Origin of the sequence: Flavobacterium flavigenum (assembly GCF_027111255.2) — a bacterium.
Lineage (GTDB): Bacteria > Bacteroidota > Bacteroidia > Flavobacteriales > Flavobacteriaceae > Flavobacterium > Flavobacterium flavigenum.
On sequence record NZ_CP114285.2, the window covers coordinates 57,672 to 115,342 of the forward strand.

The 57,671-nt window shown below is 35.0% G+C and carries 26 protein-coding genes (2 of these 26 cut by a window edge); 12 read left to right on the forward strand and 14 right to left on the reverse strand.

The features are described from left to right. Nucleotides 1–310, forward strand: partial view of an SIMPL domain-containing protein gene (locus OZP09_RS00290; RefSeq protein WP_269235892.1) — the final stretch only. 380 nt of this gene lie to the left of the window's left edge; the window shows 310 of its 690 coding nt (coding positions 381–690); its start codon lies off the left edge, out of view; its stop codon occupies nucleotides 308–310. Nucleotides 311–562: 252 nt separating this feature from the next. On the opposite strand, the gene OZP09_RS00295 is transcribed toward OZP09_RS00290, so the two are convergent. The 7 genes from OZP09_RS00295 to OZP09_RS00325 all read right to left on the reverse strand — a co-directional run bounded on the left by OZP09_RS00295 (nucleotide 563) and on the right by OZP09_RS00325 (nucleotide 13,531). Next, nucleotides 563–3,373: a M16 family metallopeptidase gene (locus OZP09_RS00295; RefSeq protein ID WP_269235893.1), complete on the reverse strand. Its 2,811-nt coding sequence runs from the start codon at nucleotides 3,371–3,373 to the stop codon at nucleotides 563–565. Between the two features lie 112 nt (nucleotides 3,374–3,485). Beyond that, entirely contained in the window at nucleotides 3,486–5,747 is a 2,262-nt protein-coding gene (locus OZP09_RS00300) for a Gldg family protein (RefSeq protein WP_269235894.1), read from the reverse strand. A gap of 10 nt (nucleotides 5,748–5,757) precedes the next feature. Beyond that, the gene (locus OZP09_RS00305; RefSeq protein WP_269235895.1) at nucleotides 5,758–6,705 is read right to left on the reverse strand and encodes an ABC transporter ATP-binding protein; all 948 of its coding nucleotides are present in this window, start codon (nucleotides 6,703–6,705) and stop codon (nucleotides 5,758–5,760) included. Nucleotides 6,706–6,769: 64 nt separating this feature from the next. Further along, a complete protein-coding gene (locus tag OZP09_RS00310; protein WP_269235896.1) occupies nucleotides 6,770–8,140 on the reverse strand; it encodes a RagB/SusD family nutrient uptake outer membrane protein in 1,371 nt (456 codons plus the stop codon). Between the two features lie 11 nt (nucleotides 8,141–8,151). Beyond that, on the reverse strand, nucleotides 8,152–11,529 hold the full coding sequence (locus OZP09_RS00315; RefSeq protein ID WP_281310063.1) for a SusC/RagA family TonB-linked outer membrane protein: 3,378 nt from the start codon (nucleotides 11,527–11,529) through the stop codon (nucleotides 8,152–8,154). Nucleotides 11,530–11,699: 170 nt separating this feature from the next. Next, on the reverse strand, nucleotides 11,700–12,743 hold the full coding sequence (locus tag OZP09_RS00320) for a FecR family protein (protein ID WP_281310064.1): 1,044 nt from the start codon (nucleotides 12,741–12,743) through the stop codon (nucleotides 11,700–11,702). Nucleotides 12,744–12,940: 197 nt separating this feature from the next. After that, entirely contained in the window at nucleotides 12,941–13,531 is a 591-nt protein-coding gene (locus tag OZP09_RS00325; RefSeq protein ID WP_269235902.1) for an RNA polymerase sigma factor, read from the reverse strand. A gap of 470 nt (nucleotides 13,532–14,001) precedes the next feature. Between OZP09_RS00325 and OZP09_RS00330 the strand changes: the two genes are divergently transcribed. Beyond that, nucleotides 14,002–14,979, forward strand: coding sequence for a YheT family hydrolase (locus tag OZP09_RS00330; RefSeq protein ID WP_281310065.1), 978 nt, complete (start codon nucleotides 14,002–14,004; stop codon nucleotides 14,977–14,979). Between the two features lie 114 nt (nucleotides 14,980–15,093). Here OZP09_RS00330 and OZP09_RS00335 read toward each other — a convergent pair whose 3' ends face one another. The 7 genes from OZP09_RS00335 to bglX all read right to left on the reverse strand — a co-directional run bounded on the left by OZP09_RS00335 (nucleotide 15,094) and on the right by bglX (nucleotide 30,435). Then, a complete protein-coding gene (locus tag OZP09_RS00335) occupies nucleotides 15,094–16,014 on the reverse strand; it encodes a glycoside hydrolase family 16 protein (protein WP_269235904.1) in 921 nt (306 codons plus the stop codon). Nucleotides 16,015–16,059: 45 nt separating this feature from the next. Next, the gene (locus OZP09_RS00340; protein WP_269235905.1) at nucleotides 16,060–17,451 is read right to left on the reverse strand and encodes an endo-1,4-beta-xylanase; all 1,392 of its coding nucleotides are present in this window, start codon (nucleotides 17,449–17,451) and stop codon (nucleotides 16,060–16,062) included. Between the two features lie 85 nt (nucleotides 17,452–17,536). Beyond that, nucleotides 17,537–18,640, reverse strand: a complete 1,104-nt coding sequence (locus OZP09_RS00345) for a CIA30 family protein (protein ID WP_281310066.1) — start codon at nucleotides 18,638–18,640, stop codon at nucleotides 17,537–17,539. Nucleotides 18,641–18,648: 8 nt separating this feature from the next. Continuing rightward, on the reverse strand, nucleotides 18,649–20,172 hold the full coding sequence (locus OZP09_RS00350) for a RagB/SusD family nutrient uptake outer membrane protein (RefSeq protein ID WP_223678097.1): 1,524 nt from the start codon (nucleotides 20,170–20,172) through the stop codon (nucleotides 18,649–18,651). Between the two features lie 61 nt (nucleotides 20,173–20,233). After that, nucleotides 20,234–23,338: a SusC/RagA family TonB-linked outer membrane protein gene (locus tag OZP09_RS00355; protein WP_281310067.1), complete on the reverse strand. Its 3,105-nt coding sequence runs from the start codon at nucleotides 23,336–23,338 to the stop codon at nucleotides 20,234–20,236. Nucleotides 23,339–23,773: 435 nt separating this feature from the next. Next, on the reverse strand, nucleotides 23,774–27,931 hold the full coding sequence (locus OZP09_RS00360; protein ID WP_281310068.1) for a hybrid sensor histidine kinase/response regulator transcription factor: 4,158 nt from the start codon (nucleotides 27,929–27,931) through the stop codon (nucleotides 23,774–23,776). A 221-nt stretch (nucleotides 27,932–28,152) separates the two neighbouring features. Further along, nucleotides 28,153–30,435: a beta-glucosidase BglX gene (gene bglX, locus OZP09_RS00365; protein WP_269237769.1), complete on the reverse strand. Its 2,283-nt coding sequence runs from the start codon at nucleotides 30,433–30,435 to the stop codon at nucleotides 28,153–28,155. Nucleotides 30,436–31,216: 781 nt separating this feature from the next. On the opposite strand from bglX, the gene lacZ reads away from it, so the two are divergent. The 10 genes from lacZ to OZP09_RS00415 all read left to right on the forward strand — a co-directional run. Beyond that, nucleotides 31,217–34,330 carry a beta-galactosidase, LacZ type gene (gene lacZ, locus OZP09_RS00370; RefSeq protein WP_281310069.1) on the forward strand — a complete coding sequence of 1,038 codons (3,114 nt, stop codon included), beginning with the start codon at nucleotides 31,217–31,219 and terminating at the stop codon, nucleotides 34,328–34,330. A gap of 93 nt (nucleotides 34,331–34,423) precedes the next feature. Next, nucleotides 34,424–38,518 (forward strand): hybrid sensor histidine kinase/response regulator transcription factor, encoded by a 4,095-nt coding sequence (locus OZP09_RS00375; protein ID WP_269235912.1) that lies wholly within the window; start codon nucleotides 34,424–34,426, stop codon nucleotides 38,516–38,518. Between the two features lie 164 nt (nucleotides 38,519–38,682). Next, entirely contained in the window at nucleotides 38,683–39,831 is a 1,149-nt protein-coding gene (locus tag OZP09_RS00380; RefSeq protein WP_281310070.1) for a glycoside hydrolase family 88/105 protein, read from the forward strand. A 393-nt stretch (nucleotides 39,832–40,224) separates the two neighbouring features. Further along, a complete protein-coding gene (locus OZP09_RS00385; RefSeq protein ID WP_281310071.1) occupies nucleotides 40,225–43,557 on the forward strand; it encodes a SusC/RagA family TonB-linked outer membrane protein in 3,333 nt (1,110 codons plus the stop codon). Between the two features lie 13 nt (nucleotides 43,558–43,570). Then, nucleotides 43,571–45,550: a RagB/SusD family nutrient uptake outer membrane protein gene (locus OZP09_RS00390; RefSeq protein ID WP_269235915.1), complete on the forward strand. Its 1,980-nt coding sequence runs from the start codon at nucleotides 43,571–43,573 to the stop codon at nucleotides 45,548–45,550. Between the two features lie 335 nt (nucleotides 45,551–45,885). Then, the gene (locus OZP09_RS00395; RefSeq protein ID WP_281310072.1) at nucleotides 45,886–50,418 is read left to right on the forward strand and encodes a glycosyl hydrolase; all 4,533 of its coding nucleotides are present in this window, start codon (nucleotides 45,886–45,888) and stop codon (nucleotides 50,416–50,418) included. A gap of 229 nt (nucleotides 50,419–50,647) precedes the next feature. After that, a complete protein-coding gene (locus tag OZP09_RS00400) occupies nucleotides 50,648–51,772 on the forward strand; it encodes a glycoside hydrolase family 43 protein (protein ID WP_269235918.1) in 1,125 nt (374 codons plus the stop codon). Nucleotides 51,773–51,864: 92 nt separating this feature from the next. After that, complete coding sequence (locus tag OZP09_RS00405) at nucleotides 51,865–53,550, forward strand: S41 family peptidase (RefSeq protein ID WP_281310073.1); 1,686 nt, start codon at nucleotides 51,865–51,867, stop codon at nucleotides 53,548–53,550. 121 nt (nucleotides 53,551–53,671) lie between these two features. Further along, nucleotides 53,672–56,101 (forward strand): glycoside hydrolase family 2 TIM barrel-domain containing protein, encoded by a 2,430-nt coding sequence (locus tag OZP09_RS00410; protein ID WP_281310074.1) that lies wholly within the window; start codon nucleotides 53,672–53,674, stop codon nucleotides 56,099–56,101. Further along, nucleotides 56,098–57,671: the 5' portion of a family 78 glycoside hydrolase catalytic domain gene (locus OZP09_RS00415; protein ID WP_281310075.1), read on the forward strand. The gene runs 1,996 nt beyond the window's last position; only the first 1,574 of its 3,570 coding nucleotides appear in the window; the start codon lies at nucleotides 56,098–56,100; the stop codon falls past the right edge of the window. The genes OZP09_RS00410 and OZP09_RS00415 overlap by 4 nt, the downstream gene beginning before the upstream one ends.

Here is a 57,671-nt window from a genome sequence, read left to right on the forward strand (position 1 = left end):
TCAGCAAGGCATTAATCGTATCGATAAAGTTTCTTTTGAGTCGTCTAAATTAGCACAGCATCAATCAGAAGCAAGAAAATTAGCGATGAAAGATGCTAAAGCAAAAGCAGAAGATTATGTTTCAGTGTTAGGACAAAAAATAGGGAAGGCTTTTGTTATTTCGGATAATTCACAAATATATCAGCCACAGCCTATGTACGCTTCCATGAGAATGAAGGAATCTGCAGATTCAGTTCCATCAAATGAGACAATGGCCATTGGAGAAATTGAAATCACTGCCAATGTAAGTGTTAGTTTTATTCTGGATTAAATTTTTACATCCAAACTTATATTATAAAATCCAAATACCAAATCATACTGGTGTTTGGATTTTTTTATTCCATTCTAACTTTATGAAGATTGATTTTAATAAGCATAGTGTCAACTTATTCATTAAAAAAAGCTTAATTAAAAATGAATAATTTTATCAGATGAGTTAGTTTAATATCCGTTTTTTTACAAGAAAGGCTGCCCGGAAAGGCAACCTTTAATGACTAATTAAAAAAAATGTATGCTAAAGTTCCTATTTTCCTGAAGTTTTTTCAGGATTCATAATCACTTCGACGCTACTTGAACTATCCAAAACGTGCTTACTAAACTGCTGAATAGTTTTTTGGTCAATTTTAGAAATTAAATTTTTATATTCTTCATCCTGTAAAAACGGAATCTGATTTAAACTGTTGTTGTAAAGAGTTGTATTCCAGAAAGAGTTGGTTTTTAATGATTCTTCGCGGTTTTTAAGAAGTGCTTTTTTAATATCTTCCAGATCATTTGCATTAACCGGAACTGTCTTCAAATCATTTAATTCTTTCCATACAATCTGCATTAATTTCTCCTGTTTGTCTGGATTACAATCAAAAGTTAATGCAAGACTGAATGTTGGTGAAGGAATTTGTTCCAGATTACCGCCAACGTTTACACCATAACTTCCGCCTTCTTCCTCGCGAATGGTCTGTAAAAAGCGTTTAGACAATAACTCACCAATGATGTACATCGTCATTGCATTTTCTTTGCTGTACTCGGTTTTACCAGTTAAATTCAGATAAACAGTTGCTTTTGGAACTTCCATTGGACGTGTGAAATGCACCACTGTTTTTCCTTTTTTAGGTTCGATATGATGATCAACGAAATTTTCTTTTACAGCCGGATTCGATTTTAAGTTTCCGACGTATTTCTGAATTAATTCTAACCCTGAGTCCGGAATATTTCCAACAAAAATAAACGTAAAATCAGCTGCATTTTTGATTCGGTCGCGGTAAATATTTTCTGCTTTTTTCAGATCAATCGTTTCAAGGAATTTTTCATTGAAAAGGAAAGTTCTTGGATTATGATTCGAATTTGCTAAATCAATAGAATCCTTAAAGGCGCTTCCGTTATCTTTTTTAATAGTTTCTAAACGGTTTTTATATTGCTCTTTTAAAATATTAAAAATGTTTGGATCAAAACGCGGCGCTTCAAAAGAAAGGTACATTAACTGCAGCATCGTTTCAAAATCGGCTTTGTTTGAACTTCCCTGAAATCCCTGTGTTTCGTCACCAATAAACGGAGCAGACTGGACTACTTTTCCGGTTAGTTTTTCTTTTAAACCAATAGTGTCAAAATTTCCTAAACCGGAAGATCTTGCAATTGTAGTTGCAATTTCGGCTGATGCTAAATCTTCTGTTTTTACTAAAGATTTACCTCCTTTTGAAAAAGCAGAAAAAACAATCTGATCCTGAGAATAGTTCGTTGGCAAAACAATTATTTTGGCATCATTTTCTAAAATATATCCTTTTGCATCTTTTATTCCGGCAACTTCAAATGTTTTTTTGATGGCAGCTGGTTTTAATTCTTTTTCGATCAAAGGCGCATTGTTTTCTTTTTTAGTGTAAGGTTCCAAAGACATGCTTTCTACCTTTTTCATCACATTGGTAACAGCTTCTCTTGTTGGTAAATTAGCTTTATCATCTTCAGATCCTGTTACCAAAACAACCTGATTAGTTGGTCTCTGGATTGTTTTAGCATAAGCGTTCAATTCTTCCATAGTGATGCTTTTAATGATTCCGACAATCAGTTTATAATCATCATCGGCAGAAAGAAACGGTTTTGCTTTCAGGAAATAATTGGTCAGTTTATCAGCCCAGCTTTCGTTATCGACTTTATCTTTATTGCTCAGAAAATCATCATATGAACTGATAAAAAGTTTTTTGGTGCGGTCTAATTCCACTTGTGCGGCACCAAATCGTCTCATACGTTCCGCTTCTGTGTAAGCTTCTTCAAAAGCTTCGGTTACTTTTCCTTTTTTGGCTGAAGCCGAAATATTAAATGAGGTATTTAATCTTGAAACCGGTTCAAAATAAGCCTTAATATTCAATGCTGAACCCTGATTTTTTAAAATTAATTCTTTGAAACGATTGTTTAGGATATTGGTATAAAAAGAGTTCATAACATTTTTTCGGGTAATAATACTGTCTTTCACCAAGGGTTCATCCAAAACATATTGCAGTGTAATTTCTGTAGAAGAAGCTTCTTTATCGGTTGCCGTTCCGAAATATAACTCATCATGATTTGGTATTTTTTCATACGTTCTAACTGCTGCTTTTTTAGCTAAAGGAATGCCCGAAAAGATGTTTTTTACTTTTTCCTCCATTAACTTAACATCAATATCGCCTACTATAATTACAGCCTGCAAATCGGGTCTGTACCATTTTTTATAGTAGTTTCGCAATTCTGCATATTTGAAATTATTGATGATATCTAAATCACCAATCACATCTCTTTTGCTATATTTTGAATTTTTATACAAAACCTGATCCGTCTGCATTTTTAGTCTGAAATCACTTGTACGTCTTGTTCTCCATTCTTCTCTGATGACACCTCTTTCGGCATCAATTTCTTCGTTGGTTAAAGACAAAGATCCGGACCAGTCGTGCAGAACCCAAAGGGTAGAGTCAATCAGTTTTTCATTAGTTACCGGAACTGTGCTGATGTTGTAAACGGTTTCATCCTGAGCGGTATAAGCATTAATGTCTTTACCGAACTTTACTCCATTTTTTTCCAGCATTTTAATGATGCCTTTTCCTTTAAAATGTTCGGTTCCGTTAAATGCCATGTGTTCCAGAAAGTGCGCGAGTCCGTTTTGGTTATCGTCTTCCAAAATGGCACCCACATTTTGAACGAAATAAAAACTAGCCCTGTCTTTTGGTTCTTCGTTATGCAGGATATAATAGGTTAAACCATTTTTTAATTTGCCGGTCGTAACATTTTTATCCAGCGGAATTGTGGTTTTGAATTGCGAAAATGCACCGTGAAAAGACAGCAGCAGAATCCCAAAGATGATATTTTTTTTAGTCATTTTTTTATTTTTTATCCAATGGTGGTCGTTAAAAAAGTAATTTGGGTATTTTTTGATTGGGGGACAAAAAACAAATCGAAAATCATTTCTAACGACACCAGTGGGGGTAATTTTATCTTCTATTTCTTCTAATCAATATGAAAGCACCGCTTAAAATGATCAGTAAAGGAAATAATGCAATAAATAGAATTTTGCCTATGAACACCTGATTTGAACTGACTGTAATCTTTTTATCGATTTTTCCAGGACGTGTCGTATCTATAGGGAATTCGTAATTAGTTAACCAGCTGAAAATGTCTGTCACAAACTGAAATGTTCCCGAACCACCCCTGCTTAACTCCGCATTTCCCATAAAATCGGCATCACCTGCCACAATTATTTTCTGCGATTTTCCATGGATAGTTCTCGTTAAAGCAACAACTAACGGAACTGATTTTTGAGAAGGCTGTTTTTTTAGTTCTTTCGGAAAAGAGGTAATACCCGTTTGAGATTCCCAGGTCGGCTGATGGTTTGTTTTTAATAATGGTGTTACTTTAAACCCTGTTTCTTTATCTGTTATAATACCGCTGCTTCCCAGAAACGGAATTGGATTATTAATTTTTGAAAGCTTAATTAAAGTAGTGTCAACATCTTTTTGAAGTTCTGTTACCAGAAAATCCGGTGAGTTGGTTTCGCTTTCCTGAATTAAGGCCTGTTTTGTAAAACTCAATCCTAATTTTTCTGTTATTGCTGCCAAAGCCGAATTCGTTTCAGGTTCTGCCAGAAGCATTATATTTTTGCCCTGATCGATGTACTTGGTAATTCGGTCAACAGCACCCTGGCTAAGCTGTGTTTTAGGATCCGCAAGTATTAAAATATCAGTATCGGCCGGAATATTTTGTGCGTTGATATCGACTGTAGCCACATCAAATCCCTGATTGATTAACGAATATCTGAACGTAATTTCATTAAAAGCGGTTTTGTAATTCTTATCTCCGATCTTGGAAATACTGCGTTCCATGTTTCCGGTTGTTAAAACTACTTTCGGAGCCTTTACCACCAATCGTTTTAAAGCTACAGAAATTTCTTTTTCACTAGGAGCTTTAAAAAAATCATCGTAGAATCTCAAAAATGTTTTTTTTCCATTGTATTCCACTGTTCTCACTACGCGATTCTGTTCTGGTCCAAGATCAATAATTTTCTTAATTTCAGCAGGATTGTATAATTTTTTTAGCTTCATATCCTGTGATTCAACCATTTTTTCAGCAAGCTGTTTGTCGCTTAATCCCGGATTTTGTCGATAAAGTTCTGCATTTGTAGAAGTATCATAATAATAGACATAGTTCATTTCAATTTGTGGAAGATAGCGTGTATATTTAGCAAAGCTGGCAATGTCTTCATTTTGAGAATATGGCATAGCCATATAATAATTTACATCAAGAATATTATCATAAGCCGTAATCTTAATCGGACCATTAATCTGCTTCACAATATCCAAGCTGTTTTGGGTAAGTGTCCTGTCTTTTGTTCGGGTCATATCATAGTAGAAAGTAAGGGCTGCCCTTGATGTAATGTAACCAAGTGATAATACGACAGTAATTAACAAACTGTATTTTAGGGTTCTTTTTGAAGCCGTTTGTGTGTCACGCCCAGTCTGTAGTTTATAGATACTCAATACAATAAAAAGACCGCTGACCAACACAAAATAAAGCACATCTTTACTGATAATCAAACCTTCAAGCATTTCATTTGCGCGTCCTGCGATAGATAAAAAATATGTAATGTCTTTTAGAATCTCAACATCCTGCCAAAGCTTACCAATGAAATTTAAACCTGCTAAAACGACCAAAGTGCTGATAGCAGCTACGACCTGGTATGACGTAAGACAGGACATAAAAAGTCCGATTGCGGCATAGGTGCAAACTAATAAATACAAGCCAATCAAACCTGAAATAGCAAATTTAACATCCAGGTTTTCAATAGAAAATCCGGCTATAATAACCTGTATACCCAAAATCGCAATAAAAAGCATACAATATGAAGCAATGGCGAGGTATTTTCCCAATACAATTTCTTTTATTTTAATGGGTGATGAAAGTAAAAGCTTGATAGAACCGCTGTTAATTTCACGGCTTACCAACCCCATTGTTAATAGTGGGACATACAAATACAGATAATTCTGCATTTCAGTAAAAAGTCCGCTGAATCCTGAAAATATAATCTGAGACAAGTTGTCCATTTCCTGCCCGATTTTTTGTGATCTTTCAAAACGTTCGATTGAGTCGAAGAATTTCCAACTGGACTGAATTGAAAATATGACTAAAACGACCCAGGCGACAGGAGAATAAAACATCGTGTTGAGTTCTGTTTTAGCAATTCTGTATATTGTTTTCATTTGTTTGTATTTAAGAAAGAATAGCGTTTTTAGAAGGTGCTTTTTTAGATAATTGGGCAAAAATTTCGTCAAGGGATACTTTTTCGAACTGGATTTCGCGTAATTTCCAGTTGTTAGAAACGCTCAGTGCTACGATTTTCTCTGCTATTTCCTGCGTTCCTGAAAAAGTAATTTGTACTTTTTTAGGAGAAAGATAAACAGCTTCTGTAATTTCTGAAATTTCTTTCAGGATATTAACCGCAGGCGGATTTTCAAAACTGGCGGTTAAAGTATTGGCTTCAATATAATTATTAAAAGCATCGAGTGTATCAGAGAAAACCATATGTCCGTTTTCAATCATTCTGATATCCTGGCATGTAGCCTGAACTTCAGAAAGAATGTGCGAAGAGAATATTACGGCCTTATCCTGAGCAATTTTTTTGATTAGGTTTCTCACTTCCAAAATCTGATTAGGGTCCAGTCCGTTTGTCGGTTCATCCAGAACAACAAGCTTCGGTTCATGGATAATGGCTTGGGCGATCCCCACACGCTGCCTGTACCCACCTGATAAGTTTTTGATTAGCCTGTGGCTGAAATGCGAAATACCGCATTTTTCTTTTGCTTTTTCGACCGCATTTCTCAAATCTTCTTTTTTTACCAGTCTTAGCTGTGCGCAGTGAATCAAGTATTCATCTACTGTTAAATCAAGGTGAAGAGGCGGTGTCTGCGGTAAAAAACCGATTAGTTTTTTAGCTTCGACAGGATTTTTCTTTAAATTGATTCCGTCAATGAATATATTTCCTTTGGTCTGGTTTAAAACGCCGCAGAGAATATTCATCGTGGTCGATTTTCCGGCTCCATTTGACCCTAAAAGGCCTAAAATCCTGTTTTCTTTGATTTCAAAACTGATATTTTGTATTGCCCAATCCTTACTGTATTGATGCGACAAGTCCTCAACTCTTACAATTGTTGTCTCCATAGTGTTTTTTAAATTGCAAGAATGTATTTTTTACTAAAACACATTCTTGCATCAATTTTAGTGTTTAATATCCTGAATTTTGTTTTAAGAAAGGATTAGAGCGAATAGCTTCTTCAGGTATTGGATATAAACGGTCAGTAGTTTTCCAGATTTTGTCTGGTAAAATAGACAGGGTTTCATCCAGTTTTCCGTTTCTTTTAAGATCCATCCATCTGTGCCCGTTTTCTGCAAAAAACTCACGTTGTCTTTCCAGCGCAATTAAATCCAGTAATTGATTAGGATCTGTTAAAGTAGTATTCCCAAGTAATGCTCTGTTTCGAATGACATTAATATCTTCCTGAGCTCCAGTAATATCATTTGATTTTACTCTGGCTTCGGCTCTTATCAAATATAACTCTGCCAATCTAAGTACTGTCGAGCGTTCTGAAAGCGAACTACCAAAATTAACTTTGTACTTATAGGGTGCAACTCCTAAAAATACCCCGCCTCTAAAAATATCAACTGTCCAATTGGTTTTCCTGTCATCGCCTTTTTCAAAAAGGGCATTTCCTTTTCTTAATAATGACCGGCCACCGGTTGTAAATACAAAAGCACCTTCATAAGTATAATTGACATTATAATAAGGTATTTGAAGAATAGATTCCTCATTGTCTGAAATAAATGGACTATTTGACTCACTCAAACCTGTAATTATTTTGTAGGTTCCCGTTTCGTTTAGTACTGCAGTAGCATGTGTAGCTGCATCAGTCCATTTTCCTAAATACAAATTTACTCGTGAAAGCATAGCCTCAGCAGCCCATTTTGTAGCTCTGATTCTTTGTTGTTGCTTATATTTTGAATAGTCCGTTGGAAGATCTTTTGAAGCATCAGTTAAATCAAGTATAATTTGTGCATAAACAGCTTCTTGAGAGGATTGCGGCAACAATGCAGAAACATCAATATTTGTAGTGAGTACTAATGGTACATCACCCCAAATATTGGTCAGGTAAAAATAACAATAGGCTCTTAAAAATTTTGCTTCTGCAATCCACTGTTTGCTTTTAACAGGATTGAGGGTAGTGCTTTTGCTCACTCCTTCAATAACATTATTAGCATTATAAATTGTTTTGTATAGTTCTGTCCACATTGAGCCTATGGTACTATCAATATTCTGGATTTCATTACTACTATAAACATTTGCAATGCCATTTTGGGGTATTAATTCGTCAGAAGTCTGTCCAAGAATGCTATGTACATTATTGTAGTAAAATGCGGTAACCATACTCTGATAAATTCCGTTTACAGCAGCCTCTGCTGTTGGATCTGAAATATATACAGTTTTAGATGATATTTCGTTAACAGGAATGTCGACATCCAGCATATCGTCACAGCCTGTAAGTCCTGCTAAAAGAAAAAACGAAAATATATAGGTATATTTAGTGAAAATATTTTTCATAATTTGTAGAATTAAAATGTAAACTGAGTTCCAAAAGTTATTGTACGTAATGGAGGCAATGCCAATCCTTGTGTTTCTGGATCAAGCCCTTTATATTTGGTAAAGGTTACTAAATTCTGCCCCTGAAGCGAAAGACGGATTGCTTTTATATATTTCTGAGTTCTTTCCTTTAGAGGAACCTGGTAAGAGGCATTTACATTTTTAAGTTTTATATAAGATGCATCGATCATAGTAGCATTTGACCCCATATAATCATAGAAGCCACTCTGATAACCTGAGCTTAGAACATTTCCTTGTGCCAAGTAATCTCTATACTCATCTATCTGAAAATTAGCATTACTATAAGGATATCCTGGCTGAGCACCCTGAGTAGCCATTAATGTTGTGCCATCCTGTTTTACGAATTGGAATAGAAAGTCAAGAGTAAAGGCTTTATAGCTAATTGTATTTGAGATACCGCCATAATATTTTGGATATACTGGACCATAATATTCTCTGTCCCCCACTTTTGTATCTGCTAATCCGCGGGAAATTTTTCCGTCCCCGTTTGCATCTTTAAATTGTGGTTCTCCATTAATATTGCCTGTATAAGTATATAAATATCGGCTGCCTAAAGGTCTGCCCACAACGTATTGAGAGTAATAGCTGGTAAATTCAATACCATCAAATTTGGCTAATTTATTTGAGTTAGTCGAAATATTAAAAGAAGTTGACCACGTTAAATCTTTGGTACGGATGTTTGTTGTACTTAAAGTGAATTCCCATCCTTGATTTTCAACTTGAGCAGGTAAATTTGCTGTATAAGTGGTAAATCCTGCTTGTGGACTAAGTGTATAATCGACTAATTGATTACTGGAACTATTTTTGTAATAAGCTGTAGTGAAAGAAATACGATCCTTAAGGAAACTTAAATCTAAAGCTGCTTCAAATTTCTTGGTAAGCCCCCATTTAATATTTGGATTGGCAATTTTGGTAGCCACCATAGAAGGATTTCCAAGACCATAAGTGCGTGCTTGATAAGTATCGGCATATCTGTAATTTCCAATCTCGTCGCTTCCAATTTCTCCATAGCTGGAGCGGATTTTACCAAAACTTAGCCATGAGTTGTCCTTTAAGAACTTTTCTTCGGTAAAAATCCATGCTCCTCCAACAGAACCAAAATTTCCATAACGGTTATTAGCACCAAATTTAGAAGAACCATCTCTTCTGAAGTTTACATTCAGAATGTATTTGTTTTCAATATTATAATTAAGTCTGCTGAAAAGAGAAATGTATTTGTATTCTGAACTTCCATTAGATGCAGATATTGTTCCTGCAGCTGCTACATTACCAATCAAATTATCAGAAGAATATTCTGAGGCACTTAAAAAAGCCGGCATTTCAGCTTTTCTGTCCTGCCACGATCCTCCAACAAGTGCTGTAAGGTTGCCTTTCCATAATTGGGTTGTATAATTAAGCTGAGGCTCTATGGTAAAATTATTGGTATTGTTTGTTGAAGTAGTGTAAGATCTATTTGTATCATATCCATTCGCTTCGTCATATACGTAGTTACTGGCAGACGCAGGCATAAACTGTTTTGTAAGCATTTGAGCCCTTCCGTATCCCAAATCTGTTTTAAAAGAAAGCCCTTTTACGATTTCATATTGAAGGGCTAAACTGGTAATTAAGTTAAGTCCTTTATCATCAACTCTTTTTCCTAACGCAGCAAGAGGATTAATATCACTAAAATAATCCGGAGACCAGTAATAACTGCCATCTGCATTATAAATTGGGCGGTTGGGAGCAGTGCCTACTGCATAAGTTGTGATATCAAAAAAAGGAAGCTGATTATGATCTGTTGATAAAAGGACAGATGCTCCTATTTTTAATTTTTTATCCAGTGTGCTGTGATTTAAATTAAAGTTTGTAGAGAATTTATCGTAGGTGAAATCTCCGGGTACAACAGTAGTTTCTTTATGGTAAGCGGCACTTAAAAGAAAGTTTGTGGTATCATTTCCACCTCTTAATGAACCTGAATAATTATTGAAATTTGCTGTACCACCTATCAATTTTTTCTGCCAGTTGGTGTATGCATTAGGATCCCAGTCTGTAATAGCAATACCGTTACTATCCACATTTGCAACATCACCATTATTGTCTAAGGCAGTTTGTAGCATATTCAGGTAAGCAGGGGTATCTAATGTTTTTATCATATGGGCTACTTCAGAGACCCCGGAGTTTGTCGTTATAGTAAATTCTGTTTTTCCAGCCTTTCCTTTTTTGGTTGTAATAAGTACAACACCATTAGCTCCTCTTGAACCATAAATGGCCGTAGCATCAGCGTCTTTAAGGATTTCAATACTTTCTATATCATTTGGATTCAGAATGTTTAATGGGCTTGTTCTTTTTTGTGCTCCCCTAACAACTTGCATATTTGCCTGACCTCCATCTTTTTGAGACTGTTCTTTTATATCATCACCTATATAAGGAACTCCGTCTATAATATAAAAGGGTAGGTTGTCTCCCTGAATAAAATTTCGACCACGTATACTAATATTCATATCGCTTCCTGCATATCCTGATGTCTGTGTAACAAAAACCCCCGGAGTTCTTCCTTGTAATGTTTGCAAAATGTTAGTTACCGGCTGTTTTTCAATATCTTCAGCTGTAATTTTAACTACAGATCCTGTATTTGTTCTTTTGGTAGTTGTCCCATAACCAATTACTACGATTTCATCAAGTTTAGCTAAATCTGGCTGCATTTTGATGGTAACTGTAGTTTGGTTTTCGACTGTAACATCTTGTGTTTTATACCCTAAGTAGGATATTCTGAGTACATGTTTTCCTGATGGTAATTCTATAGAGAATTGCCCATCGAAATCAGATACCCCATGCTTGTTACTTCCAACAAGAAAAACGCTCACCCCGGGTAGAGGAAATCCGTTTTCATCTAAAATTTTTCCGCTTAGGTAATAATTAGCTTCGGCTTTTGTCTCTTTGAGATTTTCTTTTTTATAAACAATAACATTTTGATCTACTTGTTTATAAACCAGATTACTGCCCTGAAATGCAGCATTTAAAATTTCACTTACTGATCTTCTCCCTTTTGGTGTACTAATTTTAGGGAAATTATTAATAAGCTGTGGCTGATAAGCGAACAGTAATCCCGTTTTATTTTCAATAGTTTTAAACAGGGTTTTAATATCCTGATTGTGAAGTTCAATATCAACAGATATCGTTTCTAAACTCTGACCACTCATTTCATTTGCAAATACCATAGGAGTACCGCACGTGAGTAAAAAAATGTAGAATAAACTGATGCGCATGATCATGATGGTTTTTTTTGAAAGCCCGAACAAAGAATTGTTCTTTTCACTTTCAAACATGGTTGTTTTAAAGCGTAATTTCATAAATTTGCTTGTTTTTAATGGTTACTGGTTTAATTATTAAGAATCGAGGCCATCTGGTGTAGGAGCTGGATGGCTTTTTTGTATTTATTATAGATTTTGGTTTTAAGGTTAATATTTATTTTATTTAGCTTTCTAAAGTAGGAGGTTTAGTCAGCCTTTTTCTTTTTTAATTATTCGCAGCCTTTTCCATCCAAAATGATGGTTCCGGTTTTGTTGTAACGATATTCTGTTTCAATAACACTCGAAATTACTTTTAAGACATGATCCAGATCTTCATCATTAAGGAAACTCGCGGTTATCCTGCAATTCCTGATTTTTTCATTCGATAATAAAATCTGTACTTTGTATTTCTGCGAAATTAAAGCAACAGCTTCTTCCATATTGATATCGTCCAGAATCAGGTAGTTGCTTTTCCATTCGGTTACAACGGCAGCACTTATTTTATTCTGTTCAAAACTTAAATTATTTTTATTTACTTTAATCTGCTGATTAGGAGTTATTATACCATATATTTTTTCTGCATCTCCAACCTGAACTTTACCTCTTGTCACCGTAACTTCTATATTTTTAGAAGAATCAAAAGCATTAATATTAAATGCAGTACCCAAAACTTTCGTCTGTACCTTGCCGGTATGTACGATGAAAGGCTTCTTTTCGTTTCTTTTGATGTCAAAAAAAGCTTCCCCGGTGAGGGTTACTTCACGCGTTTTGTTACCAAAAGAATTCTGTTCATATTTTAAGGTACTATTGTCGTTCAGTATAACCGTACTTCCATCTGGCAGACGAACCAATTGTTTTCCGCTAAAGTCTACCGAAGTATTTTCTGCAATTACAGGTTGCTCAGTAACGGGAATAGTATTTTCTGTTTTTGGTTTAAAAAACAGGCTGTTGCCAATCGCGATTAAAGCAATGATACTCGCTGCAGCGAAGAGCAGGCGCACGACCACCTTTTTATTGCTTCTTTGTGGTTCTAATGAAACCACTTTTTGGCTATTTTCTGAATCTGACAAAATCCTGTTGAGTATGTAATCGCTCTTTTCCTTGTCTAACAATTCAGAAGAAGGATTTTCCCTAAGCATCAAATCAATTTTTTCTTTTAAGAAGTCGTCATGATAATTCAGCTGGATCATTTCCATCAATTTCTGCTCATCAGAAACCGACAATTTATTCTTCAGATAGCTTTCAAATAATTCTTCGAATTTTTTTTGCTGCATGTCCTGTATATTAAGTTAGTGCTTATTTAAAATTTGAGGTTATTTTTTTAGTATACTAAAAGTAGGGGGTAGTACCTGTTTTTAGCATGTTTTTATTATAAAGACAGTTAAAAAAAGGGGAGGGAGTAGTTGAAAGTAAAAAAAAAGTAAAAAAATGGTAAAAAAATAGCAAAGGATGCCTTTTTGAAAGAAAATTTTTAAAGTCCGCTTTTTAAAAACAGAAGGACAGACAGGAACATATTCATATACGGACTAATCTTATGGCGTATGAATTTTAGAGCCTGAGCCATATGTTTTTTTACAGTTTCTGTAGAAATGCCTAAGTCTTCACCAATTTTCTGATGGCTCAATCCTTCCCATTTTGCCATTTTATAGATTTTTTGCTGCTGAGGGGGCAGTTGTTGCACTATTTTATTCAGGATTATATTGTACTGATCGTCTTTTATACCGTGATCTGTATCGCTTAATGTATCATTCGAAGTGATTTCTGTCATTAGGGTGCTTTCACGGGCAATTTTTTTGATTGTATTGAATATATGATTTCGTGAAATGATAAAAAGATAATTTTCAAAACTATCAATTTCTCCTAAATTCTGATGACTGAGCCATATTTTCAAAAAGACGTCCTGAACAGCTTCTTCAGACTGAATAACAGATTTGGTTATTCTTAATGCTGTTGCATAGACAATATGTTTATATTGATTGTATAACGCTGTAAATGCCAGTTCACTTCCCTGAGATAGCTCAAGAAGAAGTTTCTTTTGATCTGAACTGGAATTTGATGGCATGGTATTTAATTGTTTCTAATTGGCAATATTATTTATTTTTTTTGAAAGCTGTATATTTTATCTGAAATTATGGTGTAAAAATATCACTTTGACAATCTAGCCTCTTAATATTGAAATATCAAAAAAATAAATGCCTTAGTTTTGCGGAAGACTTAATGTAAGTAAAAAGTAGTATTGCGATATTGTAGGTTAAAACTTCTAATTTTTAAGAATATTGTATTTTGGAGTAAAAAATAAAAGCTTTTTTGATAAAAAATCATAAAGTTATAATCCTTTAATCAAAAAAAAAACATGTAAGTGTCCATATTAATATGATACGATTTTTAAAAAATAGATTTCAAATGCAGCTTAAAACTTAAACTTAAATCTATATTGTATAATTATTTTGAACTAAAATTTAAAGACAGTTTTTAACTACAATATTGATTGATTTCTTAGATTTGTATGAAGAATTGTAAAGACATTCTATCATGCCAATAATAGAACAATCACAGTATAATTTTCCTCCTGTTGTCCATCGCAACAGACATATTTCTACTATTTATGCCGCTTTGTTCAAAAAGTTTGAAGTTCCCGCATATACCAGGGAAAAATACGAACTGAATGACGGCGATTTTATCAATATAGATTTTATTATAAACGATCCTAATAAAGCAGTTATTTTATGTCACGGTCTGGAAGGTGATTCACGCAGGACTTATAATAATAGCTGTTCGGCATACTTTCAGCAAAAAGGATTTTCAGTTTTCGCCTGGAATAACCGTACTTGCGGAGGAGAAATGAACCGTCTTCCAAGACTTTATCATCATGGTGCGGTTGATGACCTTGATGAAGTGGTTCAGTTTGTTTTAAAAAAAGGATTCGAAGAGGTTTATCTGATTGGCTATTCTATGGGAGGAGTTCAGCTTTTGAATTATTTGGGCTGGACAAAAATTGATGAACGCATAAAAGCGGCTGTTTCGATTTCGGTACCCACTCATATAGCGACAAGTGCAGCTGTTCTTAAACAAGGTTTTAACAGGGTTTATTTAAAGAATTTTACAATAGATATTAAAAGAAAGCTTAAATACAAAGCTGCCCAGTTTCCTGATTTTATAAACAGCGATCAGATTGATAAAATTTCTTCTTTTGATGAAGTTGACCAGTATTTTACAGCGCCACTACACGGATTTGCAAGCCGGGATGAGTATTATGAGCGCGTTTCGCCTGAATTTTCCCTAAAAGACATTACCACTCCGGTTTTAATCATTAATTCGCTTGATGATCCTTTTTTAGGAGAAAGATGTTATCCAAGGGCTATAGCCCAAAATAGTAAATATGTTTATCTTGAAACCCCAAAATATGGTGGTCACTGCGCTTTTCCTATGCGAAATTCAACCTATTCTTATGCGGAGAAAAGAGCGTATGAGTTTTTCGAATCTTTAAGCCTTCAAATTTTTCAAGCCTGATATTAAAGTTTGGGTTTGAACGGAAGCTTTCAATTAGTTTAATATAAAGGCAAAATGGCCGAAATTGCTTTCGGCCATAATAAAGAATTATTTGTTATTGATAAACTAACATTTTTAGATTGGTCTTTTGTAAACGGTTACATCATCTACCCACATCATTACAGTCGAAAATAAGTTAATTTTATTCGGATCAATGAAGCTGGAATCTTTTGATCCCACATTCATATTAAAAACAATCGAATGTGCCCCAAAATTATTCAAATTTAGTTTAGCTGTACCACTGTTGGTATATGTGGCAACTGTAATGTTGTCAACCTTTATAGTTACTGTTACAACATTGTCTTTCATTTTCCAAAAGGATTCATATAAGTGCCATCCATTGTTTGCATTAATATTAAAACTACCGGGATAATTTCTTTCAGCTGAATTTCCCAATAAATTTGTTCCGACAGCTGTTCCATAAAAAAGATTTGAAGCAAAACGACTGGTATTTGGTGCAAAAGAATAGCCTTCCATAATATCGATTTCACCTTTGGTTGGCCATCCGTTCCCTTGTACAGTCCAGAAAGCAGGCCAGGCACCATAAGTTTCTGTGAAAGATTTGTAAGTTCCGCCGTCCATTGCCACCAATTTAATATTAGCAGAAAGCATATACTCTGTATTGTTTTCAGGCTTATACTGATAATTAGAGCTAATAAAGCCAGATCGATACTTGTTGGCACTCAATTTAGTAGTTTTGATTTCTAAACACTGTTTTCCGTCTCTCCATTGAGTTGTAGGTACCGAACTATGATAATCACAATAAGGCGAATTATAATCAGTACGTTGTTCTTTCGTCCATTGTGACAGATTTGAGCCTACATTAAAAGTATCTTCAAATTGTTTCACCCACGGCGCCGAAGCGACTTTACCTGTGCTTTTATTTGCATTTACATTTGCTAACTGGCTTTCTGATAAAGGAGCGGAATTGTCTGAACAGGATGCAAATCCTATTAGGTATGTCATTGCCAGGGATAATAAACTTAACTTTTTCATGATTTCTTTTTTTGGTTAATTATAGTAAAGTGTATGCTTTAAAACTTAATCTAAGCCTTCCAGGAATCCCGTATGAGCACTTTTAATAGTAAAATTTGCATCATATAACAGAGGCCAGTCATTACCTACATGGTTCAGTTCCGTGCTGTATGGAATCCAGGATTCATTATCTTTCATGCCCCAAATTGTTAAAGCATATTTATTGGCCGCAGGAAGTGCATTGTAAATTTGGACCATTTCTTTATATTTTGCTTTTTGTGCCAGTCTTCTTTCGTTGGTAAAAGTCGAAATATCATTAAATTGGTTTACCTGAATATCTAATTCAGATACATGGATTTTTAAACCTTTAGCGACAGCTTTATTAAGATCAGTTTCAATTTGAGCCTTTGTTGGGCTTAGATAAGTATTATGCATCTGATAACCCAGTCCATTAATTAGATTACTGGCTTTTAAATCATCTACGATGCTGAAAACTCTATTTTGCTTTGGAATATTAGTAGATGTGGCATAATCATTATAAAACAATAATAGATTTGTATCACCCGCTGCATTTGCTGCATTTCTGGCCCACTGAAAACAATCTTTAATATAATTTGGCCCCATTCGCTGAAGAAAAATAGTATTTCTCATAACACCGTTATTATCATCGGCTGCTTCATTTACAACGTCCCAGGATTTTACTTTACCAGCATAATGAGTAACAACATCTGTAATGTATTTTTTTACTTCTAATGCAAATTCTGCATCAGTACCTGCATAATTTTTTAACCATTCCGGTACCGAATTATGCCACACTAATGCATGACCATGTACATTAATGTTATTAGCATTTCCGTAAGCTACAATTTTATCAGCTACAGTCCAGTTATAAACACCGCTTGCCGTAGAAATCTGATCCATTTTCATTTCATATTCGGCAGAAATACTGCTGAATTCATTTTTTAAAATGATATCATACTGACTTCCATTAGTCAGTTGAAATGCTTTTACGGCCATACCAACAAAAAACGGATTGGCTAATTTATTTGCTTTTACCTTTAAAAAAGTTGGGTCTTCCGGAATACCGCTGAAACCAGTAGTTACGACGCTAATGACATTAGAATAATCTGAAATTTGTGCTTCATTTTTGGCTCTTACACGGTAATAATATTGTGTTCCTCCGGTTAAGCCTGACACAACGTCGTTCAAATCTGTAACTTCTTTTGAATTATAATTTGGCAGAAAAGAGTCAAAACTTTCGCTGGTCGAAACATCTAGCAAATAGCTTTTTGAGTGTGAAACGTAATACCATTTTGCTTTAAAACCATTATCGTTTACATCTTTTGGTGCAATAGCAATTGGCGTTTCTAAAACATCAGGGCTTTCGCTGTCATCTTTAGAGCAGGCATTTAAAAAAACGACAAAGCTCGTCAGCATTACTAAAAATTTAATTTTCATACTTTTTATTTATATTTTTTGTTTTGTAATTTATGAAGAGGCTGTTTTTAATCACAGCCTCCTGAATTTTAAAATAGGCAGTCAATTATTGGTAGCGAATTTTAATATTATCGTATTTTATTATACTTGGATTAGGGGTGTCATCCTGAATAACGCCAATTTTGATTTCATTTATTTTAGAAACATCTAAAGTAGCTGCTGTATTTGAGCCAAAACCATAATTGTCTTTAAAATCAGCTATCGAAATTGTTTTAGTCGTCCAGTTTACATCCGTAACTTTAAAATTATAAGCGAAGTTGGCATTATCAATAGTGTTTAACTGAATGGCAAATTGAGCACCTGTAACATTGGCGCTTATATCAATATCGATATATGCTTTTTTAGCATCTGTATTTGTTGCGCTTAAGAAACTTGTTCCTCCTCCGGCACTGCTTCCGTTGTAGCCATTTGAAGTCGAACCAGACCAGGTAAAGGTTGCATAATTGCCTGATGGACCACCGGCAGTATTGGCATTAAAAGAAGCAACATCGCCATAAGAGAACCAATCTTTTCTTGCGCCATTACCGTCAAAATCTGATACAAGAACGACAGTAACAAAATCTATTATTTTTTTTGCTGTACCTCCTGGAGTGGTAATTGCCAGCTCAGATCCTGAAGCGGCATTGGCAGGTAAGCCTATAATAATCGATGAGGATGATTTTGCAGTATAACTAATTGCTACTCCTCCTAAGGTTACAGAGGAAACATTATAAAACCAGGTCCCTTCAATTTCTAATGGAAATCCTGGTGTGGCAACCGCCGGAATTGTTTTTGTAATGGTTGGAACAGGCTGTAAAATCTCAATGTTTTTCGTAACTGAGCCATTTGCAGTAATAAATGTAATAGGCTGTACTCCAAACCTGCTTCCTAGTTTTTCATCAAAGGGAATACTGAAAATAAACGCTTTATCTGAATTGTAATTAGGATTAAAACTGATATTAATTTTATCATCCAGGGTAATTTTTTTTAATCCTGTTAGACCTTCGCCTTCAACTCTGACTTTATTTGTTGGAAAGGCCTGATTTAACAAATCTCCGGGTTCTGCAATCATTGCATCTATATTTGTGGCAGGTGCATCATCATTTTGGCAGGCGGTAAAAGAAGCCAAAGCGAAAAAAATTAAAATTCTATATTTTATTTTCTTGATCATAGTGAATGTTAGTTAAAGTTAAAAGGAACCGGTGGCTCTAATAGGGATGGGTTGGTATCAATAGCAGACTGAGGTAATGGGAGTTCAAAATAGTTGCTTCCAGGCGTTATTTTTCTGGAAACCAAATCGGTTCTGGCATTGTCAGAGTAAAAACCAACTTCCTGCTGTGAAATAATTGCTGTTGCTTCGGCTAGTCCACGGCGTTTCAAATCGAAGAAATATTGTCCTTCAAGAGCAAATTCAACTCTTCTTTCATTAAACAATTCATCTCTTGTAAGTATGGTTTTAGCCGGTAATCCCGCTCTTTTTCTTACTTCATTAAAAGAACTTAGTGCAGATTCAGAAGTAGTGGAAGTTCCTCCGGCTAAAATCGCTTCAGAATTCATTAACAATATATCAGAATATCTTAAAATGATTGTATTTTGAGAAGTTCTCATAAAAAACACATCATTTCGTTCGGCAGCAGAACCTACAATGTACTTTCTGAAATTAGCGCCAGTAGCAGAAAGGATTTTTTTATATGTAAAACCTCCCTTATCTTTTAATAATTCAGGATAAAAGTCACCATCTGTCATAATAGTACTTTTCTTTCTGATATCCTTTGGTTCAAATCCATTTTGAAGTGAAATAGAAGGAAGGTAAACTCCCCAGCCATCACCGCCGCCCGTTATTCCTGTTTCTGCCGGAACAATATACGCCTGATTTGTATTTTGTGTTCCCCATTCTGTAGCAATAGCTTTCCATTGTAGGGCAAACATACTTTCTGCACTGTTATTGTTCTCCGGACTGCTAAACAAGTTGCCGTATTCCTGAATTAAAGTATACTGGTTACCGATAATTTTTTGGGTTAAAGCAGCGCATTCAGCATATTCATTTAGCGTTAGGTGTACTTTTGCCAATATACCCATAGCAGCATATTTGGTAACATAACCTTTTTTGGCTCCTCTTTCAGGTAAATTTTCGACAGCATATTCTAAATCCATTTTTATGAATTTATATACATCCGAAACAATATTTCTTTTTGGCTGTGGAGCAGATCCTGCTTTACTGATGATCGGTACAGCCCCAAAAGCTCTTACCAGATAGAAGTAAGCATTGGCCCTCATGAATCTTGATATTGCAATAGCATTTTTGTAAGATGCTTCAGGCAGTTCACTTTTTCTTTCTTCGACAAGGCTCATTAAATTATTAGACTGATCAACTACCGAAAATAGAGAAACATATCCCTCAGTTAAAATTGGATTTTGTGAGGTTACCTGGGCATCTTTAAATTGCGAATACGCACCATCAAATGTAAATGCATTTCCGGCATACATATCGCCAACAGCAATCAGAAATTTATCATTAAAAGTAAACCACGGCTTAAAGTACAAACTCTCAGCAATTCCGTCAAATGCTGTAACACCTTCAGGTAAGTCGGCAGGTGTTAGCTGATTTTCAGATGGTGCATCCAGAAATTCATCTGAACAGGAGAATAAAGACAGTAATGGTATCAGCATTCCCATCATAAAAAGTTTAAAAAGTTTTTTCATAACTATTTTTTTTATTTTAACTATTGTATATCATTAAGTTAAATGTGTTTTTTTATAAGTTCTAGAATTCAATGTTCACTCCTGCAGATGTAACTCTTGGTACAGGGTAACGACCTAAATCAATACCACTTAGTGTTATATTTTGGTCTAAGTTTCCAAGAGCTGGATCAAAACCGGAATATTTTGTAAAAGTGTATAAGTTTTGAACATTTACATACAATCTTACTTTAGTCAAAATAGTATTTTCGAACATTCTGTCTGGTAAATCATAACTCAAAGACACATTCTGAATTCTTAAATAAGAACCATCTTCAACAAATCTGTTAGAAATTCTGCCATTACCATTTGGATCATTCAGCGTAATTCTTGGTACATCTGTATTTTCGTTTGTACCTGGTTCAAAGGCGTCTAAAGCCTGAGTGCTTACATTTCCAAATCGGTCTCCAAATCCCGGATAGATTCCGTCAATATAATGACGTGTAAAGTTGTAGATCTGATTACCCTGACTTCCTGTTAATACAACTGATAAACTAAGGTTTTTGTATTTAAAGTTGTTTGTAAATGAATAGGTAAAATCAGGAATTGCATCTCCAATAGCGGTTTGGTCTTTACTGTCAATTTTTCCGTCATTATTAAGATCTTTAAAACGAATATCTCCAATTCCGGTTCCAGTTTCCTGAGTTGGTCCCGCAGCTAATTCGGCAGCATTTTTAAATAATCCATCTGTTACGTATCCGTAAAATTGCCCTACAGGTTGTCCTTCTGTAGTTCTGGTAACGTTATATAAATCGAATTGTACTTTTCCTAGTAAAGATTTGCCCTGTCCTTGAAAACTGGTTAGTTTGTTAGTGTATTTTGAGAAAATAACAGTACTGTCCCATGAAAAATCATCTGTAACGATGTTTCTGGTATTCAATGTAAGGTCAATTCCTTTAGTTACAATTTCACCTGTATTCAGATAATAATTAAGTGCACTTTGATTCGATTCATCATTGATTTGTTTTGTAAGGAAATCAGATGAGTTTTTAACATAATAATCAAAATCTAATTTTACTCTGTTATTAAGCGTCGCCAATTCAAAACCAGCGTTAAGAGATTTAAGTGACTCCCATTTGATATTAGGATTACCTAAATTATCAATAGTAGGCGATACGCCTCCAAAAGGAGATGCAAGTAGCGACAGGATAGTCTGGTACCTGTTTGCCGGTATATTTTGATTTCCTACGGCACCGTAACCCGCTCTAAATTTCAAATAATCGATGCTATTTGATAAAGGTTCAAAGAATTTTTCGTTACTAACTGTCCATCCTCCCGAAAACGAAGGGAAATACCCCCATTTGTTATTAGGACCGAAGTTGGATGAAGCATCCGCTCTTAATGAAGCAGAGAAGGAGTATCTGTCAGAAAAACTATAATTTAATCTTGAAATATAAGATGTCATAGACCATCTTCCTGAACCATTTCCGTTAAGTGCAGTATCGATATCACCTATATTTAAGTTTGTAAAATCTTTATTTAAAAATGCCCCCGTTCTATAACCACTTAAATATTCATATTTGCTCTCCTGTGCTTCCTGGCCTAGTAGGAAAGTAAAGTTATGTTTGTCGTTTATCGTTTTGTTATATGTCAGATAGTTTTTGATATTCCAATAATAACTCTGATCCTGCTGTTTAAATGACTTGTTTAAAAGTTCAGATACATTTCCTAAAGTATATTTAGGTACAAAAGTGCCACTTTTAGCAAAGTTAAGATCGTATCCTAATTCGGTTCTGAAAACCAATCCTTTGATAAGGGTGAAATCAGCGAATAAATTACCATTAATTTTGAATCTTTCTGTAGTCGAATTGTTGTATTCTGCCAAAGCAATCGGATTGGTTGCTTCGTTTGCAGAAGATCCTAAACCGCTTGTTGGTCCTGCAAATGCTCCACTGGCATCCCTAACCGGTAATTCCGGTGATTGTCTTAATGTATTCATTACCAGACCACCTCTGTCATCGTTTCTTACTACTTTCTGCGACGACTTACTTACAGATAAGTTGTTACCTATTTTTAGCCAGGATTTAACATTAGAATCTACGTTTAGTCGCATCGATAATCTGTTAAAATCTGAGTTTAAAACAATTCCTTCCTGGTCAAAATAATTTAGGGAGGTGTAATAACGTGTTCCTTCTTTTTCGCCAGAAAATGAAAGCTGATGGCTGTACATCGCAGCCGATCTGAAAAGTTCGTTCTGCCAGTTTGTTCCATTTCCTAATAAATCAGGTTTTTGGTATTGAAAAGGGACCGGTTCACCGCTTAAAGTGAAAATTTTTGACTGGTATCTCGCATATTCAGGTAAGTTTAAAACATCTACTTTATTTGTTACTTCCTGATTCGCTAAATAGGTTTCGTAGGTAAATTTAGATTTTCCTTTTTTTCCTTTTTTGGTTGTAATCAAAACAACACCGTTTGCACCATTTGCACCATAGATTGCAGTTGCTGAAGCATCTTTTAAAATATCAATACTTTCAATATCTGAAATATTCAGGCCAGATAAAGCAGAACTTTTTGTTTGTCCGTTTCCGCCACCCAATGCACTGAAAGAAAATGTATCGTTGTTTTTATCTGCAAAAACAGGCGTTCCGTCAATAACATATAATGGTTCGTTACCATTGATAGAAGTGATTCCTCTAATTTGAACAGAGATTCCTCCTCCTGGAGTTCCTGAATTCTGTGTAACATTTACACCTGCCGCTTTACCTACAAGAGCCTGATCGATAGAAGTAAAGGGCTTGTCCTGAATTTCAGAAGCTTTAATAGAAGAAACAGCACCGTTTATATCTTTTCTTTTTGAAGTTCCATATCCGATAACGACTACTTCATTTAGTTTTTCCAGTTCATCTACCATGACTACCTTCATCTCTGATTTTGTATCTGCGGGTATAGTTACATTTTTATAACCTATATAACTAAAAACAAGCATCGCTTTTGGCTCTACATTGTTTAAAGTAAAACTGCCGTCAAAATCGGTTACGGTTCCGTTTTTTGTACCTTGTACTACTACACTAACTCCGGGCAGACTAACTCCCCCTGATGTTACTTTACCTTTAACAGTTTGGGCAAAGAAAAAATTTCCCCACAGACATACTATTAAATACAATAGTTTTTTTAATGTTCTCTTCTGCATACAATTTGGTTGTTTTGAGTTTGGATTAAATAATTAGTTTATTTTTATTAGTGAATATTTACGTTTTTGATCTTTTTACATTAACATCACTTAAAGTGTGAAAAATGAAAATCATTTCTTAAATATTTCTTAACGAAAGTAAAATCTAAGGCAGTGAAAGTGTAAAACGGATGAAGCAAATCGTGCATCAAATGATGCAAAATAAAGGGATGATATACTGTAATTGTTTAAAAATGACCGAATCATCAAAAAAAAATATTCCTGAAGTATTGCTAAAAAAAATATGCTAAAAAAAATCCATTAATAAAAAAACGGGAGTATTTTATTAAAAGCATAAATATGAAAGAAGTAAAGTCAAAATATCTTAGTAAGTATCATTATAAAAAAAGCTCCGATTGAATATCGAAGCTTTTTAACAGAGATGAAGATTATTTTTTATTCATTTGTACCTTTTTCCTGAGTAGGCAGGTAGCCATATTTAATTTTATAACATTTGGCAAAATAGGAGGGAGACGGAAATCCTACTTTATAACTAATTTCATTAATATTGACTTCTTTATTTCCCTGTTCGAGTAACTGTTTTGCTTTTTCTAACCTGACATTTCTAATAAACTCATTTACTGAAACACCTGTTAGTGTTTTAATTTTTCGGTACAATTGACTTCGGCTCAGGAACACCTTTGAAGAGAGTAATTCGACACTCAATTCAGATTCGCTAATGTTTTCATTAATATAATGAAGGATTTTCTGAATGAAATCGTTATCCAATGATGTGGTTTTTTCTTTCCCTTGTTTTGTAATTCCGGTATAAAATTTCTTAAACATTATTTGGCGGCTGGTAATAAGCTGAGCGAGACTGGATTTTAAAATATCCAATTCAAATGGCTTGCTCAGATACATATCAGCACCAGAGTCGATACCCTCCAGTCTGTCATTGACCATTGCTTTGGCAGAAAGCATCAATAAAGGAATGTGACTGGTTTTTAAGTCTCCTTTGATATTTTTACACATTTCCAAACCGTCCATTACTGGCATAATGACATCTGTAATTATGATATCCGGTAATTTCTGAACGGCAAGTTCGTAGCCTTTTTTACCGTTTTCGGCTGTAATAACTTTGTATAATTTGCTCAGTTCCTGTTTGAGATAATTTCTTAATTCGAGATTATCTTCTACAATTAAAACAGTGTATGCTTTTGCAGTATCTACTGCATTTTTTTTGGTAAACTGATCATCAATTTCGTCTTCTTCGGTTTGATTTTTATATTCAAATAAAAATTTATTTTTAATTTTTTCTATTTCAAAAACTTCGTCAATTATTTCATTTTCTTTATAAAAAGATTTTCCTAAAGGAAATGTAACCGTAAATTTTGTGCCTTCTCCCAGTTTGCTTTCAACGTCAATTTTTCCTTTATGCAGTTCAACAAATTCTTTTACAACTTCCAGTCCGATGCCTGTGCTGCCGTAATAATCCTTATTTAGATTATTAACCTGATAAAATCTGTCAAAAATTCTTTTCAAATCTTCGCTTCGAATTCCGGAACCTGTATCTGTGATTGTTATCGAAAAAGAGGGAACTTTATTTCCATCTATCAACAGCATGGTACCATGATTTGATTCTGTGATGAAAATCTTTATCGAGCCATTATCCGGTGTGAATTTAAAGGCATTTGAAATAATATTAAACAGTATTTTTTCCAGCATTTTAGGATCCAGCCAGTCTTCGAGTTCATCAGCTGAGGATTCAAAATCAATTTTAATATTTCGAACAGCGGCTTCTTCATCAAAATAGCTGATAATGCCTTCGGTAAAGGCGACTACTTCGACTTTCTTCACCTGAAGGAAAACTTTGTTGAACTCTAATTTGTTAAAATCCATAAGTTCATTGATTAGCCGTGAAAGCCTGTCTGAACTTTTGTGTACGATTTTTAATTTATTATGTATTTCACGGGACAAACTCCTGCTTCTCAAAATATCCTCCAAAGGATTAATGATCAGTGTAAGCGGTGTCCTGAACTCATGTGAAATATTGGTAAAAAACTGAAGTTTCTTATTGTTTAATTTCTCTAACTGAATCGTTTTTTCTCTTTCTAAAATTATAGCTTGTTTTGCTTTAAAACGATTTTGATAAATTTTATTGAAATATATGATTAAGGAAACTAAAATTGATACGTATATAAAATAAGCCCAAATTGTTTTCCACCAGGGTGGTAAAATTTTTATTTTCAGTTCTAAGTGATCATTGCTCCAAGAGCCATCAGCATTTGCTGCTTTTACTTTAAAAATATAATTGCCCGGCTCGAGGTTAGTATAAGTGGCGGTTCTGTTGTTTCCAACATAATTCCAGTCTTTTTCAAAACCTTCCAGATAATAAGCGTATTGGTTTTTTTTAGAATAATTATAGTTAATTCCCACATATTCAATTGTAAAAACGGACTGAGTGTAGTCAAGAATAATTTCTTTTGTTTGGGAAATTACTTTGTTTAATGGCGAATGATTTTCATTTGGTTTTACAGACTGATTGAATAATTTAAAATCACTGAAATACAAACTAGGTGCTTTTTCTGTTTTTTTAATTTCATTTGGATTAAAGTAATTTACTCCTTCATAACTGCCAAAATACAAATCCCCGTTTCCGTCTTTAAAAACAGCATTATTATTAAAATCATTATCAACAAGACCATCATCTTTGTTGAAATTGGTACTTTTTTTATTTTTTAAATCTAATTTTGTTAATCCGGAACCGCCGCTTAGCCATAAATAACCGTTATTGTCAGAAATTATTGCTCGTACAGATTTCTCTTTGAAGCCTGGAAAATCATCATAGTTTGAAAAGGTCTTAGTTTTTTTATTATAGCTAAATAATCCCTGTGCATCTGTACCTATCCATATTGTTTTGTCGTTAGATTCATAAATAGATAAAATGGTCTGAATGCTATAGTCGTTATTCATGCCTTTAAACATAGCATCCCGCATCTTAATTACTTTAAAATGAGAATCATCTTTGATGTTTACCTGATATAGTCCTAAGATTGTTCCTACCCACAGCACATCATCCGAGTCAACAAAGACTTTACGTATAAAAGCCTTATCTAAATCATTTTCTATAAATGGTTTAAAGTTGCAATGAATAAATGTATTGGTCTTATTATCAAAATAATGGAGTCCTTTTATAAAAGAACCAATCCAGATCCTGCCTTTTGAATCTTCTGAAAAACTAAAAATACGGTTTGATTTTAAACCAGTTGTATTGGCTGTATTGTAGTTTATAAATCTGGTAGTTCCGTTTTTTAAAAAATAAATACCGCGATCCCAGCTTCCAATCCAGATGTTTTGTTTGCTGTCTATAAAAATGGTCTGAATATCAGCAGCATCTAAACCTGAATAATAATTTTGATTGGTTTTGTTAACGTGAATATAGCTTTTTTCAGCAAGATTATATATGTCGAGCCCTCCACCTTCATTGCTTATGAGTAAATTGCCTTTTTTATCTTTTACCACAGAAGTAACATAGCTCGTCTGCAGGGAATTATCATTGTTTGGCAATGATTCAAGCGAATTGAATTTATTGTTAGGCTTATCAAATACACCAAGCCCTTTATTAAAATAGCCTAACCAGAGCCGTTTTTCCTTATCTTCATACAACGACCAGACAGAATTAGATTTTAAACTGAAATTGTTGTATTTGCTGTGCAGGTATTTTTTGAGTACCTGTCCTTTATAATTTACAACCAGCAATCCGTCATTTTCTGTGCCACAAATGATGTAATCATGACTGCTTTTTACGATTGATAAGATTTTATTTTTGGTAATTGGGTAGTTTTCAAATTGATAGTTGTCGGTTTCAGGTTTGATTTTGATCAGGCCATTTTCGGTTGTTCCAAGCCATAAGAATCCAAATTTATCAATTACAATATTTTCGATATCGTCCAGTAACGGGGTTCTTTTGAATTTATCTTTAAAAACCTGTTTTACTTTTCCGCTCAGATCAATTTCCAAAAGACCATAACTTGTTCCCAAATAGATAATGCCATGCTTGTCTTTTACTGATGACTTAATTAAAAAGTTGGGTTTTTCCAGTACTTTTGAATGGACTAAAGATGTTTTTAATGTTTTTATGTTAAGTTTAAACAGCCCAAAACCATAAGCACCTAAATATAGATTACCGTTGTTGTCTTCAATAATTGTTTTTATTGTTATAGGTTCATTGTATCCTTTTACGATTACATCTCCAATATTAATTTTGGTAAAATTATCTAAATCCCTGTTGTACAAGCATAAACCTTCATCAGTGCCAATCCATAAATTGTTGTTCGAATCGATAAAAGTCGTGTAAATAAAATTACTGCTTACTGAACCCGGTTTTTTATTCTGTTCGTATCCGAAATAATTTACACCATCGTATCGATACAAGCCGGCACCATTAGTACCTATCCAGATAAATCCCTTTTTGTCCTGTATGATAGAAGAAATAGCTCTTTTTGAAGTAGTTTCGGGGATGCTTCTAAATTGGTAACTATCAAACTTTCCCTGAGAGAACAGATGGTTTACAAACACAAAGTAACATAACAGTATATATTTAATACTTTTCATTCAGAATGTTATTGGTTATCCATTTTATAGGAGATAAAATTATCAAATTGATTTTTTTAAAATTAATAGTGTAAACAATATTAATAAAACTATGAATAACACTTTATTTATTTCTATACAATTTTTATACATTGCTAAAAACCTGAGCACGATTAATGACTTTTAATCGTACCCAGGCAATAAGATTGTAATATAAATCAGGTTTTTAATTCTGAAATGTTTTATTTAACCTCAAATTTACTGGTTAAACCTTCATTAGAATTCCAGCCCACCATAACATTAAATAATCCTGGCTCCACCAAAAATTTTCCATCATTGTCATAAAAACCAAGTTCTGAATCCGTTAGTGTAAATTGAATCATTTTTGTTTCTCCCTTTTTTAAGGTAACAAGCTCAAATCCTTTTAATTCCTTAACCGGTCTTACAATACTGGCAACAGGATCATTTAAGTACAACTGGACAACTTCTTTCCCATCAAAATCACCAGTATTGGTAACCTCTACAGAGATTTCAATCTTTTCTCCTTTTTGAAAAGAAGTTTTAGCCATCTTTAGGTTTTTATAAGCGAAAGAAGTATAGCTTAGTCCATAACCAAATGGATATAAAGTTGTCTTTTCAACATCAGAATAATGTGACCAAAATACATTTTGATCCTTATCTGTTGGTCTTCCTGTATTGTATAAATTATAGTAGATAGGGCATTGTCCTACATTTCTTGGAAATGACATTGGAAGTTTACCACTCGGATTATAATCACCGTATAAAACCTGAGCTATTGCGTTTCCGGATTGTGTCCCTAACTGCCAGGCTTCAACAATAGCCGGAACATTTTCAGCAGCCCAAGGCAATGCCAGCGGACGACCATTATTTAAGACCAAAACCACATTAGGATTTACTTTGTAAATTTCTTCTAATAATTGCTGTTGGTTTCCAGGTAAACCTATTTCGGTTCTACTGCGCCCTTCACCGCTTTGAAAACCAATTTCGCCCAGAACCATCACGACAACATCAGCATTTTTCGCTGCTTTTTTTGCTGCTTCAAATCCGGAAAAATCAGTGGTGTTGATTTTTACTTCGTCTAAAAATGTCTGTTTGTTCAGAGCGACATCAGTTCCTTTTTCGAAAACCAAAGAATTGTTTTTGTATTGCTGCATTCCTTCAAGGACAGATATGGCCGTATTGTCATCCGCTGCAATTCTCCAGCTTCCTAATGGACTGTTTTTATCGTTTGCCAAAGCACCTATCAAAGCAATTTTTTGTCCGGATTTCTTTAGCGGAAGCAGATTTTTATCATTTTTCAATAAAACAATTGACTTTTTTGCCATATCCAGTACGTCATCATTATTGGCTTTACTGCCAATGTCTGATTTCTCTCTGGCTTCATCACAATATCTGTATGGATTATCAAATAAACCTAATTCAAATTTTACTCTTAGGATTCTGCGTACTGCATCATTAATGACACTTTCTTTGACAGCACCTTTTTTTACTAACTGAACTAATTCTTTGACATAAATACTGGATTCCATATCCATATCAGAACCTGCAATAGCGGCTTTTTGCGCGGCATCGGCACCATTTGCGGCATAACCGTGAGTAATCATTTCGGCTATGGATGCCCAGTCAGAAACTACAAAACCTTTAAAACCCCAGGCTCCTTTTAAAATATCCCTTTGTAAAAAGATGTTTCCGGTTGCGGGAATGCCATTCAGCGTATTAAACGAATTCATAAAAGTTCCGATTCCAGCATCGACTGTAGCTTTAAAAGGAGGTAATACTGTATTGTATAGTTTAGAATTACTCATATCTACACTATTGTAATCGCGTCCGGCTTCTACAAAACCATAACCTGCAAAATGTTTTGCACAAGCCACTATTGAAGTATTTGATCCTAATTTTTCTCCCTGAAAACCATGAACTCTTGCTCTTGCAATTTTGCTTCCCAAATAAGGATCTTCACCGGCACCTTCCATTACACGTCCCCATCTGGCATCGTTAGAAATATCTACATTAGGTGCAAAAGTCCAGTTTAATCCTGATGCCGAGGCTTCAAGAGCAGCAACACGAGCCGAATTTTTAATCGCTTCTAAATCCCAACTAGCGGCTTCTGCCAACGGAATAGGGCTGAGGGTTTTGTAACCATGAATAACATCAAAACCAAAAATAAGCGGAATGCCAAGGCGGGTTTCTTCAACGGCTATTTTCTGTACGGCTCGGACTTCCTTAACTCCACGAACGGTAAGCATAGAACCCACAAGGCCTTTCTTTAAATTATTGTATTTTTCTTCATTAGACCCTGATTCCGGTTTTGGTCCGGTAACATCCCATGAACCATTGTATTGATTCATTTGTCCCACCTTTTCTTCTAAAGTCATTTCTTTCATCAAAAGTGAAATGTGGTCTTCAATAGGTTTGTTAACATCCAGGTGTTTTTTGGTTTGGGAATATCCGTTTCCAAAAAAGATAAGCAGTAAAAAGGAATATCTTTTAATTTGTTTTTTCATCATCGTTTTTTAGTTTATAGAAAGTTTGTAAAATCATGTACAATCAAGGAGTATTATCTTTTGATAAGAATTATTTTGAATAGGTTAACCTCTGTCAAATGAATTCTATTTAAGCCCGTAAATGTACTTTTACAGTAGTAATGATGGTGAAAAATTTGAAGCATTATGTAAGACAAATGTTGTATTTACATGATTTCAATGTGAGTAAATAGAAATAGGAATATGAAAGATGTTCAATAAGAAATTTGTATTTCGGCAAAAAGTTGTTCGTTTTTAAAATTAAATTTGAGATGGGAAGAATTATTTTTGGTTGTAATTTCATAAGAAATAATCGATAAAAAATATAGGTATTTTTAAATCAATAAATTTGTCTTATTAATTTTAGCTTTCATATTTTGTATTTAAAGCGAGGTTTTAAAAAACTATACTTCTGAATCATTTATTAAATTATTTTTGATTTAAAATCTTTATTCGTGTTTTGGGCTTTTTCCTTGTCTAAAAAATTTTCAATCAATTTCGCTTAAATGTTTTTTAGAAAAAATACATTACTTTAGTGTTTCAAATATTTTTTATATTGATATGCCCCTCTTAATTTCATGTTATGCCCCTCATGGTCTTACAGGGTGTTATCTAAATTTGTGAGGTTCCTTTTTATTTCTAATTGACATATATGATAAATCAGGAAAAAAAAATTCTGAAAGCCTGCTGAAGTGATCTGATGAGGATTGATTTGAAATAAAATTCAGAGTATAAATTTTTAATTCCCTTTTAAAATTATTAAATGAAAAAAATTGTATTAGCATTTGCCTTGTTTTTAAGTTTACAAAATTATGCCCAGAATAATGAATGGGAAAATCCTCAGATACTTGATCGGGGGAAAGAAGCGGGCAGAAGCTCCTTTCTTTTACTTAGCAATGAAACCGAATTACAAAATAACAATCCTCAAAAATCCGAATTATACCAGAGTCTTAATGGAAGCTGGAAATTCAATATTGTCAAAAATCCGTCTCAAAGACCAACAGATTTCTTCACCACTACATTGAATGATTCTGGCTGGAATACTATTACTGTGCCTTCTAATTGGGAGCTGCAGGGTTATGATATTCCAATTTATACCAATTTAGTTTATCCTTTTCCTAAAAACCCTCCTTTTATTGACGGCGATTATAATCCCGTTGCTACTTACAGACGTAGCTTTAAAGTATCGGATTCGTGGAAAGACAAAGAAATTATACTTCATTTTGGATCTATTACTGGTTATGCCAAAGTATTCCTGAACGGAAAAGAGGTGGGAATGACCAAAGCGTCTAAAACACCAGCAGAATTTAATGTTACTTCTTTTTTGAATAAAGGAGAAAACTTAATTGCGGTTCAGGTTTTTCGCTGGCATGACGGAAGTTATTTAGAAGATCAGGATTTCTGGAGATTAAGCGGTATCGAGCGCGATGTATATTTGCAGGCTATGCCAAAGACTACTGTTTGGGATTATTTCGTAAAAAGTGATTTAGACAATCAGTACAAAAACGGAATTTTCAATCTGGATGTGACTTTAAAATATTTCGAAAAAAATAGTATTAAAAATCCATCTGTAAAAGTAGAATTGTTTGATAAAGATGGAAAAACAGTTTATTCTGAAAGCAAAAAAGTAAACACAAAAGAAGAAAAAATAAGCTTTGGAGGCACAATTGATAATGTAAAACAATGGAATGCAGAAACACCAAATCTATACAAATACACCATTACATTGTTTGATAATAAAGGAAAAACCCTTGAAATTGTTTCTAAAAGAACAGGTTTTAGAAAAGTAGAAATCAAAAATGCTCAATTGTTAGTCAACGGAAAAGCGGTTTTGGTAAAAGGTGTCAATATTCACGAACATGATGATGTAAATGGACACGTTCCAAACACAGAACTGATGTTGAAAGACCTTAAGTTGATGAAAGAATTCAATATCAATGCAATCCGGATGAGTCATTACCCACATGAAACAAAATTTTATGATTTATGCGATGAGTACGGTTTTTATGTAGTCGACGAAGCCAATATTGAAACACACGGAATGGGAGCTGAATTGCAAGGAGGATTCGATCAGAAAAAACATCCTGCTTATTTGCCAGAATGGGCGCCGGCACATCTCGATCGCATTAAAAGAATGTTTGCATTTGATAAAAATCATCCTTCAATTATCATTTGGTCTTTAGGAAATGAGTGCGGAAACGGTCCTGTTTTTTATGATGCCTACGATTGGTTAAAACAAGTAGATTCAACACGTCCAGTACAGTTTGAACAAGCCGGAGAAAACAAAAATACAGATATTGTATGCCCGATGTATCCGGGAATTAAGAGCATGAAGGATTATGCCGGATCAGATAAAAAACGTCCTTATATTATGTGTGAATATTCGCACGCTATGGGTAGCAGTAATGGTAATTTTCAGGAATACTGGGATATTATTCATGGAAGCAAACACATGCAGGGAGGCTTTATATGGGATTGGGTTGATCAGGGTATCAAAACTAAAAACGCAGAAGGAAAAACCTTCTGGGCTTATGGAGGAGATTTAGGGGGAGAAAAAATGCACAATGACGAAAATTTCTGTGCGAATGGTTTAATAGCAGCCAACAGAACCCCGCATCCTGGTTTATTTGAAGTTAAAAAAGTGTATCAGGACATTCAGTTTCAGCTGAAGGATGAAAACAATCTGTTGGTTAAGAATTACTTTAATTTTACGAACCTAAATAATTATACCTTTAAATGGGAGTTGATAAAAAACGGATTAAAAACAAAAGAAGGGGACTTTGATCTGGCTGTAAATCCGGAAGAAACAAGAGAATTTAAGATAAATTATGGTGATCTTGACGATAATTCTGAATACTTTTTAAATGTGTATGCATTTTCAAAATACGATGCTCCTTTGGTTGCGAAAGGTCATGAATTTGCAAGGTCACAATTTGGATTAGGTAAAGGTTCTTATTTTAAAAATAACAATATTGCAAAAACTGCATCAAAACTAAAGCATACCGTTAAAGGAAATATACTTTCTTTTGAAACGGAGAATATTGCAGGGGAATTTGACTTGAAAAAAGGGGAAATCCTGAAATACAATCTGAAAAATGCAGATAATCCTATTTTTACCAATTTCCCAATGCCTTATTTCTGGCGTGCTCCAACAGATAATGATTTTGGTAACAAAATGCAGCAAAAATTAGTAATCTGGAAAGAAGCATCCAAAAATCCAACTGTTGTAAATGTTCAGATGGATAAAAATACTTCAGAAGGGTTGCTTATAAAAGTTACTTACCAGCTGGCCGGTGTTGATGTTCCTTACATTGTAAATTATCTGATTCAGAACGATGGCTCGATAAAAGTCACTGCAGCTATTGACATGGCTGGGAAAAATCTCCCTGAATTACCTCGTTTCGGAATGCGTTCAAAATTAAACGGCTCTTATGATAATCTGACTTATTACGGAAGAGGACCATGGGAAAATTACTCTGATAGAAATTCGGCTTCGTTTATTGGCGAATATTCAGATAACGTCATCAATCAATACACCAGAAATTATATCCGCCCTCAGGAAGGTGGTTATAAAACGGATGTTCGCTGGCTGACTTTAAAAAATAATAAAGGGCAGGGAATAAAAATCGAAGGATTACAGACTCTTGGTTTTAGTGCTTTGAATATTGCAACAGAAGATTTAGATCCGGGGAAAACCAAGGCACAGCGCCATCCATCTGATCTGGATTTAGATTCTAAAGAAGCAGTTTATCTGCACCTCGACTACAAACAAAGAGGTTTGGGCGGTGATGACAGCTGGGGACGTTTGCCTCATGATCCCTATCGTTTATTGGACAAACAATATACTTATTCTTATATCATTTCATTGATTAAATAATTTGACATTTTGTTTATATAGCAGAAAGCCTATGAGTTATTCATAGGTTTTTGTGATTTAAGAATATTTTTCAGTATCATAACTTTTACTATTTTGAGAAATAAATTACTTTTATTTTTATTGTTTTTTGTCTGCTTTTCTGTACTACCACAGTCGGAAAAAATAGCTATTCCAAAAAACGGACAGGAAAGATATGATATTCGTTATATCGGAATCCAAAATGGTCTTGCCAATAACGCGGTAACTTCTGTTTATAAAGATAAGCGGGGACTAATGTGGTTTGGAACTTATGATGGAATTAGCAGGTATGACGGTTATAATTTTCTGAGCTTCAGAAATGAGCCTAATGATGCCAATTCGTTAGTCAACAATAGAATAGTTACTATTTGCGGTACTCAGAATGAAATTTGGATCGGTACAAAAGGCGGTATAAGTGTTTACGATTATTTACGAAATAAGTTTATAACAAAGCGTTATACGAATGCTAAAACTTCTAAAAATGAAGTGATTGATTTTGTAATCAATCAAATTCGGGATTTTAAATCAAAACTATATATCGCCACTGCGGGTAAGGGCTTACTTTATTATGAAGGGGATGAAGAAAAAATCATTCAGATTCCGCTTTATGTAAAAGGTAAATTATTGTGGGATTATCATGTTCAGGAAATTGATTTTGATAAATCTGGTAAACTTTGGGGCTCTGTTGCAGGTATCGGACTTGTTTCAATGGATACATCAGCAAAAAAACTTTCCGTAGTTTTACCTTTTGCGGTGGGCAGCGGCTGCATTTTGTATGATAAATTTTCAAATATTTGGCTTGGAGCCGAAGAAGGATTGTTGCGATACAATGTCGTAAACAAAACGCATCACCTTTATAAAAATCAGGAAGTCCAGTATCCTGTTTTAGATTTGATGTGCAGGCCAGATGAAAAAGAATTGTGGATTGCTACAAATGGCAACGGAGTTGTAAAATACAATTATACCACAGATAATTTTTCTTTATTAAGCTCAGACCTGAACGAAGAAAAACTCAACAGTAATGCTATTTCCTCTTTGTTTTCAGACAATACAAACCGTGTCTGGATTGGAACTTTGCGAGGCGGAGTGAATACGATTGAAGAACGAAAAAGTCCTTTTACGACCGTTTCAAGAAATGAGAAAATAAAAAATACGCTGCCTAGTGATTTTATCCTTTCATTATCAGAACAGGACAATGAAAATCTCTGGATAGGAACAGACGGGGCCGGTGTAAGTTTATGGAACAGAAAGAATAATACGTTTACTAATTATTCCTATGATGCAAATAATCCAAATTCATTATCTAACAATTTTGTTTCAGCAATTGTAAAAGATACAAAAGGAACCTGGTTTGGAACTTATGGAGGAGGCGTTTGTTTATTTAATCCTCAAACCCGAAATTTTAAAAAATACAAATTATATAATCCTAAACTCAACGGACATCAAAAGAATATCTGGGTGCTTTTTCGAAGTAAAAACAATACTTTATGGGCAGCTTCTCCCGATGAAGAAGGATTGTATCGTTATAATGAAACAACTGATCTTTTTGATTTTGTAGATGCCGGAATCAGGGGAATTATTTCTATGGCAGAAGATAAAAACGGCAATCTTTGGATTGGAAATTTTTCGAAATTATACCAGCTCAATCTCAAAACAATGAAACGTAGAGAACTTGAGGTAAGATATCCGGTCCGTTCAATTGTTTCGCATTCTGATACCAAAATGCTTGTGGGTACAGAAGGAGGAGGTTTGATGCTTTTTAATCCAGAGACATTCAAAAGCAGCTTTTTGACTCAAAAAAATAAACTTCCTAATAATTCGGTTTTGAATATTGTTCAGGATAACGATCGAACTTATTGGTGCAGCACCTATAACGGGGTATTTGTGTACGATGCAGCTAACGGAAAAATAACGAGTTATCATGATGCAGACGGACTTCAGAGCAATCAGTTCAATTATAATGCGGCATTAAAACTTTCTACAGGCGAAATTGTATTTGGCGGAATAAAGGGTTTCAATATTATCAACACCAAAATAACGAATCAGTTTCATGATTTCCCTAAACTGATTATCACTTCGATAAAAGTAAACAATAAGGCTTATGATCAGTCGGGTTTATCTGTTTTCGGAATTGATAAATTAAAGTTGCCTTATGACGAATCGATGCTCAATATTGAATTTGCAGCATTAGAATACAGTCTGCCTGAAAAAATATCCTATGCTTATTTCTTAGAAGGCTGGGATTCGCAATGGCATTATGTTGACAATATCAGAAATGCAAACTATTCCAGAATAACAGAAGGCGATTATGTTCTCAAAATTAAATCTACAAATGCAGAGGGAATCTGGAATACAAAATCCATTTCGTTGCCCATCACCATTTTACCTCCATGGTACAGAAGTGGCTTTGCTTATTTTTTCTATTTTCTCCTTATCGCATTAATTATTTATGTAGTAGATAAATACCAGCGGCAACAGGAAAAACTGAAATACGAGGTAAGGCTTTCTCAGGATTTAGCGAAGCAGGAAAAAGAACTAAATGAAAAGAAATTAACTTTTTTTACGAATATTTCACATGAATTCAGGTCACCTTTAACCATGATTATTAATCCGCTAAAGGAAATCATTTACGGGACAGACCAGCAGATAGATCCGGCAACGATAGAAATGGTGTACAGCAATTCGAGAAGGCTACTGAGTCTGGTGGACCAGCTGCTGCTTTTTCGAAAAACGGAAACCGAAACAGGTAAACTTAAAATTGGCCAGATTGATATTGTAGAACTATGCAAAGAGGTTTTTAGCTGTTTTGTTCAGCATGCCAAAACAAAAAAAATAGATTACAGTTTTAGCATTTCCGAAGAAAAAGTAATGGTTTACGTGGATCGGGAAAAGATTGAAATGGCGATTTTTAATTTGATTTCGAATGCATTAAAATTTACCGAAAAAGAAAATGGAGCCGTTACTGTTAGTTTAAGATGTTCAGAAAATGAAATAGTTATCAGTGTCATCGATAATGGTGAAGGAGTTCCGGATGGGGATAAAGACAAAATTTTTAATCTGTTTTATCAGTCCAGTCAAAATATCAGGAATAACCGAAAAGGCTTCGGGATTGGTCTCTATCTTGTTAAACAGTTCATTACACAGCATCACGGTAAAGTTAGTTGTCGTGATAACATAAACGGAGGATCTGTTTTTGAAGTTAAATTATTATTAGGAAAAGACCACTTTGGGGATGTTGAAATCCGTGAAGATTTAAGCGACAGGACCTTGTTTTTGGAAGATATTTTAGAAGATACTACAGTGCAGGAAAATGTACTGAAAACTGTCGAAGAACCTGAAAATATTGAGGTTTTGATTAAAGATGCAAAAAGCATTCTGGTGGTAGATGATAACGTTCAGATCAGGAATTATTTGAAAAAGATCCTAAAGCCTAAATATCATGTTACGATAGCTGAAAATGCTGAAGCAGCTTTATCCATAATTAAAAAAGTAATGCCCGACCTGATTATTTCTGATGTGGTAATGGGTGAAATGAACGGAGTTACGTTTTGCAAACACATTAAATCCGATGACGAGCTAAAGCATATTCCCGTTATACTGCTCACCGGAGGAACTTCTGAAGATATAAAGCTGAAAGGCGCCGAAGTAGGGGCTGATGATTATATTACAAAGCCATTCGACAATGACTATTTATTAGCCCGAATCAGCGGAATATTAGCGAGACGTGAAAGTGAGCAGCATTATATGCTGAATTCGGTAACAAAAAAATCGGAAAGTTTAAAACTATCTGATGAGGATAAAAAACTAATTGACAGAATTGTAGAAATCATAGATGCGAATTTAGAGGTGGAGAATTTTAATGTAAATGATTTATCAGAACATTTAGGTATGAGTTATTCTTTGGTTTATAAAAAAATCAAAAAGATTACAGGAAAATCAGTTTCGGAATTTACCCGAAATGTCCGATTGCGAAAAGTAGCGACCTTATTAATTACTACCGATTTGCAGATCAGTGAAGCGGCTGCAATTGCAGGTTTTGGCGATATTAAATATTTCAGGAAGCACTTTCAACAATTTTACAATTTAAATCCTTCAGAATTTAAGAAGAAGTATCAAAATGTAAAGGATAACAAATACATTCTGAATGAAAGTTTCTGGAAATCAACCTGATTACAATTTTAAATAAATTCAAATTAGAGTATTGATAAAACTATTCGCTGATTCATAAAATGCATGCATTGATAAATTATTTTTGTGTGTAAAGAATAAAAAAAAGTATATTTCAAAATACATAGAAAAATTTTACTAACAGATTTTAAACCAAAATTTATATAATGATAAATTTAAAAAACTCATTTTTTATTGCATTGACTACTGTTTCATTGTTAAGCTGTAAAAGCACGGCCCAAAAAACAGCAGCAATAAAACAATCAAAAGCAGAAGTTATTTCGATCATTGATAAAGTAAATAATCACTGGCAGGAAACACATCCTGAACCGGGGAATTCTTTTTGGCATGTTTCGGCTTATCATACCGGAAATATGGAAGCTTACAAAGTGACTAAAAACAAAAAATGTCTGGATTATTCGCTGGCATGGGCTGAAAAAAACCAATGGATGGGGGCCAAATCAAATGATAAGTCGGAGTGGAAATACAACTATGGAGAAACTGATAAACATGTTTTGTTTGGTGACTGGCAGATTTGCTTTCAGACTTATATCGACTTATACAACTTTACAGGGAAAAAGGATCCAGGTAAAATTGCCCGTGCCCGCGAAGTGATGGAATATGAAATGAGTACGCCGGCAAATGATTATTGGTGGTGGGTTGACGGATTGTATATGGTCATGCCGGTAATGACAAAGCTTTACAACGTTACCGGAAACAAAATGTATCTGGAAAAACTGCATTCATATCTACAATATTCGGATAGTATTATGTATGATAGCGAGGCAAAATTATATTACCGTGATGCGAAATATGTATATCCAAAACACAAAAGTGCTAACGGTAAAAAAGACTTTTGGGCAAGGGGAGACGGCTGGATTTTTGCCGGTTATGCCAAAATTATTCAGGATTTGCCAAAATCGGCTAAACACAGGGCAGAATACATCAGCCGTTTTAAGGATATGGCTAAATCTTTGGCTGAAGCCCAACAAACTGAAGGTTATTGGACAAGAAGTATTCTGGATCCCGAACATGCCCCGGGACCTGAAACCAGCGGTACTGCCTTTTTTACCTACGGATTTTTATGGGGAATCAATAATGGAATTTTAGACAAGAAAACGTATCTGCCGGTTGTAGAAAAATCATGGAATTACTTAACCAAATTTGCGCTTCAGGAAGACGGTACAGTAGGCTATGTACAGCCTATTGGTGAAAAAGCGATTCCGGGACAGGTGGTAGATAAGAATTCTACAGCTGATTTTGGAGTGGGTGCTTTTTTACTCGCAGCATCAGAAATGTCCCGTTTTGTAAAATGATTGGATTCATTTATTTAATAACTATTGTAAGGCTGTCAATTTTGACGGCCTTTTATTTTTCCCCAAAATTTTAATCTATTTTATGATTAAATGTTGACTTGATGATTTGCTATAATGACTTTTAAATTTTTAATAATTATACATAAAGTATTTTTATCTTTTTATTTTGTTATAACTGTAAAAAAAATATGCATTTAATGGTAAAATACTGATTTGCCCCTTTTATAATGTTGTAATTACCCCCTTTTACTTATAAGTGTTATGTTAGATTTGTCTTGTAAATCATAGGTCTAATAGAAAATAAAAGCAGTTTAAAAGTAGTAACTGCATTGTTCAAAATACCCTGTGATTTATAAACTAACTAATTAATTAACCAAAAAATTACAAACAAAAATGACAAATTTTATTAGGAAAATCAAAGCTCCTGATTGCGTATCCGGATTTGATTTGAAAAAGAAACTTACAATATTTTGTGTATTGGTTTCCTTAACTCAGGTGCATGCCTATTCTGGAATTTCAGGCAAGGAAAAACTCTTAGAAAAACTACAGCAGCAAAATACTATAAACGGGCAGGTTAAAGATCAAACAGGTTTGCCGTTGCCAGGCGCGACGGTTTCGATAAAAGGAACAAAAATTGGCACCACAACAGATTTCGACGGAAAATTCAGTTTAGCCGGTGATCAGAATTCAGTTTTGGTCGTTTCCTTTGTTGGTTATGTAACTCAGGAAATTTCCGTAAAAGACAAATCGAACATTATTGTACAATTGAAAGAGAATGCTGCTTCATTGGAGGAAGTAGTAGTGGTGGGATATGGTAAAATGAAGAAAAAGGATTTAACAGGGGCAATTGTTCAGGTGAAACCCGAAGCTTTGGCGAACCAGAATCCACAAACTGTTCAGGATTTATTGAGAGGTGTACCCGGTTTGAAAGTTGGATATTCTGCTGATGCAAAAGGAGGCGGATCTTTGCAGGTTCGTGGACAGACTTCTGTTTACAATCCTGATGGCGCCGGGCATAACTCGCCGCTTATTATTTTAGACGGAATGCAGTTTTACGGTGAACTTTCAGAAATCAATCCTGATGATATTGGGCAGATTGATATTTTAAAAGATGCATCGGCAACAGCTATATTTGGTTCTAAAGCCGCTGCAGGTGTTATTGTTATTACAACGAAAAAAGGAAAAAAAGGCAAACCGGTCATAAATGTTACAACCAATACGACTATTGTCAATAAAAGCGCCTATCGCGATGTATATTCCCCGGAAGGGTATATAAAATACCGTCAGGATTGGGAGACTGCTAAAACGTATGGGCAAAATACAGCAACTGGAAATTACGAAGCATGGATAACCGGTACAGCTGCTGGTAAGCCAGGGTATTATACAAGTCCTGATCAATTAAATCAATATGGTATAACTCAGGCGCAATGGTTAGCATATCAGCCTGTTGGTCAAACTCAGGGAAAGAGTCCGAATGAAGTATGGGGACTCCGTTTAGGAATTACAGACCCTACGCTTTTAAAAAATTTTACAGAAGGAAAAACACATAACTGGTATGACAGTACTTTCAGGACAGGAATCAATCATGACCATAATTTAAGTGTTTCCGGAGCAAGCGATAACGTAAATTATTATATGTCTCTGGGGTATTTAACATCTGAAGGTGCTATTCAGGGAAATGATTATGAGGCAGTTCGTGCCAATATGAAAGTAGATGCCAAAATTACGAGCTGGCTTGAATTTGGAGCAAACGTTAATTTTCAGGACCGTACAGATGGAGACATAGCAGTAGGTACAGGCACAAATTACTGGGATGCAAACATGTTGAGAAACAGCCCGTTTTCTAATTTTAGAGATGCAAACGGCGATTATGAAAGACAACCCATGGGGCAAACTATCGGGGGATATAATTATTATTACGACCGCCAATTTATAGAACTTGAGAAAGGATATACGGTGTTAAATACTATTTTCAATACTAAGGTAACTCTTCCTTTGGGTATAACGTATTCTTTTAATGTGGCACCACGTTACCAATTTTTTTACAATCGATATTTTCAGTCATCCGGGCATAAAGGCTGGAATCCAGCTAACATTGGTGTAGATAGAGAAAATGGTAAAAACTTCACATGGAACATGAATAACACTATTACATGGGATTATACATTTGCTGAAAAACACCATATCATAGCCACTTTTGTTCAGGAAGCAGAAGAACTTAAAACATGGTCAGATCGTATCGATGCCAATAATATTTTGCCATCTGATGCATTAGGGTTTCATAATATTGCTAATGCAACACTTGCCAACAGTTCGTTTTCTTCAAACGACACACATCAAACTGCCGATGCATTAATGGCGAGACTTTTCTATTCGTTTGATGATCGTTATATGGTAACAGGAACGGTACGCCGTGACGGATATTCAGCATTTGGGGCTAAAGATCCGTATGGAGTTTTCCCTTCTGTAGCATTTGGATGGAACTTCAAAAAAGAAAACTGGTTCAACTGGGCTCCTATGAGTACTGGAAAATTACGCTTATCCTGGGGTAAAAACGGAAACAGAACCCTTAGCGATCCTTATATAGCTTTAGCAAACTTAGCTTCAGGTACCGGGGCAACAATGGGATATATTGATGCTTCCGGAAACATTGTGGATATGAAATATTTAGGAATTGACCGTATGGCGAATCCAAATTTGCAATGGGAAAAAACAGAAGCAACTAATATTGGCCTTGATCTGGGTTTCTTAAATGACCGAATTACCGGTACTGTAGATGTTTACAGAATGATTACCCATGATATGATCATGAATAGACGTCTTGCCGATTTTACCGGATTTGTAGGTATTGCAACCAATCTTGGAGAGGTTGAAAATAAGGGGATTGAAATAAGCCTTAATACCATAAACATAAAAAATCCAAATTTTGAATGGACGACCACAGTTGCTTTTTCATATAATAAAAACACCATTAATGCATTATATGGCAACATGGAAGATGTTAAGGATGCCAATGGCAATGTTATTGGAACTAAAGAAGCTGATGATAAGGCTAATAAATGGTTTATCGGGAAACCTATTTCTCAAATCTGGGATTATAAAGTAACCGGGATCTGGCAAAAAGAAGAATTTGAAGAAGCTGCAAAATACGGACAACGCCCTGGTGACCCAAAAGTAGAAAACAGTTACACTGCCGATGATGTTAACGGTAAACCAACTTATAACGAAAAAGACAAGCAGTTTTTAGGGCAAACAGATCCTCCGGTAAACTGGTCGTTACGTAATGAATTCAGGATGTTTAAAAACTGGAATCTGGCTATTAACATGTATTCTTACATGGGACACAAATCCCTTGATGGGCGTTATATGAATACCTACAATGATGGTAGTTTGTATACCAACAACTACAATCCGTTTGAGAATCCGTATTGGACAATTGATAATCCAACGAATGACTGGGCGCGACTTGATGCCAGAGGACCTGCCGGAGCCGGAACAGCAAAATTATACGATCGTAGTTTTATTCGTTTAGATAATATTTCGCTGGCTTATACGCTTCCTAAAGATCTTTTGGACCGCCTGCATGTTAGAAACTTCAAAATTTATGCTTCGTGTCAGAACGTAGCTACATGGTCTGCTTCCCGCGAATGGAAATACTACGGAGATCCGGAAACAGGCGGACTGGCTACACGAATGTTTAATTTAGGTTTTAACGTTTCACTTTAATAATTATTCAACAATGAAAAAATATATAAAAAATAAAATCTCAACATTTTTGCCTTTAGTAGCTGCAGCTCTTTTGGTTTCCTGTTCAGAGGATTTTCTGGAGCCGGACCCACTTTCATTTTACGAACCAGAAACTACATTTACGACAGAATCAGGTTTGCAGGCAGTTTTGGCAAGTGCCGATAAGGGGTTGCGTAATAATTATATTCATTATAAAAGTGCCGGAAATAGTGTGCCTATTGGTACAGAATATGTTTTCTCAGATATGGCAAAGTATGGAAAAACGGATAATACCAGCACAATTTCTGATTTTGCAAATACGATAGTGCCTACCGGAAGTTTTAAAACAGATACAAATGATGATTTTTACCTCGGATTTTATTGGAGTGAGGCTTATAACGGTATTAAACATGCCAATACTATATTGACCTACATTGATAATGTAACAAGTTTATCTCAGGAAGTAAAAAATAAATATATCGGTCAGGCCTATTTTCACAGAGCATATCGCTATTTAAATCTGGTATATCAATTTGGTGACGTGCCATTGATTACTAAAATTCTGGAGGTCCCAAAACAGACTTACTATTCTACTAAAAAAGAAGCTATCATCGAAATGATTACAGCAGATATGGAAAAAGCTGTGGAATGGGTTCCGGAGCAGTCAAAACTTCCTTATTTAGGTGTAGTGAATAAAGGCGCATGTCGTCAGCTGCTCATCAAATGTTATCTGGCATCCGGAAGGTTTGCAGAAGCCGAAGCTCAGGCCAATATTCTGATTAATCAGTCTGGTTATTCTTTGATGCAAAGTAATTTTGGAACGTTTGATCCGGGAGGAAATCCACAAACCTGGGCCATTACAAGAAATGTTATATGGGATTTGCACCGACCTGAAAATAAGGTGATTGCTGCCAATAAAGAAGCTATCATGGTTATGCCAAACGGAGGAGTACAGTCATTTTTGTCATTTGCTTCTATGAGAATTTTTGGTCCAAACTGGAATTCAGGTACGCTAACCACACCAGATGGTAAACAAGCAGCTGGACGTTTTGCTTCAAATAATTCGAATTATCAGGCAAAATATGATTATGCAAGAGCATTAGGACGTGGTATTTCTACGATTAGTGCTTCCTATTATTCGCAACATCCTATGTGGGTTGTAAACGGTATTGAAGATAAGCAGGATCTTAGGCACAATAATACTGTTGGTAACTGGGTCAATATGGAGGATCTTAAATACAGTGACAAGACTTCTGCCTACTATCAGCAAAATTTCAGAATGAAACAGAATGGGGTTTTATTATCAAAAGATACCCTTCGTGAATGGTTTGATTTTCCGTTGTACAAGATTTATCTGCATGATGTTGTTAATGAAACGAATCCAAATGCAACCGATTTTCAGGGCGCCAGCACGGGAAGTAAAGCACATTGGTACTTATATCGATTAGCAGAAACGTATTTATTAAGAGCAGAAGCACGTTTTTATCAGGGCAATGTTGGTGGAGCAGCTCAGGATGTAAATGTTATCAGGGCAAGGGCAGGAGCTTCTCAGATGTACACACAGGTTACAATTGGGGATATCTGTGCAGAAAGAGGAAGGGAACTTTATCTGGAAGAGTGGAGAAATGTAGAACTAAAACGTATTTCGCATTGTCTCGCCTTAAGTGGAAAACCTGACGAGTGGGGCCAGACATACAATATAGCCAACTGGGATAAACAGTCAGGGACTGATGCATCCGGAGGCAGCTACTGGTATCAGCGTATTGTACATTATACGCTTTACAACAAATATCCAAGCGGAATTGTGGTACCAAATGGCACTAAATTTTATACCATGGACAAGCGTAATAATTACTGGCCAATTCCAAACAATGCTATAACGGCAAATACTAACGGGAAATTAAGTCAGAACTTCGGTTATGACGGTTACGATCCTAACGTAAAAGTCTGGGATAAATGGCAGGATGCTGTCGCAGATGAAAGCCAGCTTTAAATTCACTTACCGTTAATATCCAATTATTTTACGTTCTAAATTTCAATTATTCATATACAAAAGTAGTTCAGCGGTTCAAAATCAGTCAACGATTTTGGACTGCTGTTTACTAATTTTTGAAATGCATTAATTATAAAAATATCTAATGTTTTTGATTAAATAAGAATATTTAAATTACTGTTATACAGATTTTAAAGCTGTATTTAAAACTAACTATAGATTTTCTTTATAATTCAAATTTAACTCTAAATCCAATTCATAGTTGCTCTGTTCAATTCGGCAGGTAACTAGGAAAAGTATAGAATATATTAAACCAATTTTAAACAAGATTTAATATGAAAAAATTATACACTTTTATAATATTCGGGTTATCGGTCTTTCTGTTCCGGATACAGGCTCAGGCACCAGGTCTTCCTGTTAAAGCAAATTTGGCTACGACACTCAGCGGCTTAAAAACATTTAATAATGGTACAGCTCCGGATGTAATGTCTTTCCCACTATCGAATCAGACAGAGTTTACGCTGGAGGTGAAAGCTAAAGTAAATTCAGCTCAGGGTAGAGGACTTGATGTCGAAGTTAAAAACACAACAGGTCTTGGTTTTAGGACTTCTTTAGACAAAACTTCGTTTAATTATAATACCATTTTATCATCAATAGAAAATTTAAGTAATTCCGCCGATAATGCTCAGGAACAAACTTATAGGTATGCAGTAAAAAATGGTTTTGTAAATATTTATCAGGACGGACATTACCTGACTTCTAAAGTACTTGATTTTGTAAATGACAACTCCGCAGCTCCAACTGTATATGGTTCTGATAACCTTCTGGGAAGATGGGCAGGAGTTGCAGGCAATAATTCGGGTAAACCAAATGATTACGGCTGGGCGAATACCTCAGCAAGTCTTCCGTGGAATACGGCTAATTCAACAAGTGGTGTACGATATCTGGATGTGACTTCCGGTCATACATTCGAGTCTGATAATACGGCTTACAATGGCAGAATAATGTATATCCGCTGGGATAATAGTGCATATTCTACTTCAACTTACAGTTATCCTGTAAAATTAGAAAAAGACCTGAAATATGAATTTTCGTGGATTTATGAATATGTATCGAATTCGGCTCCCGGAACTCCAATTAATGTAGCCATTTCAGCAACGGCAAATGGAACCGGAGTTATAGCTTCTAAAAGCTTTGTAACGGGAAATGCTACTAAATTACGAAAAGGCGATTTTTCTTTTATTGCAACAGCCGATGGTACATTTTACATCACGATTACAGCTGGATCAGGACTTATGGCAATTGGGGATTTAAAATTAAAATCTTCGAATTTAATCAATAACTGGGATGGTTTTACTAATGATAATGCTGGAACGCCTGCTATTTATGGCTGGACGAATTCATTAGGTTCGACTGTTTTCAATACCGCAAATGCTGCCAGTGGCGTACGTTATATGGATGTAACTTCGGGTCATGCTTTAGAGTCGGATAATACTAATTACGCAGGAAGGTTATTGTATATCCGTTGGGATGGCGCTCAGGAAAATTCAGTTTATTCTTTTCCGGTACAGCTCGAAGCTTCTAAGGATTATCAGTTTTCCTGGCTGTATGAGTATATTTCAAATTTAGCTCCCGGCTCACAAATGAATGTTTCGGTTTCAACACTCGCTAATGGTGCAGGAACAGTTCTTTCAGCTAAAAATTTTGTAACAGGTGCTGTCAATAAACTAAAAAAAGGAGATTTATCTTTTCAGTCTCAGACAGCAGGAACGTATTATATTAACATTACTGGCGATAAAGCACTTTTTGGTATAGCCGATTTAAAAATTCAGACCCAGCAAATGGCTAACATTGTAATTGGAAAAAATTATGCGGCCGGTGCTGTAGATATGGAAGTGAGCTCCGTAACTTTTGAAAACACAGCCTATGCTCCTGAAAAAGTGATCAGTCCTTCAGTCATAACTTCCGAAATTACGAGTAGCCTGAATGTTGGTGCTTATGCAAAATCAAGTGTAGTTTTAAACGGATCGGCTTCTTTATATTTAAAAAATGCCTATAATCCTTTAATTAATACCACTGTCAATTTAAATTCGCCAAATGCCCGATTGTATTTTGAAAATAAAAAACCGAGCGAGGTTATTAGTTCTTATTTGCAGTATATTTCTTTAAATGGTGTTCCTGCGGGTAACGATGCGAATGTTCAGGTGACCAATTATGGAAGCGGAGCCGTGGTAGCTCCATATTCGGTAAACGAAATGCCTCTGGAAGTTTTTACGGCAGAGAATTTTGGAGGAACTCCCCAGCTATATGCAGCCGTTATGCCTCATGATAATTTAAGTTCATTTGATAATGCTATTAAATCATTCAAATTGAAAAAAGGCTATATGGCCACTTTTGCTTCGAATGCTGATGGAAGCGGGTACAGCAGGGTTTATATCGCAGAAAATCAGGATCTGGAAATAGCGGTTTTGCCTGTGAATTTAAATGGAACGATTTCGTTTATCAGAACAATGAAGTGGCATGAAGTGAACAAAAAAGGACTGGCTGGCGGAAGTACAGAGGCGATGGATGCAACGAATATTACCTGGTACTACAACTGGAATACCGGAATGAGTTCTACACCCAATATTGAATATGTACCCATAAGACAAACCAATTACTGGCCGTCATTTACTCCTGCATATACAAAAGAAGGTTATACTCATCTTTTAGGGTTTAATGAGCCGGATCGTCCTGATCAGGCGAATATGACAGTTGAAGCAGCTATAGCTTCCTGGCCGGCGTTAATGAAATCAGGTTTAAGATTAGGCTCTCCTGCTACATCTGACCCTTTTAATCCGTGGATGGGGAATTTTATGACACAGGCTGAAGCCAATAATTACCGAATTGATTATGTAGCAATTCACTGTTACTGGTATAAAACTGCTGCTCAGTGGAAAAGTGATCTGCAAAATATCTATGACCGATACAAAAGACCGCTTTGGATTACGGAATGGAACATAGGTGCAAACTGGACAGGCAATAATTTTCCTGACGGACCAACTTTATTAACGGATGCAAATGCAATCAAACATAAAAATGACCTTGCAGCAATATTAAGCGTATTAGAAACTACTGACTATGTTGAGCGTTATTCCATCTACAACTGGGTTCAGGATGCAAGGGCGATGTATGTTACGATAGACGACGCTTTTAAAACAAGAAACCCGAACTGGCAAAATTATGTGTGGCTTCAGACGGCACCAGTAATTTCAAGTACTGCTACAAGTTATGTAGTTTTAACTCCTGCTGGTGAGTATTATGCAAATAATGCTTCGGCAAAAGCCTTTAGTTCGAATAGAGAATATATTCCAACATGGAAAACAAAAGTTGAAACACTGAGTTATGAGCTTTCTTCAGATTATCAAAATATTACCATAAACTGGACAGGTAATAATTCTGATTTAGTAAATAAATATATTCTGGAAAGAAAATTAACAGGCGAAAATGATTTTTCGGTTTTCTATGAATCAATAGATTACAAAGTTATTAAGCAGGTTGATGCAGTTCATTCAAAAGCAGAATACCGAATCAAAGTTGTAGGTAAAGACAATACAGAATCAGCGTATTCGGCTGTACTGGTTTTTGAACAGGCTCCAATTGCTGCTACACCAGCCAATATTGAAGGAAAGGCATTGTCTAAATCTATAATCAATCTAAAATGGCCGGCGGTTGCAGGAGCAGAATCCTATACGATTAAAAGATCGGAAACGCTGAACGGAACCTATCAGGATGTAGCTGTATATCTAAAAGAAACGACTTTCGATGATATCAATTTACAGGAAAATAAAGATTATTTTTATAAAATAGCATCGGTTAATAATGGTGGTGAAAGCCCATATTCTACACCTTTAAATGTTAAAACAATGGCATTTGCTATTCCGTTAGCTGTTACTAATGCAAGTTTAGCCTATGGAGATGCAAAAGTAAATCTTACCTGGGATTTTATGTACGATGTTGGTTTTTATGTAAAAAGAGCTGTTTCGCCATCAGGACCATTTACAACTATCGGAACTGTTACAACAAATGCCTACAGTGACGTATCAGTTTCAAACGGAACGCCTTACTATTATAAAATTGCTGCTTTTAATACTTTAGGCGAAGGCCCTGAATCAAATCTTCTTACCGCAACGCCGGCTCAGGGACAAAAGATTACGGGAAATATAATTGGTCATTCAGGATCGTATCAAAGTAATGGTGCTACAATTGAAAAGGCTTTTGATGAAGATCTGACAACTTATGTTGATGGTCCAAATGCTGCAGGCTATTTAGGCTACGATTTTGGAGCAAACGCAAAAGCTAGTCTCACGGATATCAGGTATGTTCCCCGAAATGGTTTTGGCAATCGTATGACCGGTAGTGAGATTCGCGGCTCAAACAGTGAAGATTACCTTAACTCTTATGAAGTTTTACATATAATAACTGGTACGCCGGCTAATGATATTTTTACTCAGGATTCCGGTTTAGCAACGCAAAAATACAGATACATTTATTGGTATGCACCAACGGGTAACGGAAACATTGCTGAACTTGAGTTTTACGGAAGCATCAATACAACTTTAGCTGTAGACAAACTTCAGACAGAATTTTCAGGGAATATAAAAGCATTTCCAAATCCAACATCCGGACAGTTTGATATTGATTTTCCAATTAGTGTAACGTCTCAGCATGTTGCAATTTATACCGCCGAAGGTAAATTGATTTCGCAATCGGATTATGTTGTTGAAAATGGTAAGATTCATTTGAATCTGGAGCATAAAAGTACAGGAGTATATTTTGTAAAGTTTAATTCTTACCCTGACAAAACAATCCGAATTGTCAAAAAATAAGAATTAAGCAGATAAAAAATAAGTTAGTTTGGTTTAATAAGTGTTTTTGTGACAATGGGGGATTTTGATCGATTCCCCATTGTCTTAAAAAAACATACTGCTGCCAAATTCTAAATAGATAATAAGATGAAATTTAAAACGAATCATTTTTGTGCTGGATGCTTATATTTTAGTTTCATTTAAAACACATAAGAAGAAATATATTAAGGTTTATCAAAAAACAATTAAAATGAAATTAAAATTTTCGATAATTATAAGTTTTATTTGTTCTTTAATTTTCGGACAAAACAATTCTTTTGAGCCAGGGAAATTTTGGAAAGATACTGACGGTGTACATATTAATGCTCATGGAGGAGGTGTTATTTTCGTTGATGGAACCTATTATTGGTACGGCGAATTTAAATCCGAAGGAAAAGAAGGAAATACAGCACTAAAAGGCGTCAGCTGTTATTCGTCAAAAGATTTGTATAACTGGCACAACGAAGGAATTGTACTTGAAGTAGAGGAAGATCCTAATTCAGAAATAACAAAAGGATGTATCATGGAGCGTCCAAAAGTCGTTTTTAATAAAAAAACAGGCAAATACGTGATGTGGTTTCATTTAGAACTTAAAGGAGAGGGGTATGATGCTGCCAGAGCTGCAGCAGCCATAAGTGATTCTCCAAAAGGTCCTTTTACATATAAAAAATCATACCGTCCCAATAGAGGAGTCTGGCCAATGAATTTTAAAGATGAATTTAAATCTGCTTCGACCGCTGAACGCAATTTAAAATCCTGGAGTCCGGAATGGGTAACTGCTGTTAAAAACGGAATGCTGGTGCGCAGGGATTTTAAAAAAGGACAAATGGCGAGAGATATGACAGTTTATGTTGATGATAATGAGAAAGCCTATTTGATCCATTCTTCAGAGGAAAATTTGACGCTTCATATTTCTGAATTGACAGACGACTATTTAGATTTTACAGAAAAATGGACCCGAATGGCACCGGCAGGCCATAACGAAGCACCGGCAATTTTTAAAAAAGACGGAATTTATTATATGATAACCTCAGGCTGTACGGGCTGGGATCCTAATGAAGCACGTTCTTTTAAATCCAAATCTATATGGGGACCATGGGAGACCTTAGGAAATCCATGCGTGGGCAAAGGTGCTGAGCTTACTTTTTATGCACAAAGCACTTATATTTTTCCTGTTCAGGGTAAAAAAGATCAGTTTATTTTTATGGCCGACCGCTGGAAACCGGATAATCCTATTGATGGAGCATACATTTGGCTTCCTGTAAAAATTACTCATGAAAAGCCTGTTTTAAATTGGTTTGATAAATGGAATCTAAACGTGTTTTCAGAAAATTAATGACAAAAATTATTGATTTAATAGTCTGGATATTAATTATTTGTTTTTGTATTGGGCGAAATTTAAACAAGAAGCTGACTAAAATAAAATTTATGAAGAAACAAAATATTTTTGCAATTGCTCTTTGCTTCTGTTTTATGATACTAACTTTTTCGCAGGAAAAAAAAGAAATCACAGCTAATGAGAAATACAAACAATTCGGGCTTGTTTGGGGGTTAATGAAATATCATCATTCTGAAGTGAGTAAAGGAAATTACAATTGGGATCAGATATTTGTTGAAAATGCGGATAAACTTGAAGACGTTGATACTCAAGAAAAACTCAATGAATTTTTAATAAATTTTGTTCTTTCAATAAAAGCCAGTAAAATAAAAATTGCTAATGATACAGATAATTTATTCGAAAAGAATGTGGATTATGATTGGATAGAACAGTATTCAGCCAATGACAAGCTTTATAATTATTTAAAGCAATTAAAAGAAAATACAATTATCGGTGATTATTATGTAGTGAAGCAAATAAACAGGAAATTGACAGCTCCAAAAGATAGCGGAGAATTTAAATCATTTGATTATAAAATTAAAAGTCACAGACTACTTGAATTATTTAGCTATTGGAATGTTATCCAGTATCATTATGTGAATAAATATTTGATTGATACCAATTGGGTAAGTCAGTTGGATTATTTTGTTGATGGCTTCATAAACAGTAATTCTAATCTTGAATATGAAGTACAAAAAACTAAATTAATAGCTTCCATAAAAGATTGTCACGCCTATCATCTTTCGAAACTTGTATCTGACTCGCTAATATTTAAATACAAACCGCCATTTAGAGTAAAACTTGTTAATGACACTTTAGTAGTTACAGGTATTTTTAATAATAAATTAGGTGAAAAAGATGATTTGAAATTAGGTGATTTGATAATCGAAGTCCAAGATCAAAATATTAAGTCAGTCCTCAACAAAAAAGTAGGCTCCATGCTTTCTTTTTCAAATGATTCTTATTTGAAAAGGGCGGCAGGATGGATATTCTATAATAATGAAGATAGTATTAAAGTTAAAATAAAAAGAAAAGATTCTATCATTGATAAATATATTCATCTTTATAAAGACTTTGAAGTTAAAGATCCTTCCTGGTTAAAAAGCTTTTATGTTGAAAAAAAATGGCACCTTATTGATAATAAAATTGGCTACATAAATTTGAAGGAAATTACTAAAAATGAATTAAAAGAAGCATTTGAAGAATTTTCAAACACAGATGGAATTGTAATTGATTTAAGAAATGCTCCAAAATATATTTCAGAAGCCGATATTCCAAAATATACTTATCCTGAAAAAAGAAAATTTATAAAAGTTCTTTTCCCTATACCAGATAGGCCTTCATTGGCGAAATTCGATACCCCTTTGATTAGTTATATTCTCGATCCCTTTGAAAGTGGTAGTAAAAACTTAAAATACTACAACAAAAGAATTGTTTTATTAGTTAATGGTTCAACTCAAAGTAGAATGGAGTTTATTGGGATGGCTATTCAAGCATCTCCTAATTGCCTGACTATTGGCGAAAGCACTGCCGGTTCTGTTATGAATATTGCTACTTTCACTATGCCTGATGGGACACAAACTAATTTCACAAGCTTAGGCGCATTTTATCCAGATGGAACTGAAGTGCAAAAAAAAGGCTTAAAAATAGATTTCCCCATAAAAGAAAACACTTCAAATTTCATACATGATCAATATATAATTGAAGCAATTAAACAAATAAGATTTAAAAATTAGAGTAAAGGATAATAATTTTAAAGTGTTGTTTTTACACTTTTTATTTGATAACTTGCTTTTCCAACTATAAATATAAGTGTTTATAGCTTGAACTAGCGTATCTAATCAAAACCAAATCATAATGACAAAAACTAAAAGAATAATTAGGGCAATAGTTTTAGTTTATTTACTTCTAATAAGCTGTATAACAGAAATTACAGCGCAAAACAATACTATACAGCGCAAACAATTATTTAATTCAGATTGGAAATTTGCGCTGGGAGATGCTTCTGAAAACAGTCAGACAAATTTTGATGACAGCAACTGGAGAAAATTAAATCTGCCACACGACTGGAGTATTGAAGGTAAATCAGAAAAAAATAATCCAAGTGAGGGAGACGGTGGTTTCTATCCAATGGGAACAGGCTGGTACAGAAAATTATTTTCGGTGCCTGCAGCCTGGAAAAATCAAAAAATTACTATTTATTTTGAAGGCGTTTATATGAATGCTGAGGTTTTCATCAATGGTAAATCAATAGGTTTTCAGCCTTATGGTTATACTTCTTTTGAATTCGATCTTACCCCTCATTTAAATTACGGCCAGCAAAACACAATTGCCGTTAAAGTTGATAATTCCCAGCAAAAAAACTCCAGATGGTACAGTGGTTCCGGTATTTACCGAAATGTATGGCTGATGCTAAGAAACCCGGTTCATGTGAAAAACTGGGGTGTTGCGGTTTCTACCTTAGAAGTCAAAAATAACAAGGCTGTTGTTCAGGTTAAAACGGTTATTAAAAATGAAACCTCAATTTCACAAGATCTTATGCTTTCAACAGTTATGAAGTTTGGAAAAGATAAAAATCCTGCCATTTCTGAAAGCAAAATTTCAGTACTGCCAAATGAAGAAAAAGAGATTACACAAATATTAAAAATAGACAATCCAAAATTATGGTCGATTGAAGTCCCTAACCTTTATGAAGTGAAATCTGTAGTTAAAACAGCTTCAAAAATATTTGATATCACGACTACTGATTTCGGAATCAGAACTATTGCTTTTAGTGCTGAAAACGGATTTTCATTAAATGGAAAAAGCACAAAGTTAAACGGAGGCTGCGTACATCATGACAATGGCGCACTTGGTGCAGCTGCCTATGATCGTGCCGAAGAAAGAAAAGTAGAATTACTCAAAGCCGCCGGATTTAATGCAGTCAGAACTTCACACAATCCGCCTTCCGAAACTTTCTTGAACGCTTGCGACCGATTAGGAATGCTTGTCATTGACGAAATTTTCGATGGCTGGAAAGAAAAGAAAAATACTTATGATTATGCCAGTCTTTTTGACAAATGGTGGAGACATGATGTGGAATCCATGGTGTTGAGAGATCGCAATCATCCTTCGATCATCATGTGGAGTACAGGCAATGAAATTATTGAAAGAACTAAACCAGAAGCCGTTGAAACAGCAAAAATGCTGGCAAATGCTGTCAAAAATCTAGATTCATCACGTCCGGTAACATCAGCCATGACTACCTGGGATCAGGGCTGGGATATTTTTGACCCTTTGATGGCTGCCCACGATGTTGCAGGATACAATTATCAGCTGCATCATGCCGAAGAAGACCATAAAAGAGTACCTTCACGTATTATTGTACAAACCGAATCGTATCCTAAAGATGCCTTTGCTAATTGGGATTTAGTTAAGAAGCACAATTATATCCTGGGCGATTTTGTATGGACCGCAATGGATTACATAGGTGAGTCGGGTATTGGCCGTTATGTGTATCCGGGAGAGCCTGAAGGAGAACACTGGACCGGGAATTTATACCCGTGGCATGGTGCTTATTGCGGAGACATTGATTTAATAGGCTGGCGAAAACCTATCTCGCATTACAGAAGCATGCTGTACAACGATAATGAAAAAATATACATGGCTGTTAAAGAGCCAAATCCTGAAAGCGGACCGATAAAACTGACATCATGGGCAGTCTGGCCAACCTGGGAAAGCTGGACATGGCCTAATCAGGAAGGAAAAAATATTGAAGTTGAAGTCTATTCAAAATATCCAAAAGTAAGATTGTACCTGAACGGAAAAAGTCTTGGCGAAAAAGAAACGGGCAAAACACAGGAATTCAAAGCAACGTTTGCGATTCCGTATCAAAAGGGAGAATTAAAGGCTGTGGGTTTAGAAAACGGTAAAGAAGTTGAGTCTGTTTCATTGAAAACAGCCACTCAGCCAACTAAAATTAAACTGACAGCTGACCGGAAAACTATAAAAGCTGATGGACAGGATTTAGTGTATGTGACTGTTGAAATCACGGATGAAAAAGATATTTTAAATCCAAACGCAGAAAATCAGCTTACATTTAAAGTTTCAGGCTCCGGAACGATTGCAGGAGTTGATAATGCTAATTTAAAAGATACTGATCTTTATGTTGCGAATATCAGAAAAGCATGGAATGGCCGTGCTTTGGTAATTATTAAAAATAATGGAGAATCAGGCACTGTTAATCTTGAAGTTACTGCTCCCGGATTAAAGAAAAATACAATTAAAATAGAGGCTGTAAAAAGATGAATCAAATAAAAATACTACTGCTTTTCGTCGCTATTTTTAGTTTGTCCTTATTCTCTCAGCAAAAAGAAAATAAAGCATTACTAAAAATTACCAACCTTAAAGTAGAAAATGCAGTAACTCCTCTTGGTCTTGATGTATCTCAGCCAGTCTTTAGCTGGCAAATGGTAACCGTTGATAAAAACAAAGGTTATAATCAAGCTGCTTATCAAATTATTGTAAAAAATAATCTGGGGATTGATGTTTGGAATACAGGAAAAATTGAAAGTGGAATCTCTATCAATATTAAATACAAGGGTGAACAATTTAAGCCTGCGACTTTATACAACTGGACAGTACATGTTTGGGATCAGAAAGGTAAAAAGTACGCTGCAGAGTCATGGTTTGAAACCGGTTTACTTAATCATAAAATGGCTACAAATGCCGATTCAGATAGGGAAACAACTGCCTGGTCCGGAGCAAAATGGATTGGCGGTAGTCCCGATGATATGGTTTTGTACTCCCAATATCTTCCTGTTTTTTGTATCAATGGTACAATTCAGCTGGATGAAAAATCAAAATCAACAAAAGCATCTTTAGTTTATGGTGCGAATGATCAGCGTTTAATGGATAAAAACAAAAACCTGCTTAAACTGGAAAATAAGAAGGGTGAGAGTTATATCCAGATCGAATTGAATACAAAACCTTTGGATTCAGATGCACAGGCTATGTTGAATATTTATCGGGTAGGGTATCATCCAAATGATAAAAAAGAAATCCCTTTTAAAAGTTTTGCTATTCCGAACATACTAATTAATAAGGAAAACAAGTACAATCCTCATACTGTAAATATAAAAAGCTGTCTGGGAGTTACTAAAATTTATATTGATGGGGATTCAAAAGAAAATCTGATCGCTGATATTAATCTCAATCCATTAGGAGCCGGAGGTGATTTTATCGCTTTTCCTGTCGTAGGCGATATAGGTTTTTTAGTGCCTAAGGGAGAAAAAGCAAAGTTTTCAAAAATTGAAATCAAAAATTACAGAAGCCCTTCAAATATTATTTTTTCCGATAAAAGCGTTGGTACAGGTATATTTTCGTCATTTAAAGAAGTAATGGTTGAAAATAACTCCTACGTCATTACAGGAGGAAAAAATGAAGCTTTCGTTCTGGCTGATCCTAGTCGGAATTCTATGCCTATGCTTCGTACCCTATTTAAAATCGATTCTCCTAAAATAAGCAAAGCACGATTGTATGTCACAGCGCGTGGGATTTATGATGTTTACTTAAACGGAAAAAAAATAGGAAATGATTATTTTAATCCCGGACTCACGCAGTACAATAAAACTCATTTGTATCAAACGTATGATGTAATGTCTAATATTCAGGAAGGGAATAATGTATTGGGAGCCATTCTTGGTGAAGGCTGGTGGAGTGGAGGCAGTACGTTTGTTGGTGAAAACTGGAATTTTTTTGGTGATCGCCAGTCTATACTAGCCAAATTAGTAGTTACCTATGCCGATGGCAGTGAAAAAATCATTACCACTAATCCGGAGACATGGAACTATTTTAATGATGGACCGGTAAAGTACAG

Excerpts from the sequence above, each read along its gene's own strand:
- OZP09_RS00295 (WP_269235893.1), bottom strand. The coding sequence starts at position 3,373 with ATGACTAAAAAAAATATCATCTTTGGGATTCTGCTGCTGTCTTTTCAC.
- OZP09_RS00300 (WP_269235894.1), bottom strand. The coding sequence starts at position 5,747 with ATGAAAACAATATACAGAATTGCTAAAACAGAACTCAACACGATGTTT.
- OZP09_RS00305 (WP_269235895.1), bottom strand. The coding sequence starts at position 6,705 with ATGGAGACAACAATTGTAAGAGTTGAGGACTTGTCGCATCAATACAGT.
- OZP09_RS00310 (WP_269235896.1), bottom strand. The coding sequence starts at position 8,140 with ATGAAAAATATTTTCACTAAATATACCTATATATTTTCGTTTTTTCTT.
- OZP09_RS00315 (WP_281310063.1), bottom strand. The coding sequence starts at position 11,529 with ATGAAATTACGCTTTAAAACAACCATGTTTGAAAGTGAAAAGAACAAT.
- OZP09_RS00320 (WP_281310064.1), bottom strand. The coding sequence starts at position 12,743 with ATGCAGCAAAAAAAATTCGAAGAATTATTTGAAAGCTATCTGAAGAAT.
- OZP09_RS00325 (WP_269235902.1), bottom strand. The coding sequence starts at position 13,531 with ATGCCATCAAATTCCAGTTCAGATCAAAAGAAACTTCTTCTTGAGCTA.
- OZP09_RS00330 (WP_281310065.1), top strand. The coding sequence starts at position 14,002 with ATGCCAATAATAGAACAATCACAGTATAATTTTCCTCCTGTTGTCCAT.
- OZP09_RS00335 (WP_269235904.1), bottom strand. The coding sequence starts at position 16,014 with ATGAAAAAGTTAAGTTTATTATCCCTGGCAATGACATACCTAATAGGA.
- OZP09_RS00340 (WP_269235905.1), bottom strand. The coding sequence starts at position 17,451 with ATGAAAATTAAATTTTTAGTAATGCTGACGAGCTTTGTCGTTTTTTTA.
- OZP09_RS00345 (WP_281310066.1), bottom strand. The coding sequence starts at position 18,640 with ATGATCAAGAAAATAAAATATAGAATTTTAATTTTTTTCGCTTTGGCT.
- OZP09_RS00350 (WP_223678097.1), bottom strand. The coding sequence starts at position 20,172 with ATGAAAAAACTTTTTAAACTTTTTATGATGGGAATGCTGATACCATTA.
- OZP09_RS00355 (WP_281310067.1), bottom strand. The coding sequence starts at position 23,338 with ATGCAGAAGAGAACATTAAAAAAACTATTGTATTTAATAGTATGTCTG.
- OZP09_RS00360 (WP_281310068.1), bottom strand. The coding sequence starts at position 27,931 with ATGAAAAGTATTAAATATATACTGTTATGTTACTTTGTGTTTGTAAAC.
- bglX (WP_269237769.1), bottom strand. The coding sequence starts at position 30,435 with ATGAAAAAACAAATTAAAAGATATTCCTTTTTACTGCTTATCTTTTTT.
- lacZ (WP_281310069.1), top strand. The coding sequence starts at position 31,217 with ATGAAAAAAATTGTATTAGCATTTGCCTTGTTTTTAAGTTTACAAAAT.
- OZP09_RS00380 (WP_281310070.1), top strand. The coding sequence starts at position 38,683 with ATGATAAATTTAAAAAACTCATTTTTTATTGCATTGACTACTGTTTCA.
- OZP09_RS00385 (WP_281310071.1), top strand. The coding sequence starts at position 40,225 with ATGACAAATTTTATTAGGAAAATCAAAGCTCCTGATTGCGTATCCGGA.
- OZP09_RS00390 (WP_269235915.1), top strand. The coding sequence starts at position 43,571 with ATGAAAAAATATATAAAAAATAAAATCTCAACATTTTTGCCTTTAGTA.
- OZP09_RS00395 (WP_281310072.1), top strand. The coding sequence starts at position 45,886 with ATGAAAAAATTATACACTTTTATAATATTCGGGTTATCGGTCTTTCTG.
- OZP09_RS00400 (WP_269235918.1), top strand. The coding sequence starts at position 50,648 with ATGAAATTAAAATTTTCGATAATTATAAGTTTTATTTGTTCTTTAATT.
- OZP09_RS00405 (WP_281310073.1), top strand. The coding sequence starts at position 51,865 with ATGAAGAAACAAAATATTTTTGCAATTGCTCTTTGCTTCTGTTTTATG.
- OZP09_RS00410 (WP_281310074.1), top strand. The coding sequence starts at position 53,672 with ATGACAAAAACTAAAAGAATAATTAGGGCAATAGTTTTAGTTTATTTA.